The sequence below is a fragment of the Pantoea agglomerans genome, assembly GCF_020149765.1.
Classification (GTDB): Bacteria; Pseudomonadota; Gammaproteobacteria; order Enterobacterales; family Enterobacteriaceae; genus Pantoea; species Pantoea alvi.
Window position 1 is genome coordinate 456,701 of the sequence record NZ_CP083808.1, and the last position, 57,671, is coordinate 514,371.

Annotated in this window: 51 protein-coding genes and 2 pseudogenes (1 of these 53 cut by a window edge); 35 read left to right on the forward strand and 18 right to left on the reverse strand. The window is 51.9% G+C overall.

From position 1 onward, the window contains the following. Window positions 1-61: 61 nt before the first annotated feature. The gene (locus tag LB453_RS02100; protein WP_103796745.1) at window positions 62-637 is read right to left on the reverse strand and encodes a TetR/AcrR family transcriptional regulator; all 576 of its coding nucleotides are present in this window, start codon (window positions 635-637) and stop codon (window positions 62-64) included. A gap of 99 nt (window positions 638-736) precedes the next feature. Here LB453_RS02100 and LB453_RS02105 point away from each other — a divergent pair, with 99 nt between their 5' ends. The 3 genes from LB453_RS02105 (at window position 737) to LB453_RS02115 (ending at window position 5,387) form a co-directional block, all read left to right on the forward strand. After that, complete coding sequence (locus LB453_RS02105) at window positions 737-1,630, forward strand: ABC transporter six-transmembrane domain-containing protein (RefSeq protein ID WP_103796746.1); 894 nt, start codon at window positions 737-739, stop codon at window positions 1,628-1,630. 47 nt (window positions 1,631-1,677) lie between these two features. Beyond that, on the forward strand, window positions 1,678-4,785 hold the full coding sequence (locus tag LB453_RS02110) for a multidrug efflux RND transporter permease subunit (protein ID WP_103796747.1): 3,108 nt from the start codon (window positions 1,678-1,680) through the stop codon (window positions 4,783-4,785). A 389-nt stretch (window positions 4,786-5,174) separates the two neighbouring features. Beyond that, on the forward strand, window positions 5,175-5,387 hold the full coding sequence (locus tag LB453_RS02115; protein WP_103796748.1) for a hypothetical protein: 213 nt from the start codon (window positions 5,175-5,177) through the stop codon (window positions 5,385-5,387). A gap of 162 nt (window positions 5,388-5,549) precedes the next feature. Here LB453_RS02115 and LB453_RS02120 read toward each other — a convergent pair whose 3' ends face one another. After that, window positions 5,550-6,041: a GNAT family N-acetyltransferase gene (locus LB453_RS02120; RefSeq protein WP_103796749.1), complete on the reverse strand. Its 492-nt coding sequence runs from the start codon at window positions 6,039-6,041 to the stop codon at window positions 5,550-5,552. Window positions 6,042-6,912: 871 nt separating this feature from the next. Between LB453_RS02120 and LB453_RS02125 the strand changes: the two genes are divergently transcribed. The 9 genes and pseudogenes from LB453_RS02125 to LB453_RS02165 all read left to right on the forward strand — a co-directional run bounded on the left by LB453_RS02125 (window position 6,913) and on the right by LB453_RS02165 (window position 15,895). Continuing rightward, a complete protein-coding gene (locus LB453_RS02125) occupies window positions 6,913-7,341 on the forward strand; it encodes a DUF6130 family protein (RefSeq protein WP_224481421.1) in 429 nt (142 codons plus the stop codon). A 19-nt stretch (window positions 7,342-7,360) separates the two neighbouring features. After that, window positions 7,361-8,353, forward strand: coding sequence for an alpha/beta fold hydrolase (locus LB453_RS02130; protein ID WP_103796751.1), 993 nt, complete (start codon window positions 7,361-7,363; stop codon window positions 8,351-8,353). A gap of 72 nt (window positions 8,354-8,425) precedes the next feature. After that, window positions 8,426-9,166, forward strand: a complete 741-nt coding sequence (locus LB453_RS02135; RefSeq protein WP_103796752.1) for a response regulator — start codon at window positions 8,426-8,428, stop codon at window positions 9,164-9,166. Beyond that, window positions 9,163-10,470, forward strand: coding sequence for an ATP-binding protein (locus LB453_RS02140; RefSeq protein WP_224481394.1), 1,308 nt, complete (start codon window positions 9,163-9,165; stop codon window positions 10,468-10,470). The genes LB453_RS02135 and LB453_RS02140 overlap by 4 nt, the downstream gene beginning before the upstream one ends. A 136-nt stretch (window positions 10,471-10,606) precedes the next feature. After that, window positions 10,607-11,359 carry an alpha/beta fold hydrolase gene (locus tag LB453_RS02145; RefSeq protein WP_103796754.1) on the forward strand — a complete coding sequence of 251 codons (753 nt, stop codon included), beginning with the start codon at window positions 10,607-10,609 and terminating at the stop codon, window positions 11,357-11,359. Window positions 11,360-11,369: 10 nt separating this feature from the next. Further along, window positions 11,370-12,560 (forward strand): cytochrome c biogenesis protein/redoxin, encoded by a 1,191-nt coding sequence (locus LB453_RS02150; RefSeq protein WP_103796755.1) that lies wholly within the window; start codon window positions 11,370-11,372, stop codon window positions 12,558-12,560. A 205-nt stretch (window positions 12,561-12,765) separates the two neighbouring features. After that, window positions 12,766-12,921, forward strand: a pseudogene (locus tag LB453_RS02155) (MFS transporter); the annotation flags it as partial. A 363-nt stretch (window positions 12,922-13,284) separates the two neighbouring features. Then, complete coding sequence (locus tag LB453_RS02160; RefSeq protein ID WP_224481395.1) at window positions 13,285-14,490, forward strand: HD-GYP domain-containing protein; 1,206 nt, start codon at window positions 13,285-13,287, stop codon at window positions 14,488-14,490. A gap of 52 nt (window positions 14,491-14,542) precedes the next feature. Then, window positions 14,543-15,895, forward strand: coding sequence for a GGDEF domain-containing protein (locus tag LB453_RS02165; protein ID WP_224481396.1), 1,353 nt, complete (start codon window positions 14,543-14,545; stop codon window positions 15,893-15,895). Window positions 15,896-16,290: 395 nt separating this feature from the next. Here the strand turns inward: LB453_RS02165 and LB453_RS02170 are convergent, their stop codons facing one another. Further along, window positions 16,291-17,688, reverse strand: a complete 1,398-nt coding sequence (locus LB453_RS02170) for an amidohydrolase family protein (protein WP_103797711.1) — start codon at window positions 17,686-17,688, stop codon at window positions 16,291-16,293. 130 nt (window positions 17,689-17,818) lie between these two features. Here LB453_RS02170 and LB453_RS02175 point away from each other — a divergent pair, with 130 nt between their 5' ends. After that, window positions 17,819-18,709 (forward strand): LysR family transcriptional regulator, encoded by an 891-nt coding sequence (locus tag LB453_RS02175; RefSeq protein ID WP_103797710.1) that lies wholly within the window; start codon window positions 17,819-17,821, stop codon window positions 18,707-18,709. Window positions 18,710-18,984: 275 nt separating this feature from the next. Further along, window positions 18,985-20,148 carry a class C beta-lactamase gene (ampC, locus tag LB453_RS02180; protein WP_103797709.1) on the forward strand — a complete coding sequence of 388 codons (1,164 nt, stop codon included), beginning with the start codon at window positions 18,985-18,987 and terminating at the stop codon, window positions 20,146-20,148. 1,113 nt (window positions 20,149-21,261) lie between these two features. Here ampC and LB453_RS02185 read toward each other — a convergent pair. Beyond that, the gene (locus LB453_RS02185; protein ID WP_103797708.1) at window positions 21,262-21,558 is read right to left on the reverse strand and encodes a hypothetical protein; all 297 of its coding nucleotides are present in this window, start codon (window positions 21,556-21,558) and stop codon (window positions 21,262-21,264) included. A 600-nt stretch (window positions 21,559-22,158) separates the two neighbouring features. Here LB453_RS02185 and LB453_RS02190 point away from each other — a divergent pair. Next, window positions 22,159-22,626 (forward strand): DUF4174 domain-containing protein, encoded by a 468-nt coding sequence (locus LB453_RS02190; protein WP_103797707.1) that lies wholly within the window; start codon window positions 22,159-22,161, stop codon window positions 22,624-22,626. A 288-nt stretch (window positions 22,627-22,914) separates the two neighbouring features. Here LB453_RS02190 and mqo read toward each other — a convergent pair whose 3' ends face one another. From mqo to LB453_RS02205, 3 genes and pseudogenes are all read right to left on the reverse strand, one after another. Further along, a complete protein-coding gene (mqo, locus tag LB453_RS02195; RefSeq protein WP_103796926.1) occupies window positions 22,915-24,570 on the reverse strand; it encodes a malate dehydrogenase (quinone) in 1,656 nt (551 codons plus the stop codon). Window positions 24,571-25,206: 636 nt separating this feature from the next. Beyond that, window positions 25,207-25,536 (reverse strand): annotated as a pseudogene (locus LB453_RS02200) (DNA polymerase V subunit UmuC); the annotation flags it as partial. A gap of 49 nt (window positions 25,537-25,585) precedes the next feature. Next, window positions 25,586-27,052, reverse strand: coding sequence for a glycoside hydrolase family 1 protein (locus tag LB453_RS02205; protein WP_103796927.1), 1,467 nt, complete (start codon window positions 27,050-27,052; stop codon window positions 25,586-25,588). Window positions 27,053-27,262: 210 nt separating this feature from the next. Here LB453_RS02205 and LB453_RS02210 point away from each other — a divergent pair, with 210 nt between their 5' ends. Then, window positions 27,263-28,219, forward strand: a complete 957-nt coding sequence (locus LB453_RS02210) for a Kelch repeat-containing protein (protein ID WP_103796928.1) — start codon at window positions 27,263-27,265, stop codon at window positions 28,217-28,219. Next, window positions 28,216-28,635: a GlcG/HbpS family heme-binding protein gene (locus LB453_RS02215; RefSeq protein ID WP_103796929.1), complete on the forward strand. Its 420-nt coding sequence runs from the start codon at window positions 28,216-28,218 to the stop codon at window positions 28,633-28,635. Before LB453_RS02210 ends, LB453_RS02215 begins: the two co-directional genes overlap by 4 nt. 43 nt (window positions 28,636-28,678) lie before the next feature. Here the strand turns inward: LB453_RS02215 and LB453_RS02220 are convergent, their stop codons facing one another. From LB453_RS02220 to LB453_RS02230, 3 genes are all read right to left on the reverse strand, one after another. Then, complete coding sequence (locus tag LB453_RS02220) at window positions 28,679-30,001, reverse strand: metal-dependent hydrolase family protein (protein WP_103796930.1); 1,323 nt, start codon at window positions 29,999-30,001, stop codon at window positions 28,679-28,681. 70 nt (window positions 30,002-30,071) lie between these two features. Continuing rightward, on the reverse strand, window positions 30,072-30,863 hold the full coding sequence (locus LB453_RS02225; RefSeq protein ID WP_103796931.1) for an alpha/beta fold hydrolase: 792 nt from the start codon (window positions 30,861-30,863) through the stop codon (window positions 30,072-30,074). Then, window positions 30,860-31,741 (reverse strand): fumarylacetoacetate hydrolase family protein, encoded by an 882-nt coding sequence (locus tag LB453_RS02230; RefSeq protein ID WP_224481397.1) that lies wholly within the window; start codon window positions 31,739-31,741, stop codon window positions 30,860-30,862. The genes LB453_RS02225 and LB453_RS02230 overlap by 4 nt, the downstream gene beginning before the upstream one ends. Before the next feature lie 175 nt (window positions 31,742-31,916). Here LB453_RS02230 and LB453_RS02235 point away from each other — a divergent pair, with 175 nt between their 5' ends. Further along, window positions 31,917-32,630 carry a FadR/GntR family transcriptional regulator gene (locus LB453_RS02235; protein WP_103796933.1) on the forward strand — a complete coding sequence of 238 codons (714 nt, stop codon included), beginning with the start codon at window positions 31,917-31,919 and terminating at the stop codon, window positions 32,628-32,630. 105 nt (window positions 32,631-32,735) lie between these two features. On the opposite strand, the gene LB453_RS02240 is transcribed toward LB453_RS02235, so the two are convergent. From LB453_RS02240 to LB453_RS02250, 3 genes are all read right to left on the reverse strand, one after another. After that, complete coding sequence (locus LB453_RS02240) at window positions 32,736-33,977, reverse strand: MFS transporter (RefSeq protein WP_146053853.1); 1,242 nt, start codon at window positions 33,975-33,977, stop codon at window positions 32,736-32,738. Window positions 33,978-34,156: 179 nt separating this feature from the next. Beyond that, window positions 34,157-34,873, reverse strand: coding sequence for an SDR family oxidoreductase (locus tag LB453_RS02245; RefSeq protein WP_103796935.1), 717 nt, complete (start codon window positions 34,871-34,873; stop codon window positions 34,157-34,159). Between the two features lie 12 nt (window positions 34,874-34,885). Next, window positions 34,886-36,061, reverse strand: coding sequence for an MFS transporter (locus LB453_RS02250; RefSeq protein WP_103796936.1), 1,176 nt, complete (start codon window positions 36,059-36,061; stop codon window positions 34,886-34,888). Window positions 36,062-36,153: 92 nt separating this feature from the next. On the opposite strand from LB453_RS02250, the gene LB453_RS02255 reads away from it, so the two are divergent. Beyond that, on the forward strand, window positions 36,154-37,044 hold the full coding sequence (locus tag LB453_RS02255) for a LysR family transcriptional regulator (protein WP_103796937.1): 891 nt from the start codon (window positions 36,154-36,156) through the stop codon (window positions 37,042-37,044). Here LB453_RS02255 and LB453_RS02260 read toward each other — a convergent pair. Then, window positions 37,041-37,772: an SDR family NAD(P)-dependent oxidoreductase gene (locus LB453_RS02260; protein ID WP_103796938.1), complete on the reverse strand. Its 732-nt coding sequence runs from the start codon at window positions 37,770-37,772 to the stop codon at window positions 37,041-37,043. The two genes, LB453_RS02255 and LB453_RS02260, sit on opposite strands and share 4 nt — an antisense overlap. Window positions 37,773-37,778: 6 nt before the next feature. Continuing rightward, window positions 37,779-38,933: an MFS transporter gene (locus tag LB453_RS02265; protein ID WP_103796939.1), complete on the reverse strand. Its 1,155-nt coding sequence runs from the start codon at window positions 38,931-38,933 to the stop codon at window positions 37,779-37,781. Between the two features lie 274 nt (window positions 38,934-39,207). Between LB453_RS02265 and LB453_RS02270 the strand changes: the two genes are divergently transcribed. Together LB453_RS02270 and LB453_RS02275 are read left to right on the forward strand one after the other, a co-directional pair. Continuing rightward, on the forward strand, window positions 39,208-39,726 hold the full coding sequence (locus LB453_RS02270) for a TetR/AcrR family transcriptional regulator (protein ID WP_263489533.1): 519 nt from the start codon (window positions 39,208-39,210) through the stop codon (window positions 39,724-39,726). A gap of 104 nt (window positions 39,727-39,830) precedes the next feature. Further along, window positions 39,831-40,520 carry a FadR/GntR family transcriptional regulator gene (locus tag LB453_RS02275; protein ID WP_103796941.1) on the forward strand — a complete coding sequence of 230 codons (690 nt, stop codon included), beginning with the start codon at window positions 39,831-39,833 and terminating at the stop codon, window positions 40,518-40,520. Window positions 40,521-40,548: 28 nt separating this feature from the next. Here the strand turns inward: LB453_RS02275 and LB453_RS02280 are convergent, their stop codons facing one another. Next, window positions 40,549-41,574, reverse strand: a complete 1,026-nt coding sequence (locus tag LB453_RS02280; RefSeq protein ID WP_103796942.1) for an aldo/keto reductase — start codon at window positions 41,572-41,574, stop codon at window positions 40,549-40,551. A 27-nt stretch (window positions 41,575-41,601) separates the two neighbouring features. Next, window positions 41,602-42,372, reverse strand: coding sequence for an aldo/keto reductase (locus LB453_RS02285; RefSeq protein ID WP_103796943.1), 771 nt, complete (start codon window positions 42,370-42,372; stop codon window positions 41,602-41,604). 103 nt (window positions 42,373-42,475) lie between these two features. Here LB453_RS02285 and LB453_RS02290 point away from each other — a divergent pair, with 103 nt between their 5' ends. After that, entirely contained in the window at window positions 42,476-42,883 is a 408-nt protein-coding gene (locus LB453_RS02290; RefSeq protein ID WP_103796944.1) for a carboxymuconolactone decarboxylase family protein, read from the forward strand. Window positions 42,884-42,960: 77 nt separating this feature from the next. On the opposite strand, the gene LB453_RS02295 is transcribed toward LB453_RS02290, so the two are convergent. Continuing rightward, entirely contained in the window at window positions 42,961-43,398 is a 438-nt protein-coding gene (locus LB453_RS02295; RefSeq protein WP_103796945.1) for a Fur family transcriptional regulator, read from the reverse strand. A 422-nt stretch (window positions 43,399-43,820) separates the two neighbouring features. Here LB453_RS02295 and LB453_RS02300 point away from each other — a divergent pair, with 422 nt between their 5' ends. The 13 genes from LB453_RS02300 to urtB all read left to right on the forward strand — a co-directional run. Continuing rightward, a complete protein-coding gene (locus LB453_RS02300; RefSeq protein ID WP_103796946.1) occupies window positions 43,821-44,234 on the forward strand; it encodes a transcriptional repressor in 414 nt (137 codons plus the stop codon). 99 nt (window positions 44,235-44,333) lie between these two features. Next, window positions 44,334-45,008 (forward strand): FadR/GntR family transcriptional regulator, encoded by a 675-nt coding sequence (locus tag LB453_RS02305; protein WP_103796947.1) that lies wholly within the window; start codon window positions 44,334-44,336, stop codon window positions 45,006-45,008. A 107-nt stretch (window positions 45,009-45,115) separates the two neighbouring features. Then, window positions 45,116-45,280 (forward strand): hypothetical protein, encoded by a 165-nt coding sequence (locus LB453_RS02310; protein ID WP_224481398.1) that lies wholly within the window; start codon window positions 45,116-45,118, stop codon window positions 45,278-45,280. Between the two features lie 54 nt (window positions 45,281-45,334). Continuing rightward, window positions 45,335-45,898 carry a hypothetical protein gene (locus tag LB453_RS02315; RefSeq protein ID WP_103796948.1) on the forward strand — a complete coding sequence of 188 codons (564 nt, stop codon included), beginning with the start codon at window positions 45,335-45,337 and terminating at the stop codon, window positions 45,896-45,898. Beyond that, entirely contained in the window at window positions 45,888-46,319 is a 432-nt protein-coding gene (locus LB453_RS02320; RefSeq protein ID WP_103796949.1) for a hypothetical protein, read from the forward strand. The genes LB453_RS02315 and LB453_RS02320 overlap by 11 nt, the downstream gene beginning before the upstream one ends. Window positions 46,320-46,962: 643 nt before the next feature. Beyond that, window positions 46,963-47,310, forward strand: coding sequence for a hypothetical protein (locus LB453_RS02325; RefSeq protein WP_103796950.1), 348 nt, complete (start codon window positions 46,963-46,965; stop codon window positions 47,308-47,310). A 197-nt stretch (window positions 47,311-47,507) separates the two neighbouring features. Further along, window positions 47,508-47,753, forward strand: coding sequence for a ParD-like family protein (locus LB453_RS02330; RefSeq protein WP_103796951.1), 246 nt, complete (start codon window positions 47,508-47,510; stop codon window positions 47,751-47,753). After that, window positions 47,750-48,538, forward strand: a complete 789-nt coding sequence (map, locus tag LB453_RS02335; RefSeq protein ID WP_103796952.1) for a type I methionyl aminopeptidase — start codon at window positions 47,750-47,752, stop codon at window positions 48,536-48,538. Before LB453_RS02330 ends, map begins: the two co-directional genes overlap by 4 nt. Before the next feature lie 170 nt (window positions 48,539-48,708). Further along, window positions 48,709-50,505 (forward strand): allophanate hydrolase, encoded by a 1,797-nt coding sequence (atzF, locus tag LB453_RS02340; protein WP_103796953.1) that lies wholly within the window; start codon window positions 48,709-48,711, stop codon window positions 50,503-50,505. Window positions 50,506-50,507: 2 nt separating this feature from the next. Further along, the gene (gene uca, locus LB453_RS02345) at window positions 50,508-54,125 is read left to right on the forward strand and encodes an urea carboxylase (RefSeq protein ID WP_103796954.1); all 3,618 of its coding nucleotides are present in this window, start codon (window positions 50,508-50,510) and stop codon (window positions 54,123-54,125) included. Window positions 54,126-54,134: 9 nt separating this feature from the next. After that, window positions 54,135-54,833 (forward strand): GntR family transcriptional regulator, encoded by a 699-nt coding sequence (locus LB453_RS02350; RefSeq protein WP_103796955.1) that lies wholly within the window; start codon window positions 54,135-54,137, stop codon window positions 54,831-54,833. 29 nt (window positions 54,834-54,862) lie between these two features. Then, entirely contained in the window at window positions 54,863-56,131 is a 1,269-nt protein-coding gene (gene urtA / locus LB453_RS02355; RefSeq protein ID WP_103796956.1) for an urea ABC transporter substrate-binding protein, read from the forward strand. 56 nt (window positions 56,132-56,187) lie between these two features. Then, a protein-coding gene (urtB, locus tag LB453_RS02360) for an urea ABC transporter permease subunit UrtB (protein ID WP_103796957.1) crosses the window boundary here: on the forward strand, window positions 56,188-57,671 show its 5' portion. 85 nt of this gene lie beyond the right edge of the window; the window shows 1,484 of its 1,569 coding nt (coding positions 1-1,484); its start codon is at window positions 56,188-56,190; the stop codon falls past the right edge of the window.

The following is a 57,671-nucleotide window of genomic DNA, read 5'->3' on the forward strand; positions in this document are numbered from 1 at the left end:
ATGCCGGTACATACGGCCTGCGGCCGGAAATGCCAGTTACGGATTAAGCAGGTCAGAAGATTCACGCAGCAACATCTAAAAGCTGCTTAACCAACTCACGTAAGTCCTCTTTCGCTTGCTGAAAGCCCGCTGCTGTGGGGCTTACGCTCAGAATATCGGCATAGCCATTCACCGCGCCGCCTATTATGCGGGCGGTGCGCGCCACATCGACCTGCCGGTAAAGGCCCTGACCAATGCCCGTTTCAATGAGCCTTTCTAAAAGGCTAAACCACCTGTTCATGTTGTTCATGGCCAAATCGGCATAGGCCGGATCGTGCTGGGCCTGCGTCCAGACCGAATTGTACAGCAGCCAGTCCGCATCCTGGGTTGCAGGCAAGCTGGTGATAAAAGCATCAAGCGCGACATCAGGCGCGAAACCTGCAATAGCCTCTTTAAAAGCCTCAAGATCGGTCTGCATGAAACGCTCAACCGCCTCCAGCCTGAGCGAACGCCAGTCGCGGAAATAGTGATAGATATGGCTACGTGAGATACCGACATGCTCGGTAAGCTCCCGGGTCGTCACTTTATCAATACCTTTATCAATAAAAAGCGCTATCGCTCCGTCGAGGATTTTAGCGCGAAGATTTTCAGCTGGCATAGGTTCATTATTTCCCTGCATTGACTTTGAGCAAGTGCTCAAATAGACTCACCCCAGTCTTGAGCAACCGCTCAAGAACATCATAATCAGAAGTTAAACATGCAAACATTCAAAACGCCAGCGCCGCCTGCGCCTGCTCGCAGCGCTCTGCAGACCCTGAAAATGTTGGGACGTCGGCATAGGAAAAAGCTATTGCTTACTTTTTTGCTGGTCGTTGCCGAGAACGTCATGTATCTGCTCTACCCGCTACTGGCGGGATTTGCCATCAACGCCATTCTTTCGGGACGGGCGCTGCACGCTATGCTATACGCGGGCATGGTATTCATTATGTGGGCGATTGGCGCCGCGCGCCGCAGCGTAGATACCCGCACTTTTGCCCGTATTTACGCCGAGCTCGCGGTCCCGGTGATCCTGACGCAGCGCAGCGAAAATCAGGGCGCATCGACCATTGTGGCGCGCGTGACGCTGTCGCGCGAATTCGTCGATTTTTTCGAGAAGCATCTGCCGGTGCTTATCACGTCCGTTGCGTCGATTACGGGAGCTGCCGTGATGCTGCTGGCTATTGAGTTCTGGACCGGCATCGCCTGTATCGCCATCCTGGTCTTCTTTGGCGGCTTTCTGCCCGGCTTCACGCGTAAAAACGAAGCGCTGTTTGTGCGCCTGAATAACCGGCTGGAAAAAGAGGTGGGTTTTGTCAGCACGGCCAGAGCGCCTTCACTGGCGAAGCATTACGGCGTGTTGGCAGGTTTGCGTATCCGCCTTTCCGATCGTGAAGCCATGGGATATCTGGCTATTGGGTGCGTGACTGCGCTGCTGTTCGCCATGACCATTCTCCACATGACGCTAAACGGCGTTCGCGATGCTGGTCATATCTATTCGGTGATGACCTATATGTGGATGTTCGCCATGAGTCTGGATGACGGCCCGCAGCTGCTGGAAAAGTACTCCCAGCTCAAGGATATCGGCCGCCGCGTCAACACCGGGCAAATCTGAGCCTGAACCAAAAATGACCATCTCCCGCTTAACCCCCGGATATACCAATGCCGCAATTCTTTATTGAAAGGCCTGTTTTTGCCTGGGTTGTCGCCCTGTTTATCGTACTGGCAGGCTTCATTGCCATTCCGCAGCTGCCTGTGGCGCAGTATCCCTCGGTGGCGCCGCCGGGCGTCAGCATTACGGTAACCTATCCGGGCGCCACGCCAGAAACCATGAATGAGTCGGTTATCTCGCTGATCGAAAGAGAGATCTCCAGCGTCGACGACATACTCTACTTCGAGTCTTCAAGCGATACCTCAGGCACCGCTACCATCACTGTGACCTTTAAACCCGGCACGGACATCAAGCTCGCTCAGGTTGATGTGCAGAACAAGATTAAGGTGGTTGAACCCCGTTTGCCGCAAACCGTCCGCCAGAATGGGCTAAACGTGGAGGCGGCCAATTCTGGCTTTTTGATGATTGTCGGGTTGCGCTCGCCCACGGGGCAGTACAGCGAACAGGACCTGAGCGACTATTTTGCGCGTAACGTTTCTGAGGAGCTGCGGCGCGTGCCGGGCGTTGGCAAAGTTCAGCTGTTTGGCGCGGAGAAAGCGATGCGCATATGGCTGGATCCGATCAAACTGTTCAACTATAAGCTGTCGGTCAGCGACGTCACTACCGCCCTGAGCCAGCAAAACGCACAGGTCTCGCCCGGCAGAATCGGCGATGAACCCGCGCAGCCCGGCCAGTCCGTCACTTACCCGCTCACGGTGCGCGGACAGCTCAGTTCGGTGGAGGATTTCCGCAACATTACGCTTAAGGCGCTGAATAACGGCTCGCGCGTCCGGCTGGCTGACGTGGCGCGCGTGGAGCAGGGGCTGCAAAGCTACGCGTTCGCTATTCGCGAAAATGGACACGCCGCCACGGCAGCAGCGATTCAGCTGATGCCCGGTGCCAATGCTGTGAGCACCGCAGAAGGCGTCCGTTCACGACTGAATGAACTCTCAACGGTGCTGCCGAAGGGCATGGCGTTCTCGGTGCCGTTTGATACCGCGCCCTTTGTGAAGCTGTCGATTGAGAAAGTCATACACACCTTTATTGAAGCCATGGTGCTGGTTTTCCTCGTGATGTTGCTGTTTCTGCAAAATCTGCGCTGCACCTTTATTCCGGCAATTGTCGCGCCGGTGGCGCTGCTCGGCACCTTTACCGTGATGCTGGTAAGCGGTTTTTCCATTAATGTGCTGACTATGTTCGGCATGGTGCTGGCTATCGGCATCATCGTGGACGATGCGATTGTGGTGGTAGAGAGCGTTGAGCGCCTGATGGCGGAAAAAGGCCTGTCGCCGAAAGAGGCGACGCGTGAGGCGATGCGCGAGATCACGCCAGCGATTATCGGCATTACGCTGGTGCTGACCGCCGTGTTTATCCCGATGGGATTCGCTACCGGCTCGGTCGGGGTCATCTACCGCCAGTTCACGCTCTCGATGGCCGTTTCCATTCTGTTCTCGGCTTTCCTTGCGCTGACCATGACTCCCGCGCTGTGCGCGTCGCTGCTGAAGCCGGTTGCGCAGCGCGGCGAGGAGAAGAAAGGCTTTGCAGGCTGGTTTAACCGCCGCTTCAATGCCCTGACGGCCCGCTATGAGCGAGGATTGCACGCCACGCTGCGCCGCAGCGGCCGCGTTATGCTGATTTACGCGGTGCTGTGCGCGGCGGTTTTTGCCGCCTGGTCGTCGCTGCCCTCATCGTTTATCCCCGATGAGGATCAGGGCTACTTCATGACGTCGATCCAGCTGCCGTCAGACGCCACGCTGGAAAGAACCCGCTATGTGGTCGATCGGCTTGAAAAAGCGATTATGGAAAGGCCCGGCATTGCCAGCAATATCTCTATTTTCGGCTTTGGTTTTTCCGGCTCCGGCCCGAACACCGCACTGGCCTTTACCACGCTGAAGGACTGGGGCGAGCGCCAGGGCGCAACCGCGAATGGCGAAGCGGAATTTGTTCAGGCCACAATGAGCAACGACGCTGCCGCCACGGTAATGAGTCTGATGCCGCCCGCCATCTCCGATATGGGGACGTCATCAGGTTTTAATCTTTACCTCGAGGATCGCGCCGGTCGCGGTTACGCCGCCTTGTTGCAGGCGGCCACAGCGCTGACGGAAAAGGCCAATCAGGGCGGCGTGGTGAGGGATGTCTACATTGAGGGGTTGCCAGAGGGCGTCAGCGCAGCGCTTGAGGTGGACCGGGAAAAAGCGCAGGCGATGGGCGTCAGCTTTGACGACATTAACCAGATGCTGTCATCCGCCATCGGCTCAAATTACGTGAATGACTACGTGGATAACGGACGCGTGCAGCAGGTTATCGTGCAGGCGGATTCCGTCTACCGCATGCAGCTGGCGGATTTACTCAGGCTCTACGTCAGGAATGCTTCGGGCGAGATGGTGCCGCTGTCGGCCTTTGTCACGGCAACCTGGTTGCAGTCGCCGCAGCAGCTCAATCGTTATCAGGGCTATCCCGCCATTAAAATCGCCGGCAGCCCCGGCGAGGGTTACTCCAGCGGCGCGGCGATGGCTGAGATGAACAGGCTCGCGGCATCACTGCCGACAGGCTATTTCGCCGAGTGGACCGGCGCCTCGCTGCAGGAGCGCAGCACGGCGGCGCAGATGCCCTTGCTGATAGCCTTATCCCTGCTTGTTGTCTTCCTGGTGCTTGCCGCGCTGTATGAGAGCTGGTCCGTGCCGCTTTCAGTCATACTTGTCGTGCCGCTGGGTATGGCGGGCGCGCTGCTGGCGGTGTTTATCGCGGGGATGACGAACGATGTTTTTTTCAAGGTCGGCATGATTACGCTCATCGGCCTTTCAACCAAAAACGCCATCCTGATCGTGGAGTTTGCGCGGCAGCTTTATGCGCAGGGTAAACCGTTAGCTGAGGCAGCCAGAGAGGCCGCCCGATTACGTCTGCGACCCATTATCATGACGTCGCTGGCTTTTACTCTTGGCGTGGTGCCGCTGATGGTGGCAAACGGGGCAAGTAAAAGTACCCAGAACGCGATTGGCACAGGCGTATTCGGCGGGATGATCAGCGGCACGCTGCTGGCGATTTTCTTCGTGCCAGTATTCTTTGTGATTATCACGTCGGCTGTGCAAAAGCTTAGCGGCACGTTAAAGGGTAGATAAAGTCTGATAGCTCAGCCTCGGGGCAATCCTGAGGCTGATTGCAGGGCCGTTCATCGCAAATATTGCATATACCCTTTTAGGCGCAAAGGACCGCTTGTCGCTCATAGCGATCCTTACTTCAGTATCAGTCCACTCTGTGCCACAAGCAGAAATCCCCTGCATCCTGATAAAGCGAAGCTCGACCTGCAGTTGTAAAGAGTGTCGATGATTATGTTAATACTGGCGCCATATGGGCAGGGTTAAAAGTTTACCGCCTTCAGACATGACTGATTATCGCCTCACGCTTTTCCTGGTATTATTCGAGCTTTCCAGCGGTATCGATTGGTACTGAGCATTGACCAAATGCCGACCGCCCTGCACTGACAGGATTTGAACTTTGAGGAACCAGAATGGATATCGTGACTTCACAGGCAATGGATGAAATCAATTTAGCGATCGGTCGTGCGGTATCTTCTTTGATTTCATCAGGAAAAAACGTTGAAAAACACAGCATCCTGGAGCAACTGAGGGAGTCTGAAAAAGAGGCAGTTGATGGTATGAAAAAAGTTTATGCGGACGCTATTGGCATGGTAGCTGGAAGTGTAACTGTTCGCATCGATTAGCCCGATCTCCCCCTCACGGCTCCCTGTAAATCTGTGCGGTAAATGAGTTTATGTCGCTTTGAGCAGAAGACCCGCCCCGTCGGGTTGTTCCGCTATGAGCCAGCAGCGGACATAACATAATCTGTTCAGATAGCAGGCTGGTCAGCCTGCCTGAATATCGGGTTACAGCGTCATGATCATTTCATGCCAGGCCATGCCGCCATGCTCTGATTCAGAAGGCTTAATATAGGTGTAACCAAATTTTCTGTAGAGCTCAACGTGATGGGTTTTGCACATGAGATGGATTGTTTTCTTACCTTTTTTTCTCATCTTGCTAATAAATTCGCGCATCATCTGACCGGCGTAACCCTTGCCCTGATAAGCAGGATCAAGCACAACTGACATAATCACAACGTTTGGAGCGGCTGCATCATGGCCTTTCAACTCTTTGAACTCTTCGTCAGACATGACGACATTCCAGGCGCACCCTGAGTTGATAAATCCGATAAGCTTTCTGTCCAGTTCAGCACAAAGAAACCCTTCGGGATACTGTTGAATACGGGTGGCAATTTTTTCCAGCGTCGCTGCCTCATCTCCTTCATATGCCTCGCTTTCTATGTAATAGCATCTGTCGAGGTCTGATATATTAACTTCGCGGAAAATTATACTGCTCATTTTTCACCTTCAGTTGCTGGTTCTGGACCCCCTATTTTACCCGAATATTACAATGAAAATAGTGCATTATATTCAGGGTTGAGATGAAAAACAGGCATCAGGAATTACGCTCACTGAATATGAATCTGCTGCTTATTTTTAAAGCGACTCACCGGAACCGCAAGATAAATACAGCTGCCGAGGCAATGGTAACCAGCCCGTTAACGCACCAGGGGTTTCGATTAAACCGGTGTATTCGACAGTCCATAATTCCCCGGAAGGCCTTATCTCGGGCAAAGTGGATTTTACAACAGGATCCCTGGCATCTGGGATGAACCATCACGGTCAGCTTGAGGTTATATCAAGCTTCACGGGGCATTAAGTGGCGGCCGTGAGATGTCGTCATCCGCGTATAAAAGATGAGTTGAAGCCGTTTTTAAAAGAGGGGCATGTCGTTTTCAATCCGTGGGACGAAGCGCTCGCGATTACCACACTATTCCGTCAGAAAGATCTTACCTGTTTTCCTGTGCCATTTTCTGTCTCTCTCTCTATACCCTGCATATCTTTTTCTTAGAGGGTCAACTGTTACTCCCGGCCATCACCGGATAAAAGAAATTCGCCGTGAAGCGATGAATGATTTAGCCCAAACGTAACGGAAGAAACCAGCAGCGCAACAGCCGCAGGCTCATAGCGGCACTTTTTCTTCTGCTGGCGTTGTGGATTTTTATTATTTTTGTATCGCAGTGTATCTCCCCGCTGGACACATACACCCCGTTGCACAACCCGCCGTTTTGCACATATTGCCTGTACATTGCCGTGTTCTTCTTAACGCATCAAATAACTGCGTGGAGATACCCCAATGTTAACCCGACTGCTGATTTCATCTTTTCTGATGGGCGCTTCAGCGACCTGTGCCTGGGCAGACAGGCTCGGCGACCTTAGCGCCCGCGATGTACTGGGCCCGGCTGCCGTCGCGCCGCTGGAAAATCCTCAGCCTCCGGCAAAATTGATTGTTGATGCCCCCCTGGCTGGCCCGCTGCGCAAAGGCGCGGTTTTTATTCAGTACCGGGCCGAAAATTTGCGTATCGAGCCGGTCTTTGGCCCAGAGGCGCTGAAAATCACCCCGCGCATTGGGCATATTCACGTGATCGTTGATGACAATCCGTGGCACTGGGCAGACACGAGCGGTGAACCCGTCATTCTGGTCGGGCTGCCCGCGGGCAAGCATAAGGTGACCATTATTCTTGCCGACCCCACCCATAAGCCGCTCGACAGCAAAACCGTCACCTTCACCCTGCCCGAGCATGCTCCACACCACTGACAGATTAAGGAACACCGCTATGAACGCTTTCTTCCGTAAATCACTGCTGGCCGCGCTGGCGCTGAGCGCCGGGACATCAGCCTTCGCGGCCTCGACCGAGGCAGACTATGCCGCCGCATTTAGCCGCATTCATCAGGTCAACGCCGGCGTGCTTAACGTGGGTTATGTGGATATTGGTCCTCGCAGCGGGCAGCCCATTATTCTGCTGCACGGCTGGCCTTATGACATCCAGAGCTATGCCACGGTGGCGCCTGAGCTGGCGGCCAGGGGCTACCGCGTTATCGTGCCCTGGCTTCGCGGCTACGGCAGCACGCGCTTTTTGTCAGACAGCACGCCGCGCAACGGCCAGCCGTCTGCCATGGCAGCTGATGTCGTGGCGCTGATGGATGCGCTCAATATCAAACAGGCTGTCTTAGGCGGATTTGACTGGGGCGCACGTACGGCTGATATCGTCGCCGCGCTCTGGCCAGAACGTGTGAAATCTCTGGTGTCCGTCAGCGGCTACCTGATAAGCAGCCAGGCGCTGGGCAAAAAACCTCTGCCGCCGAAGGCAGAGCTGCAGTGGTGGTATCAGTTCTATTTTGCCACCGAGCGTGGCCGACAGGGCTATGCGCAAAACACGCGGGATTTTGCCCGCCTGATCTGGCAGCAGGCTTCACCGGGGTGGAAGTTCAGCGAGGCGACCTTTAATCAGTCCGCGAAGGCGCTGGATAACCCGGATCAGGTGGCCATCACAATCAGCAACTATCGCTGGCGTATGGGTCTGGAAAAAGGCGAGCAAAAGTATGATGCTTATGAGAAAAAGTTAGCGGCTCTGCCGGTTATTACCGTGCCCACAATCACTATTGAGGGCGATAACAACGGTGCGCCTCATCCGGCACCGGAAGCATATCGGGCAAAATTCAGCGGAAAATATGAACACCGGACCTTCACCGGGAATATCGGACACAATCCGCCTGCCGAAGATCCAGACGACTTTGTCAACGCCATCACGGATGCCGCTGCCATGTAACGGCACCTTTATTCACGAGACCGGCTCTCACGAGCCGGTCTGTTTGCGTATATCGCAGAGAAGGAGGATGTTTTGGAGCACATCGATCACATTCTGGTTGTTGACGATGACCGTGATATACGCGATCTGATCACCACTTACCTGGAAAAGTCCGGCTATCGCGCGACCGGCGCCGCTAACGGGCGTGAGATGCGCGCGGTGCTGACGTCGCAACATATCGATTTAGTCGTGCTGGATATCATGATGCCCGGGGATGATGGCCTGACGCTGTGCCGCCAGTTGCGCAGCGACACGCAGCGTAATCTGCCGGTGCTGATGCTGACCGCGCGCAGCGAGGAGACCGATCGTATTCTCGGTCTGGAGATGGGCGCGGATGATTATCTGATTAAGCCTTTTGTTGCGCGCGAGCTGCTGGCGCGCATTAAAGCCATTCTGCGGCGCACCCGGGCGCTGCCGCCGAACCTACAGATTACGGAAGCCGGACGTCTGATTGCTTTTGGCGAGTGGCAGCTTGATACCTCTGCGCGTCATCTGATTGACAGCAGCGGCGTAATCGTGGCGCTGAGCGGCGCCGAGTATCGTCTGCTGCGTGTATTTCTCGACCATCCTCAGCGCGTGCTCAACCGCGATCAGCTGCTGAACCTGACTCAGGGGCGCGATGCCGAGCTGTTCGAACGCTCTGTCGATCTGCTTGTCAGTCGGCTGCGTCAGCGGCTGCGTGAAGATGCACGCGAGCCGGCTTACATTAAAACGGTGCGCAGTGAAGGTTATGTGCTGGCCGCGCCGGTGGTGATTAAAGAGGCGCATGAATGACACTCTGGCCACGCTCGCTGCTGTCGCGCCTGCTGATTATTGTTCTAGGCGGGCTGCTGCTGGCAAATGCCTCCACGCTGGTCAGCCTGATGATAGAACGAATGAGTAGCGCCAAAACCGTCATGCTGGGAAACCTGGAATATGATGTGGCAACCAGCGTGGCTATTCTGGATCGCTTGCCTGCGGCGGAGCGTCCTCAGTGGCTGGCGAAGCTCGCGCGCGGTAACTACCGATATCAGCTGTCGCCAGGCGAGCCTGGACCTTATCCCAGCAGCTGGCGGGCACGCGACGCGGTGCGTTCCTTACAGGAGACGCTTGGCGGTCGTTACCAGATGAGCATCCACGCCATTCCAGGACCACGCGAGCATATCCAGGTGCATCTGACGCTTCATGATGGCGCCCCGCTGACGCTCGATCTCTGGCCGCGCATGCCGGCCATTGCACGCTGGCTGCCGCTGGTGCTGACAGGTCAGCTGCTATTGCTGCTTTTCTGCGCCTGGCTGGCCGTACGCCAGGTTGTGCGCCCTTTTATGCGCTTTACGCAGGCGGTGAATGCGCTGAAGCCAGCAGCCAGCACGCAGATGATGGCAGAGAAGGGGCCGGCGGAAGTGCAGCAGGCGGCGCGCGCATTTAACGCCATGCAGACGCGCATTCAGGATCACCTGAAAGAACGCGCGCAGATTCTGGCAGCCATTTCTCACGATCTGCAAACCCCGATCACCCGCATGAAGCTGCGCGTGGAGATGGCAGAACAGCCGGAGCTGCGCGACAAGCTGCTGAGCGATCTCGACACGATGAGCCAGCTTGTGCTGGAAGGGATCGCTTATGCGCGCTCTTCTGACGTACGAGAGGAGAAACGCCAGAAGGTCAGCCTGAATGCGTTTCTCGACAGCGTTGCCTGCGACTATCAGGATGTGGGTAAAGCGGTGACCTTTGTGCCCTGCGACGGAGAGGATACTTTTGCCGTCCGGCCGCAGGCGCTGCACCGTATCATGACCAATCTTATCGATAATGCCCTGAAATTCGGCAGCGAAGCGGAAATCAAGCTCTGCGCCCCCGAGGAGGGCAGCGTCACGATTCACGTTGTGGATAACGGGCCAGGCATACCCGAAGAGGAGCTAAAGGCGGTGCTGGAGCCTTTTTACCGCGTGGAAAGCTCGCGCAATCGCCACACCGGCGGAACGGGTCTGGGGCTGGCGATTGCCACCCAGCTGGTCGGCCAGATGTCCGGCACGCTGCGCCTGAGCAACCGTCCAGAGGGCGGGCTCGATGCGTGCGTCACGCTGCGACAAACCGATTTGTAGCCTTTTGTACCCCCCGGCTGGTTACACATACAACCCGACAAAACCGGCAATAGCGGAAACAGGCTGAACACATGCGGTGGGTTTAATGAAGGCTCTGCCAGCAGGCAGAGAATCATCCACCGTTATGAGGTTTACTATGAAAGCCATTGCCAGTTTTTTCTCTGTGGGCCTGCTGGCCCTCTCTGCCGCGCAGTTTGCCTGCGCCGGCGAAACCCATTCTGTCGTACTTGTACACGGTGCCTTTGCCGACGGCAGCAGCTGGGATCGGGTCATTTCACAGCTTCAGGCCAGAAACTATGAGGTGATTGCCGTACAGCTGCCGCTAACGTCTCTGCAGGATGACGTCGCCGCCACGCAGCGCGCGATAGCGCGAGCAGAGGGCGATGTTGTGCTGGCTGGACATTCATGGGGCGGGACCGTCATTACCGAAGCCGGCAACGATAAAAAGGTCAAAGCGCTGGTCTATGTCGCCGCTTTCGCGCCGGACAAAGGTCAGACTACCGCCGACCTGATCGACAGTTATCCGGCGCCTGCGGGCAGCGCGAGCCTGGCCAAAACCGCTGACGGCTTTCTTTATCTGCCATCAGAGGCGCTGGCCCATGACTTTGCGCCGGATGTGCCTGCCGCACAGCAAAAGCGTATGTCAGTTACCCAGGGGCCGATTCGCGCCGCCGCTTTTGGTGACACAGTGACGCAGGCGGCCTGGGCGCAGAAGCCGAGCTGGTATCTGGTCAGCACCCAGGACCGCATGATTAATCCCGAGCTGGAGCGCGCCATGGCGTACAACATCCACGCCCAGACGCGTGAGGTGGCATCCAGCCACGTCTCGATGGTAAGCCATCCGGATGAGGTGGCGCGCATTATCACTGCAGCCGTACAGGCCAGGTAAGGAGCTGACGATGTCACTGTTTATTGCTTTTCTGGCCGGTATGCTGACGCTGCTCAGCCCCTGCACCCTGCCGGTCATTCCGTTTGTATTTGCCAGCGTGCGCGGCCGTAAAGGGCAAATGCTGACGCTGCTGAGCGGTATGGTCATTATGTTCACCACGGTGGCATTGCTGGCGGCGGTGGCGAGCCAGTGGGTGATTCGCATTACCGCCGCAGGACGCTGGATTGCTCTGCTGTTTCTGACCCTGACGGCGCTGACGCTGCTCTCTTCGCGCATCGCGCAGTTTTTTACCCGGCCATTTGTCGCAATGGGTAATCAGCTGAACAGCGCCAGCCACCGTCACAGCGGCCTGCTTGCTGCTCTTCTGGCAGGACTGGCAACCGGTTTGCTCTGGTCGCCGTGCGCAGGTCCGGTACTGGGCGCCATTCTCAGTCTGGCCGTCGTGGCAAAAAATCCGGTATCGATCAGCCTGCTGCTTACCGCCTACGGCAGCGGCGCGGCCGTTATGCTGGGGCTGATCTGGTTGGCCGGACGGAGTCTGGTGACGCGGCTTCGCCCCGGGCTGGCCTTCACGACGCGTCTGCGCCAGGGAGCCGGCGCGCTGATGCTGGCCTCGGTCGCGCTGATCGGCAGCGGTTCTGTGAGTCTGCTGCAAAGCGCGCCAGCCTTTGCGCAGACTCTTGAGCAGCATATGAGTCAGTGGATAGCCAAACCGGAACCGGCTGTTCGCCTTGAACCCGTGGCGATGCCGCAGACCAGCAGCACTTTGCCTTCTCTCGACGGTGGGACAGCGTGGCTGAACGGATCGCCACTCACGCCTGAGAAGCTGAGAGGTAAAGTGGTCCTGGTGGATTTCTGGACCTATGACTGTATTAACTGTCAGCATACGTTGCCTCACGTCCGCGACTGGGCGAATAAATATCAGGCCCAGGGGCTGGTGGTGGTTGGCGTACACACGCCAGAATATCCCTGGGAGCGCGATAAGAAAGCCGTGAGTCGTGCCATCAGACAGTGGCAGCTGCCTTATCCCGTCGTGGCAGATAATGATTATGCTATCTGGAACCGCTTTGGTAACCAGTACTGGCCTGCGCACTATCTTTTCGATGCGCACGGTCAGTTGCGCTATACCGCCTTTGGCGAAGGCAACTACGCAGAGCAGGAGAAGGTTATTGAGCAACTGCTGAAGGAGGCCAGGGCATAGCGGGGAGCTTTTCGATCAGGCTGGCCCGGTGTATCACTCTCTGTGTTTAAGGTCGCCATAAACGGCGACCTTTTTTATTCAGTAAAGATGAAAATATGTTGTCAGCAGAAAGGCGTTTTTCAGCTCGTCAGGCCAGCGTCACCGCCCGGGGTTCGAGAAAGGCGGTAATCCCCCAGTGCCCTATTTCGCGTCCAGTGCCGGAGCAGGGCGTCTGGGCGGCTTTATCGCTCCGCTACTTATTGGCTATGTGGCCAGCATCGGCGGATTTACCGCAGGGCTGGCGACGACTGTTCTCGCCTTTGTTGCCGCGATGATTGTGGTCTGGATGGCACCAGAAACTAAAGGCGTTAAACTGCAATAATCCTCAAACTCGGACAGGATAATAGATTCCTTACAGGGCACGGCTATTCTGGTCGTGCCTTTCTTTCAGTGGCATAACGTCAAAACTCTCCTCGCCTGCTCTGCTGCAAACTTTTTTGAAACAGGCGGCTATAACAGGGCGCTGGAAATCGCCACGGATAATTCAGATGCCCCGCGACAGATAACACCTCTGCCATCATTGAGCAACATCATTTTAACCCACCAGCAAAGCGATAATAAATTTTAGCCTCCCCTAAGAACACTTAGCGATGTAATCATTAGATGAATACTCTTTTGATTTACATCTATTCCAGAAAAGTCCGAAAGCCGTATTATCCTCATTTTTTTAGAACGGTAGAGATATATGATTTTCAATATCGGTAACACCTTGATTTTACTCCACAGAGCCCACCGAATAGTCAGGGAGAATACGCTCCTTAACGGTGAGTATTCGGCTTATATCGCGTATCGCCTGTCGCTGATAATGGGGCTGGATGAAGATTTTTGCGCTAAATCATTAGTTTGCAGCCTGCTGCAGAATTACTCCTCCAGCGCTAAAAAACATATCTGCAGTGAAACAAAACACGATCGCTCCCCTGAACGAATCAAGTTAAGTGATTGTTCTGTGTTTCAGGAAATCTCTATACCCGCACGTTACCGGGAATATAGCTTTCAGGAGCTGACAAAACTTAACATAACCAGACAGGAATTATTAATGAGTTCGATTTTAAAAATAAGCGATCTTTTTAATAACATCCTGCAGGAAACTGGTTTTTTAGCAGATTTAGCAAAAGACAGGATGCTGGCCATACAACACTTTGATTTTAAATATTTCAAAGAGAGGCTTGATGACGAGGATTTTTATCCTGGGCTGGTTACTGAGCTTGAGAGACTGACCCAGATGGACGATTTCTGGTTTTACCTCAGAGACGATTATATTGAGGGAATGATCAGAACCATGAATTTTAACAATGTCCTCCCCGCCATGAATGATGAACATGCTCTGAGTCTGGCGCGCCTTCTCTCAACGATTGTTGATATGAAAAGCCCTTTGACCTATCAGCATTCTATTAAGGTGGGTGAGCTAGCCCGCTTCATCGGCAAAAAATTGCATCTCGATAAAAAAACCTGTAATCGGCTGCATCTTGCCGGTCTGTTGCATGACATCGGAAAAATAAATACAGAGGATGCCATACTAAATAAGTGTGGGAAGCTCACTCCCAGTGAGTACAGAAAAATACAGGCTCACGCAACGGATACCCGAGGTATTCTTCGTAGCATAATAATCGACGCAAACGTCGTTGCCTGGGCAGCAGAGCATCATGAGCGGCTTGATGGCTCAGGATACCCCATGAAGAAAACAGGCGAACAGCTTACGCTACAAAGTAGAATACTGGCTATTGCTGACGTGTTTCAGGCTCTTTGTCAAAAAAGAAGCTACCGTGACAAGCTTAACCTTGATGAAGTTTTAAAAATTATACGCTCGGAATGCGCCCAGAATAAATTGTGCGCTAAAACGTTTGCCGCGTTTGAAGAAAATGCCGAGAAATGCTACAACATCGCTAAGTGAGTTATTATCTATGATTACATCCACACTTAAAAATAAATATGATAAAAAACTCATGGCCATTGTTATTTTTGTGGTGCTTTTCTCCTTAACGTCATACGTCCTGGGGGTATTTAGCCATTTAAATAAGATATCGCACAACGCCATGGATACAATAACCGCCGTTTTACTGCACGATCAGGCGGTAAACGACGGAATTGCATCAATGACTTCTATCTCAACCATGCCGGAGGTCAATTTACAAAAAAAGCCATTAGAATTATCAGGCGTTTTGTACAAGAACAGCAACTTTACCGAAGAGTCATACAATAAGATAAGGCCAGTAAGCCTTATTGAGAACTATGTGTCGGAGGAGATATTAAAGAACCGATATTACTCATCGCCAGAGTATGGTTTCGTTTACTTTTTTAACGGCAAGCAATATCAAAACCTGAAGCCAGAAATGTACTACGATGTCGTTAGCCTGACAGGCAATTTTGCAAGATTTCTGTCGAAAACACAACGCAGTGGCGACTTCTGGGATAATCACCTGTCACTTAGCGAGATTTACCAGGACACGGTGACCAAAAAAATGGCCATAACCATTGCCTCACCTGTCCTTAACATTTCCACAAAAGAGACTATTGGCTTCTTTTATTCAGACATGAGTGAGGAGGAGTTATGGAACCGTGTATCAGCCAAGACTAAACTTCCTGCCTGGCTTAGCATTACCGTTAATAATATTTCCCAAGATCGTGTGGGTAATTTATGCGTCACTAAAAATTGTGATGTTAACAGCATTATGTTTAAGCTGTCATCTCAACCGCTTGCTGACCTCTTTATGATTGAGTCTAGCGTTGATGTTAATGCTCTCATCATGAACAATTTAAAGTTCCTTTTTTTCAGTTTGCTGAGCTTTACGCTGTTACTGCTGACCTTTACAAAACTGGCCCAGGTAATTATAAAAGTTCAACGCAAAATGGTAATAGATCCGCTCACTAAGGTCTATAATCGGCAGATTATAGGGTGCTTGCCCTCTGCAAAATTTAATAGCCTGATTATCTTCGACTGTGATGATTTCAAGCTAATCAATGACCACTATGGGCATATAGCTGGAGATGCCGCTTTAAAGCATATAGCGAGCATAATTTCTAAAAACATCAGAAATGAGGATGTGGTTGTTCGTTACGGAGGCGATGAATTCATCGTTCTCTGCACCAAAGATAAAGCAGGTGCCGCTAAGATGGCAGAAAGAATATCGTCTAAAATCTGTGAGTCCACTTTCGAAACGGATGGGCACAGGTTGCAGCTGTCGCTCTCTTTTGGGGTTGCACACTTCTGCGATAATTTACAGTCTGCCTTATGCTCGGCTGACGAAGTTATGTATGCACAGAAAGCAGAAAAGAAAGAAGAGAAAGCCGAGAGGTAATGGAACACATCAGCATCTGTTAAATAAAAAGCAATTGCGCAGCGAGTTAGCTGCGCAATTGCAACTTGAGGCTATTAATAGATTTTCTTCCTTAACCTGCAGCAAACCAGCCTGTTTCTCTCGCAACCACGCTATATAAAAATCATGTTTTAATTCGGCTCTAATAGTGGCTTCTCCAGAAAAAGCTCCACCGCGGCTGAGAGGATATCCCAGCCGAGGCAACGAGCTTTCACTCATAAGTAAATACGCCAGCCGGAAAGGAAAAAAGACGGCAGTAGCCCCTTCTCTTCCTGGTATTTTGCCTGCTCGCTGTTAGTGAGTGGACGGTGAGGTAAAATCCAGAGCTGCGGTAAAAGCTGTTGCGCTACACATTCCGCACCTGTTGCTAACCTCTGTCAGTTTGCCTGCCCCAGCGGCAGAAAGTTTTCGGCAAAGAGGTCAGGCTTATAGCCGGCGGCGGCAAACAGATACTCGCGAGATTCATCAACGGCTGCCCGCAGACGCTTGCTGTTTACGCCTACGACCTTGCCGTCCTGCTTGACGATGCGTCCGCCGATCATAACGGTATGGATGTTGCTGCGCTCTGCCGCATGAACCACCGTGCCAAAGGCATTGCCGGATGGATAGAGGTTAAGATCTGCGGCGTTGATCAGAATCAGGTCCGCCTGTTTGCCCGGCGTCAGGCTGCCCACTTTGTGTTGCAGTCCAGCACAGGCAGCACCATCCACGGTCGCTGCTTTAAGGAGCTGCGCCGCCGGTAGCGTTTTCAGCGCTTGTGCGGAGCCGCAGCAGTGCTGGTGATGCATCCCCATCGCCCGCTGCAAATAAAATGCCACGCGCATTTCCATGAACATGTCAGTGCTGTAGGACGTTTCATTATCTACGCTCAGGCCAGGGTTAATACCGTGACGCTGCGCAGCCTCGATGGCAAACATCCCGTTTTCAATGCCATAGTGGGCATCTGAACGCGGGCAGACGTTGACGCGAACACCCGCTTCCCGCAGGATTTTCCATCCCTCGTCAGGCAGTGCCGTGCAGTGGTTAAAAATATTGTCCGGCCCCAGCAGACCTTGCTGGTGCAGCGCCTCAAGCTCAGACGCCATTCCATCACCAAAGAATTCAGTGACAATCGGCAGTCCCAGCCGACGTGCCTCAGCCCATAGCGCCGGTTCAAGCTGGGCCATCACCGCCAGAGAAACAAGCCCCTCCGCGTTGTTGCTGAAATACTTCTCCTGCAGACGCTGCCAGTTGCCCGGCCAGTGGCCCCGGTCCCAGTCGCCCGATACCGGTGGCCCCGAGGCGTGGAGAGCGCGAATGCCTGCATCAAGCAGAGCCTCGACGGCAGCATCAGAATGCGCCGCAGTGCGACTGTTATGGGAATTATCAATGATTGTTGTGATACCCGCATCGATAGCGCCGAGTGCTGTCAGCAGGTTACCGATATAGATATCGCCAGGACGGTAGTATCTGGCAAAAGAGAAGTGGGTGGCGTTGCTGTAGTCGTCCAGACAGGTCGCATTAGGGTTGATGCGGCGCAGTTGACCCTCCCAGGAATGGCGGTGAGAATCCACCATCCCTGGCATCGCTATCATATTGCTGGCATCAATAACACGGGCACCGCGATCGTCCAGATTCTCTCCCACGGCGCTAAGGGTGGATCCGCTGATAAGAATATCTCCGCGTTCAATATTGCCGATATTTTCATCCATGCTGAGTATCGTTGCATTGCGGATCAGCGTCAGAGGCGGGCTGACAGAGGGGTGATTAACAATATTTCTCTGATAGTGGGTCATGAAAACGGTCTCTTTTCGGTTTAAAAGCAGGACGATATGACATTCAATTAGCCGTAAAAAGTGGCCTAATACGTTTTCATAATTCAAAATATACGAACAATTGGCGCTGACTTCAGGCAGGAAGAAAAAGGTGGATCGTATTCAGGCAATGCAGGTCTTTGTTCGGGTGGCTGAAGCCGGAAGCTTTGTGCGCGCGGCAGAAACACTGTCGTTACCCTCTTCAACGGTAACCAGCACGGTTAAAAATCTGGAAAAATACCTGCAGGTGCGCCTGCTTAACCGGACGACAAGGCGGGTGAGCCTTACGCCCGAAGGCGCACACTATCTTTCACAGTGCCGTGAAATTCTGGCATTAATTGAACAGAGTGAATTCAGCCTGACGGATTCAGTTAAACGACCTCAGGGACGTCTGCGCATTGATATGCCCGCCGGGATTGCTCACTTCATCGTTATGCCCCACCTGAAAGATTTTTACCGCCTTTATCCCGATATTTATCTGGCAATCGGAGTAAGCGATCGTCAGGTCGATCTCATTCAGGAGGGCGTGGACTGTGTCATCAGAACCGGGGCATTAACAGACTCAACGCTGGTTGCCCGTCCTCTGGGTGCCTTTCGCTGGGTGACCTGCGCCTCCCCTGCCTATCTCAGAGACTATGGCGTGCCCAAAACGCCTGCTGAGTTATCAGAGCATCGGGCAATCCACTATTTTTCCGGCGCGACCCGACGTTCAAATGAACTGCGTTTTGCCCAGGGTGATGAGATGCTCTCCGTTGCGGTGGATGGTCATGCGGCCGTTAACGAAACCGGACTCTATATTAAAATGTGCCTTGAGGGTTTTGGGCTGGCACAGCTTGCTGAAAATGTGGTTTCTGAGCATCTTCAGGAGGGGCGGCTGGTCGAGGTGATGGCAGACTGGCAGCCCCCTTCGGTACCCGTCACATTACTCTATCCACATCAGCGTTTTCTTTCGCCCGCTGTGCGCGCGTTTGCTGACTGGATTGCCGGGGTTATCAAAGTTTGAGCATGCTGTTTTAGGTGTCTGCTGATCAAAGCAGCCCGCCATTTGTGGCTGCATAGTAAAACAGACTCAATATGAGACATTGCCCGTTTAGGGGGATGGGGGAGCGGTTTCATTTTTTTACTACAGATAATCCCGGACAGGTCTGGATCACGCCTGCCCTGTGAGTTTATAGGCCTGCTGCTGCAAATATAATTGATTGCGACATGTAATAAAAATGTGCAACAGTCATCCCGCCAACTCACAGACAGCCATTTATATACTGGGATGTAAGCAATATGAAAAAGACTATTTACGCCTGCTTGCTTTGGTTTTCTCTGCCAGTGGCGTTCACCTCTTATGCATCGCAACCTTCGCTGTCTGAAGTGCAGGTTAAAGAGATTGTCGACAAAAACATTCGCCCACTGATGGAAAAAGAGAGCATCCCAGGTATGGCAGTGGGAATTATTTACAATGGCCAGGCGCAGACCTATAGCTACGGTCTTGCAGACACAAAAGCGCAGGTTCCTGTTAGCGAAAGAACGCTATTCGAGTTGGGCTCTGTCAGTAAAACCTTCACCGGCCTGGCCGCCGGATATGCTCTGACGGAAGGCCTGATTGATCTGCGAGATTCGGTGCGCAAATACTGGCCTGAACTGCCGGCCGCTAGCTGGGATAACATCCAGATGCTTAACCTCGCCACCTATACCGCAGGCGGCTTGCCTCTTCAGCTACCCGGCTCGGTCAGCGACGAAAACGCGCTGAAAATTTATTATCAGACGTGGAAACCTCAGAGCCCGCCCGGAACAGTCAGGCAGTATTCCAATGCCAGTATCGGTTTATTCGGCCATCTTATGGTCAAAAAGAGCGGGCTGACGCTTGAACAGTTTTTGACCAGAAACATCCTTAAGCCCCTGCGTCTGCAGCACACCTGGATTAACGTTCCTGAGTCTGCGCAAAAAGATTATGCATGGGGATACAGGAACGGGGAGCCTGTAAGGGTTTCGCCAGCGATGCTGGATGCTGAGGCCTATGGCGTAAAGTCAACGGTAAAGGACATGGTAACTTACATGATGGCCAATATGCATCCGGAAAAGTTAGCCGGTATGCCTGTGCTGACCCAGGCCATAGCGAAGGCCCAGGCGCGTTATTTTCTGACCGACGGCATGTATCAGGGGCTTGGATTTGAAATGTACAACTGGCCAGCAGATCCTCAAAATATTATCGCCGGAAGTCATAATACGGTTGCCCTCAAGCCGCATGACACGCAGGAAATTAATCCTCCTCAACCAATGTTATCTTCTTCCTGGGTACATAAAACTGGCTCTACCAATGGCTTTGGCGCTTATATCGCCTTTATACCGAGCAAAGATGTTGGGATCGTCATGCTGGCTAATAAAAGCTATCCCAATCCAGCCCGCGTAGAGACCGCCTTTAAGATTATCAATAGCTTAATTAAATAAAACACATTATGGTTAGCCAAACCCTGTTTGTTAAAAAATTCTGCGTAGAGCTTTGCCTGCTCTCTGTTAAATAAAATTTTCTTTCAAAGGGAATTTTTTAAGTGCAGTAAAAAAACTAACGTCCGCTTTTCGCTCTAAGCGGACGTTGTCCTGCGTGACTGTCTGCTTTGTGCCCGTTGCGGAGATGCATGATTTCCTCTTCGGTCACCTGAAGTCAGGTCAGTTATCCTCTTTTAGAAACTATTTTTCTGGCTACCACGTTCGATATTATTACTGCTGCAGCAACTGTTAACGAAATGGACCAGGAAGGATGTAAAGCGTAGAAATGACTTTTCGAAATGAGTTTAACAACTGCAGCGGTAATCGCGACGCACAAAAACAAGGTCAGTATCTTCTCTTGAATTACTGATTTCATAATCAGGCCCTCATGCTTGCACAAATAGTAATAACAAAAAGTGTTTATAAAAAGAGCATCGAGTTGAAAAATGGCTTCTTTTCGCAAAAAACGCATTCAAAATGTAAATGAAAGATACTTAAGGACAATGTTTTGCAGGGTGCTTTTAACGGCGCCTTATTGCTCAATGACAGCGTCGCCTGCCACCCCGCCCCTGCATAGCAGGAGACTATCGGGGTATTTTTGTCGTGATAATGCCGACAGAGGTATCGGTGGCTACAGCTTCTCGCCGTTGAACGAAACGTACGGGTGCATGTATTGGCCTCTCTGGCTTTACAGGGAAAACCCATGCCATTCGCCATACTCAACAGAGCAGGTTTACGTTCTGCCGGGTAACGATTTGCTGACCCACTATTCGCTGTGAACCTGGCTGCAACGGCTGGATGAATGATTAGACGTTTTTAGCGCTTTCGCCGCCATAACAATATCAGGAGCTGTGATTGCATGGATGACGGACGTCACGCTTAACCTGAGGACGGGAAGGAGTGGCCAGTGTCTGAATGCCGTTCAGCTGCGGGCTGATCAGCTCGTTTCTCACGGCGATACTGGTTTACATTGAGGCATCGACATATTGCTCAGGCGACCTGTTACAGATTACCGCCTGATAAGGTCACTGCCTTGACATCAGTGAAAGAAAAAACCCGCTTTCGCGGGTTCAGTTATGTATCATTATTTTTGCGCCATTCATCAACCATCTCCTTCGAAACCTCTTTCTTATAGCAAATAGGGGCATAGCCACCCTGCTTACTCCACGCGCTTCTTCTGCCACAACTACTACCGTTGCGCGCTGAGTTAAAAGGACAGGCACACACACCCGGGTAGGATGCAATCGAATCTTCGATGATGAGCTGGCGAATGTGATCGTCGGACTGACGTGTGGATTTAGCGTCAGAAGCGTCAATCCAGAGTAAACTCACGGCCATAACCAGTGAAACAGCAATGGTACGAATATCCATAACACCCTCCTGATGATAAGAAGGTTAAATTAATTCATCGCAGCATTACTCAATCGCGCGAAAAAGAATCAATAAGTGTTCTTAATTCGAACAGCTGAAGGTGGGGATGAGGTATTTTCCTCTGGCGTGGAATAATCACGGCGGCCTCTGTCGGGTAATGCACATGACCTGAATTGCGCCCGGAACATTTGTCATGCCGACAACAGCCTTCAGAATTCTAAGATTTGGCGAAGCTCAAAGCGTTCATTGAGGTTCAGGTAGCCAGACCCGGCGTCCTCGCCACAATAAACGCCACCTTGATTTCCATGTCCGCTGTACGAATAAAAGAGTCCATGCGCTGCGTATTTTGATTACTTACTCTTACGCCCCCGGGTTGTGCAGCGCCTGACAGCAACCCCAGCAAAACACTCAACATCTCATGCAACTATGCGAATCACTTTTGTCACGGAAAAATATCTGGTTCGCCCTCGTTGTAAACATAAGTAAGAAGAGGTTCATACCAACCAGTTTCCACTAGTGTTGATATAGATAGCTCACTTATGTCTGGAAGATCGCTGTTCTTTATCTCTATGCCGCCTGTCTGACTGTGAGGAGTAAAGGATGCCTGTAAAAAATCTGCTGCCAAAACAACCATATCCGTCTCGTAACTCTGCCATTGCTTCAGGCATACTGGTGCTGTCGCTGCTATTCTGCAGTTCTGCCCTGACGGCAGGAACACCGATGTTCAATTCTCTGCCCCCTGAAACCGCCAGCCTTGAACAGTATCAGTGGCATAATCGCCCCGTTATTGTCTTTGCCCCATCTGAAAAAGATGCTGACTATATCAGGCAAATGGCCATACTGGAGAAAAGCAAAGCTGACTTAGCGGATCGCGATATCATCGTGTTGAGCGATACCACGCCTGCTGCCGGTGGCCAGCTCCGTTCGCAATTTAAACCCGACGGTTTTGAAGTGGTACTGGTGGGTAAAGATGGAGGGGTAAAAGTTCGTCAAACAACCCCGCTGTCTTCAGAAGAATTGCTCTCTACTATAGACAGGATGCCAATGCGTAAGGCTGATCTGCGTTAGTATTTTATATTACGCGGCAAGAGTATTGAACGCTGTTTATCAGACACAGGTTAATTATCATTTAATAAACCCATTAGCATCACGCCTTTTTATAGAAAGAGTAATGGCTAAATAACACACTAATCAGCTTGTATGGATTTTACTAAGTCACAAAATGGTAAGTATTGATGTCTGACTCTTAAAAATAAAACTCAGATTACGTCACAGAGTGGCAATCTGATCGTGCAGCAACATAATAATAAAAGCCCCTGAGGAGAACCTCAGGGGCTTTGTTATCATCCGGAAGGATTAAAGCGCCATATCGTGCTGACTTTCAGCGGCTGCTTTTGGCTTCTGCGGTTGAGCCTGAGGAGAAGCCTGAGCGTCCTTCATCTGGATCACTGGCGGTTTTACCAGCTGCAGCGTTGCCGCCGTTTCATCCCAAACCTGCTGGGTTAGCGCAACGTTGCCGTTCAGTTTCTGTCCATAGCTAGGCACGATACCACGGATCTTGCTCTGCCACTCCGCCGACTTGAATTGCTCAGGGAACAACTCTTTCATCACGTTGATAGAGATAGGCGCTGCAGTAGATGCGCCCGGAGAAGCACCCAGCAGCGCAGCCAGGGTTTTCTGTTTATCGGTAACGATTTCAGTTCCCAGCTTAAGTACGCCGCCTTTTTCAGCATCCTTTTTGATGATCTGTACGCGCTGACCTGCCTGAATAAGTTTCCAGTCCTCTTTACGTGCGGACGGATAATACTCTTTCAGCGCCTCAAATCGATCTTCGTCACTTAACATCACCTGACCAATCAGGTATTTCACCAGGTCAAAGTTATCAAGGCCTACGTCAGTCATAGGACCCACGTTTTTGGTCGTAGTAGTACTTAAGAGATCGAGGAAAGATCCGTTTTTAAGGAACTTGGTCGAGAAGGTAGCAAAGGGTCCAAACAGTACGACACGTTTACCATCCAGGAAACGCGCATCCAGATGGGGAACCGACATCGGTGGCGCACCCACTGAAGCCTGCCCATAAACTTTCTCTGCGTGTTGACGGGCAATCTCCTGATTTTCAGTTACCAGGAACGAGCCGCCGACAGGGAAACCTGCATAATTCTCAGCTTCCGGGATCCCGGTTTCCTGCAACAGTTTCAGGGCCCCACCGCCTGCGCCGATAAAGACATATTTAGCATCTACAGCGTGTTCTTTACCGCTTTTCACGTCGGTGATCGTAACGTGCCAGGAGTTATCGCTGTTACGCTTAAAGCCCGTAACTTCAGATGAGGTTTCCAGCTTGAAGTTATCGTCTTTTTTCAGGCTGCCAATCAGCTGGCGTGTAATTTCGCCATAGTTCACATCGGTGCCGACCGGCGTCCAGGTTGCAGCAACTTTCTGCTGCGGATCGCGCCCGGCAATAATCAGAGGAGCCCATTGCTTGATCTGATTCTGATCGGTAGAGAACTTCATCCCCTGGAACAATGTGGTTTGCTGCAGAGCATTATAACGTTTGGTCAGGTATTCAACGTTCTTGTCACCCCATACAAAGCTCATATGTGGCGTAGAGTTGATAAAAGAGTGTGGGTCGTTTAATACGCCACGCTTCACCTGTGATGACCAAAACTGGCGCGAAATCATAAAGGCTTCATTGATTTCAAGCGCTTTAGAAACATCAATCGAACCGTCTGGACGTTCCGGCGTGTAGTTCAGCTCCATATTGGCTGAGTGACCCGTACCGGCGTTGTTCCAGCCATTGGATGATTCGAGCGCAACACCATCCAGCTTTTCGACCATGAGTTGTTTCCAGTCAGGCTGGAGCTCTTGCAGTAACGTGCCCATTGAGGCACTCATGATACCGCCGCCAATCAGAAGTACGTCTGTTTTTTCGTTAGTCTCTTCAGCGTGTGCGACTGAACCCACTAACAGTGCGATAAGAGATAACGCAGGGAAAATCTTGTTTTGTTGCAGCATTATAATTAGTACTATTGAGGATTAATGAGTGAACCAAGATTTTAACTTACTCACATTAACTTTTAAACACTCTTATAAACTACAGGAACAAAAATTTGACAATCTTTAATTTTAAAACTAAATAAATCAGTTTTTAATTAAAAAAACCGACTTTATATTACCCAATATTGCTATCTGCTGCTGCAGCAAAAAAACCAGCCTGTCCGGAATCCAGAAAAAACAACAAGCTGGGTTAGCACTACGATTTCCTTAGCAAAGAAAAGATAATTTAAATTAACACCCATACTAAAAATTATTATTTCATTGCAACTGACACTTTACGTCTGCATTATGTTGGGAACGGGCTTCTTTTATTAAGTCAGTAATAATATAGCTAAAATATAGCGCCCTGAATAAAGTTTTATTTAAAATAAATGACTATGTGCAATCAACTGCCTGCTACCATATTAAATTCAGACTTATAACGAGCTAGTCAATAAACTAACCAAAGCTGCTTAAGCAATAAACTAAATGGCCAGGCATAACGATCTGTTTCCTGCGCTAACCTTGCCTGGCCTCGCCAGTCGCCCGCTGCCCTCCCTGAACCTTTCAGATATCGCATAATGCATATCAGCAACCAGAGTGAAGTTCCGCCGCCTGCAGACCGGTGGGTGCAAATTCCTCGAGCGCCGGACATGACTCGCCGTGCCGCTCCCTGACGGTACGCTCAAGCACGACACTGGAATGTTTGCGGATAACCCATGTGCTCTGTTGTGAGAGGTCTCTGGCCGTTGTGATGCGCATGGCATTCAGCTTTTTACTGATACGCCGTCCGACGCCTCATCCATCCTCAACAGGCACGAGCGCCATCAGTTTTTACTGCCGGTCGGTATTCGACATTTCGATAACGCCACCGGTCTGCTTCCACTTCCTGGTGGCGTAATTTGTCAGCCTGGCAAGGATCTTGTTCTGAGCGATGCCCACGCCGGCCAGGTTTAGCAAAGCTTTATCAAGTTTCGACCTTAGGAGAGTCATTTCAACTTCTGTAGCAGTCGCCGTCTTTAATGATTTCGCCCTTAATCAGTCTCGAATAAATCTCTGCGCTCAGCTTGGGAGTCCTTTCTTGATTAGCATAGTCAACATAAATCAGCCCAAACCTTGTTCTGTAGCCACTCATCCACTCCAGGTTATCGTGACTGGACCATACGTAATAACCTTTGACTTTAGAACCCTGCTCCAGAGCCTTTGCTACTGCACCAATATGGTCGCGAATATAAAGGCATCGGTTAGAGTCATTAACCTGCCCGTTTACTTTGATGTCTTCATCCTTGAAAGCGGCACCATTTTCAGTGATAAGCACGTCCGGATTGCCATAGTTTAGCCGTAATTCGGCTAACAAACGCTCAAGCTGATCGGGCCTGACCGGGCCGGTGAAGGCAATTTTCTGGTCGTCAGGATTGTAGAATTCTGGCGCATAATCTGAATCGCCGTTGAGGTCATGTCGGATATACAAAGGTGCATAGTAGTTAACCCCAATAAATCCAAAGTTCGCCTGGTGTATTGTCTTTGCATCCTCCGGAAGAATATCTGCATCGATTTTATTCAAGGCAAGAAACGACAGCACCTGCTCAGGATATTTTCCTTTGTAGATTGAGTCCAGAAACCAGCGGTTCATAATGCCATCGGTCATTTCTGCATCGTTGATATCTGCGGCGATGGCATTCTTTTCAGTGAGAATCGGGAAAAGCGGAACTGCAATGCCAAGCGCCCCCTCATACCCCGATTTTCTAAAAATATTCTGGGCCGCAGCGCTGGCCAGCAAGATATGATTTAGCGATTTCAGCGCATTGCCTAAATTTTCTTTTTTCGGAATGAGCGGAGGATAGGTGCCCACATCTTTTCCGGCTAGCTTTTCCGCCGCAAGCGTGTTCTGTGCAACTTCCACTGTAGGTTCATTAACCAGGACAAACTGATCGGCCAGGTCATGAAAATTGTCAAAAATGACTTTTGCATAATCTGCGTACCATCCGATCGCGTCTCTGTTCAGCCAGCCGCCTCTGGCCGCCAGCGTTAACGGCATATCCCAGTGGTAAAGCGTGATCAGCGGTTTAATGCCCGCCGCTTTCAGGTCGCAGATGAACTGTCGGTAATGCTGGATGCCTTTCTCATTTATCTTGCCTGTGCCGTCAGGCAGGATACGGGTCCAGGATATTGAAAATCGGTAACTCGTCAGCCCCAGCTTTTTGAATAAAGCGATGTCTTTGAGGTACTGGTTTCTGTCATAAAAGTTGATAGCCGTGTTTCCATTGACGTCTGGTCCAGCAATTTTTTTATCGCTCAGGTAGTAATCCCACACCGATTTCCCTTTTCCATCCGCCTCCACGGCACCTTCAATCTGATAAGCTGCTGATGAAGCTCCCCACTGAAAATCCGGAGGAAATGGCGTTGCGCTTATCGCTGAAGAAGAGGCAACCAAACTACAAAGCGCAGCAAATATTTTCATTTTTATGTCTTCTCCGGTTGAATTTTACTCCAATGTTTTTTAGCCACTGATACAGTCCGCCTGTGACAGAAATGAACGGTCATGCCTGCCTGATTAAAGCAAAATTCTCAAAGCGGATCGCCAGAATCATGCCAGCAACTATACTGAACAGTACAGTTCAAAATAGTGTCTTTGGCAATCTTTCTTTTGAACATTCTCTGGAGAAATGGCATGAAAACCACCCCCATGATTTTGCTTATGTACACACTGCTAACCGGAGCTTCATGCAGTCATGCAACAGAAGTGACAAATTCGGGTCACTGGTCCAGGGGCGCCGATGCCCCTTCTCCACGTTCTGAAGTTGCAGTCGCTTCGGTGGGATCGAAAGCTTATGTAATTGGCGACTACAATGGTGCAACCCAACTTCTGATTTATGAAATGGCTTCTGATAAGTGGTCGACCGGTGCTGATTTCCCTCACGCTGTCCACCATGCTGCTGCCATTGCCTGGGAAGGAAAAGTGTATGTTTTTGGAGGATATATAAATGGATGGACGGCTACGCGTGAGGTCTGGATTTACGATCCGGCTTCAGACAAATGGCGTCGGGGACCTGATATGCCGCATGAACGCGCCGCCGGAGGTGCTGTAGTTGTTAATGGCACGGTCCATCTTATCGGAGGAAGTGTTTCAGGCAGGAAAAATACCGCACTGCACGACGTCTGGAACATGGCGGAGCACACATGGTCTGTCGCCGCCCCCCTGCCCGTCAGGCGGGATCATCTTGCAGTAGACTCGATAAACGGAAAAATTATTGTCGCAGGCGGTCGTAAAGACGGTAGCCCATCTGACAATATCGGTCCTGTTGAAATATACGATCCGGCTTTGGATAAATGGTCTGGCGCACAGGAAATGCCTGTTGAGCGTAGCGGCATGGCACATGCTGTTATCGAAAATCATCTCTTTCTGTTTGGTGGTGAAGGGTCGTCTCAGGCATATAGTGACAGTGAAAAATATAATTTTTTCCGTAATAGCTGGAAAAAATTATCCCCCCTCCCTACGCCACGGCACGGTTTTGGCGCAACTGTTTACCAGAACAAAATTTACACCCTGACTGGCAGCCCTGAGCCCGGTGGGGATCGCTCCGTTGTTGTTGAAATTTATACGCCCGCTTTTGAGGAGATCAAATGAAAACACAGCAGATATTGCAGCTGACTGATGCATCCGCTATCAGTCAGGCCTGTAAAACCCGTGCGACAGAGCTGAATGTTGCTGTCAGCATCGTTGTCCTGGATGGGCATGGTCATCTGATACTGAGTGAACGCCTGGACGGAGCACAGTTTCAGACACCTGACGTAGCAAAGGGAAAAGCGCTTACTGCAGTTATGATGAGGCAACCCAGCCGAACTATTGAGGATGCTGCGCTTGCCAGATTAACCCTGTGCAGTTTTCGGGATGGCCGGTTGCCGATTCAGGGAGGGCTACCACTTTTTATTCATGAGGAGTGTGTGGGAAGCGTGGGTGTCTCCGGTGGAAGTCCGGACCAGGATGAGATGATTGCCCAGGCTGGCATTGAATACTTTATGCGTAAAATCCAGCAATCCTGATAAGCAGGACCATGAGACAATTTTCTCATGGTCCTGTCTGTCATCAGTGGTGCAGTTCTTTTACAATTTTCTTCCGACTTAAGCCTGGCTGGAATGTTTTACTCTCTGAGATCGCAGAAAGCGTATTTTTATAAATAACGCCATCCTTCATAACCAATGTAATCTTTTCAGGATCCTGCAATACCCGAATATCGGATAAGGGATTTCCCTCAATCAAAAGGATATCTGCAAGATATCCTTCTTTAATTCTGCCCAGCTCATGCTCCTGCATCATTAACTCACCCCCCATCCGTGTTGCTGAAACTAGTGCTTCCATATTTGTCATGCCCAGATAAGTCGTGAAATATTCCAGGTCGTGTGCATTGGTACCATGTGGCATCCAGGCAAAACCATAGTCGCCTCCAGGGAGTATACGAATACCCCGCTTATGCATTTTACTCAGTGTTTCAACCGCGACCTCCAGCTCTCGCTTATATCCCATCAGCTCTGCTTTTTCAGGAGTAATACCATATTCGGATGCGTTAAAGTTGGTGCGAATCAGCCAGGCCAGACCAGGCGCTACAAAATGCTTATCTTTATTTGCCTCCAGCATATCGAGTGCTTCATCATCCGCAAAACTTGCGTGATAGACCATTTCTATACCATAGCGGACACACTGCTTAACTGACTCACTCGAGCGGGCATGAGCAGCAACTCGTTTGCCGAACCGCTTAGCCTCACTGACCAGCATCGCGACTTCTTCTTCTGCAAACGGAGAAGTTTCAGCAGGAATGCCCGCAATATATTCACCTGAAAGATTAATTTTCAGATGATCCACCCCATATTTTATAAAGGTCCTGACAGAGCGGCGAATTTCTTCAGGCCCGCAGCAGATACTGCCAAAATTAAGTTCAGCAAAAGGCAGATGAGGGAGCGTATTATCGCCCAGTGTCCCTATCGTCGTGACTTCCTGACTGCCTGCCAGGTAGCGTGGCCCGGGAAATTGCCCTGAATTAATCGCATTCCTCAAAACCACATCGAGCCTGGGTTTTGCTGCAGCAGCACCAATGCAGGACGTCCAGCCCATGTCGAGGTAGCGTTTCGCAACGCTGACACACCAGAGAATATGTTCTTCAGGCGGCATCATCTGAATAGCGGACAGTGTAGGCTGGTCATTCCAGGAAAAATGCGTGTGCGCTTCCGTCATGCCGGGCATCAGAAAAGCTCCTTCACCATCAATAATTTCTGTATCTTTCAGATTTCTGTCAAACTCATGATGGAAGACTTTTTTTATCCTTTTTCCTTCGATCAGTACATGACCATGAAAAGGGGTTTCTCCACTTCCATCGAATACAATGACATTGGTAAAAAGCGTGTTAGGTTGCATTTTTATCTCCTGTCGTCGAGCTTGTAGGGTAGAGTTTTGTTTTACTTTTTTGTTTTCTAAGGCTGCAACGCTACGGGCTGATTTTTAAATCCTGATAAAAGTGCATCAGTCTGTCTGCGCACTCTTCTGGTTTTTCAAATGTGGTCCAGTGCCCACAGTCTGTGAGAACGGTTTCGCGGCAATTGCTCAGGTCTTTGGCAAACTCGTGCATTTTTTCAGGCGAACCTACGGCATCCTCATTACCCGTAATGAGCATTACTGGCGCTGTGATCTTTCTGATGTCTGCCGGCTGCGCTTCTGCCAGAGCACCACAACTCGCACCATATCCTTCAGGGGTCTGCCGCATGACACATTCTCTGACCAGTGCAACCACTGCCGGATTTGAGGCATGCGTTTCGGCACTGAGAGCACCGGTAACGATGGTATCGGCGATTTTCTGCATGGCACTCAGGCCGCCTGATATCGCTGCCCGGCTTCGTTCTTGAATTGCGGCTCTGCCTGTATCCGGCGGTGAGAGCAACGGACCAAACAACGCAAGGCTTTTAACCAACCCCGGATACTGCGCTGTGAGATGCATAGCGATAATGGTACCCATGGAATGGGCGACCAGATGAACCTGGCTGACAGAAAGATCATCCAGAAGCTGCTTCATCTTCTCCACATAGAAGGCGATGCTGAGAACTCCATCCGGTAAGGGAGAACGACCACTACCGGGTAAGTCGGGACGAATGACCCTGAAGCCGGATAGTGCCCCCATTACCGGAGTCCAGATATTGGATGTCCCGCCCAGGCCATGAATGCAAAGCAGCGCCTCTCCTTCCCCTGAAATCTCCACCGCCATCTCTTTGTGCAATTCGGTCATTGGTCCACCTCATTCTCCAGAGTTCCGACTCCGCTGATCTCAATACAGACACTGTCGCCTGCCTGAAGGAATTTTGGCGGTGTAAATCCAATTCCTACACCTGCAGGCGTGCCGGTTGCAATGACATCGCCCGGTTTAAGTTCAATACCGGCTGAAAGTGTTTCTACAAGCGTGGGAATGTCGAAAATCAGTTGTGAAACAGAGGCATGCTGTCTTAATTCACCATTTACCCAGCAGCGGAGAGTTGTCCGGGAAAGATCCATCTCGTCTGCAGTCGTTATCCACGGTCCCATCGGGCAGAATCCATCCAGAGATTTACCAATAAACCACTGGCGATGATTTTTTTGAAGGTCTCTGGCGGTCATATCATTAATTACCGTGTAGCCCCACACGTGCTCAGAGGCATTCTGTCGGGTGATATTTTTGCCACCTTTTCCGATGATTACACCCAGCTCAGCTTCATAGTCCAGTTGACTGGTTACGTTCTTATGCCGGGGGATTTTTTGTTTATGACCGATGACTGTTTCTGGCGTTTTAGTAAAAACAACCGGAAATTCTGGGGCGATTTCACCTTCTTTTGCACTGTGATCAAAACCGGATTTGCTGAACTCTGCGGCATGATCGTGATAGTTCTTTCCGACACAGAAAATGTTTCTCTCAGGAGTGATCGGCGGCAGAATATTCACTGCACTTAATGGGAATCCTTCACCTGATATATCAAACGATTGCACTTTCTCTTCCCAGTTCCTGATAAGGTGCTGCATGTTGCATGGCTGAGTCTGAAGAGGATCTGTTACAGGCCAGTATGTTTCTGTTTCAGCATTAATAATGGCGATAAAAGGTTTACCGCCTGGTTTAGCGAGAGTTGCGACTTTCATCTATTGGTCCTCTTTTGGTTCTTTATTGGTATTTAATAAAAGTACAATGTATTCCATGCTGAACAGGAATGAACTCTTTTTTTGCCGATAATTGATACAGTTCAAACTTTTATTCATTGGATCCAATTGGTATAAGATTAAAATGTATTGATTGGATTCTACTAAGGGGGCTGCTTTGAGAGAGATTATTGCAAAGAAATCAGTGCGTTCTCCCGGTGGGCTGAAGCTAGCCAGCTATCTCATTGAGGAGATCGAAAGTGGGCGAATGCTGCCGGGTCAGAAATTACCTGCCGAAAGAGAACTGTGTGAACAATTTGATGTGTCCAGAGGATCGGTCCGGCGTGTCCTGACCAATCTTAAAGAGCTGAATCTCATCACACAGACTGTCGGGAGTGGCACCTTTGTCACTGCTAATGCCGGGGACATTGCTGAAAGCCGCAACCGCGCACTCAACAGAATAGAGATAAGCCCTGCAGAACTGATGGCAGCCAGATTACTGATCGAGCCGCAAATGCCTGCCCTCATAGTTCTTCATGCGACGAACAACGATTTTGACAAAATGGACCATTGTATTATCCGGTCTGAAGCGGCAACCACGATTGATGAATTTGAATACTGGGATGGCGAGTTGCACAAGGAATTCGCATTTTCCACACATAATGCATTTTTTCTGCAGATACTTACGCTGACGAATGAGGTCAGAGATCGCGGTGAATGGGGAATGTTAAAAAGAAAATCGCTGACCGCAGCAAGGCGCGACCTCTATCAGCAACAGCATCGCGATATTGTTAAATCACTTCGCGATCGCGATGAGAAAACAGCACGTGAGCTGCTTTATGAACATCTGTTTACTGTTCAAAAAAACCTTTTTGACCCGGGCAGTCGCTGAACTGACTATCAGAGGGTGCAAGACTTAAAACAAGTAATGCACGCAGGATAGTTCTCCCTGCTATCCTGCGCTTTCGCAGGGTAAGGGTAAGATCATCCACACCGGTCATTCCTCTACAGACATCTTTTGCACCTGCCTGCGCATGGAAAAACATATTCCTGCGAGCAGAACAACACTGACACCATAGAATACCCCCCAGCTGATGTAAGGCAGCACAGTGGGAACACCCATTAAGAATAAGGTTGCTAAAAGCCTGCTTGCTCCGCAAAGAACGGCATAGTCTGTTGCTGACTGGTCAGTAGCGGCCCATTTCAATATAAGGGCATAAATAATTACACTAAGTGCAGTACATACAGCAGCCTGCAGAAGAGACCAGATTATTACGCCGTTAATATCTGCAAGGCCATGACTGATTACCGTGCCTGCCGCTGCCAGTGCGGTAATGATCAAAAGCAGCGCCATTGTCCGTAATGAGCCAAACCGGGACATAAGAGGGATGATTATCATTGCGGCTAAAGCATTCAGCATGGGCGACAACGTACCCAGCGTCCAGCCGATACGCTCCAGGGATGCGCCCATACTGACCAGGATAGGCCGCTGAAAATAAAACAGACCAATCAGGAATGTCGTGGCCACAGACAGCTGTAGAAGTTGTTTTCCGACACCTTTTCTCCTGAATGTCACCAGCAGGCTGGCACGATGAGGCAGACGGCAGATTTTATTCTCCGCTTTAGTCAGCATAAGAACCGGAAGGATGGTCAGCATCGGTAACAGAGCAGTGATGAAGAAAGTCCCTTTCCAGCCCAGTTGGGGAAATAACCCTACCAGTATGCCACCCCCCAGCATCCCCCCCAGCGCCAGCGCAGAAACCTTAAGCGCCGCAGCCACTGAGCGATATTTTGGTCCAATCATATCCACAGCAAGAGCATCCAGCGCCAGATCCATGGTCGCGACGGCAAAACAAACGGCCAGCCCGAGAAAAAACATACCTGCCGCGGGCAGACTGCTGCCAAATGCAATGGCAATAAGCAGACCAGAACTGACAATCTGACAAAGCGCAATCCAGCCGATACGGTGACTGAGCCAGGGCAATGAAATCCTGTCTACAACGGGTGCCCAGAGAAACGTCAATCCAAAGGGAATATAGAGTGCAATGACCCATCCCATGGCCTGCAGATCGACACCCTGTGAAAGCAGAATGGGTGGAATACCGTATTCAAGGAGGCCAAAACAGACACCAAAGGATATATAGAGCAGCCCAAGCGAAAGCAATACCAGCGCCGGGCTAGCCTGACGTGCCTGGCCTGAAAGGGAACGGTCATGTAACGATGTTGTGCAGGTTTTCATAACAGACTCTGAATCCAGTCGCCCCACATGGAATTGTGAAGACAAAAATATAGACGGCTTAAATCCTATCATCCTATGAATTTTCTGACAATGAGAATGGTTATCATAAACAAAAAAAGGCAGACCTATTTAGTCTGCCTCGCATGATTGTTCCGTAAAGCTTTGCAAGCGTATGTCTGTCAGCTCAGACTGCCGCCGCCGTTGACATGAAGAATTTCGCCGGTCAGATATGTGTTGGTCAGGGCGAATAAAACTGCATTGGCAAGTTCATCAGGGGTACCCGTATGTCTTACCGGCAGAGACTTGTCCAGCGAATCGAAGAAACCTTCACGATCGGATTCGGCCATGAAGTCCCAGCCTTCAGTTCTTACTACGCCAGGAGAGACAGCGTTAACGCGTACTGGCGCCAGCTCTACTGCCAGTGCACGCGTAAGCCCTTCTACCCCCGCATTCAACGCAGATACCATTGACGTACCCGGTGCAGGACGGTCCGCCGCCAGACCTGAGAAAAGCACAATGGCACCATCGCTGGACAGATTCTTCAGACCAAACTGAGCCAGGTGAACCGGTCCCCAGAATTTAGTGGCAAGCATGCGCTCAATCGCAGCACGATCCATCTCTGCCAGAGGCCCGTAAGTGAGATCTGCAGCGCTCAGAACGAAATAATCATACTTGCCGATTTTTTCGAAGCCGGTCTCTGCAGCTTTCGCATCGCCCAGATCCATCACAACCCATGAAGCTTTACCTTCGAGACGCTTAACAGCTTTTGTTAGTTTTGCTTCTGATCGCCCGATCAGTGTAACCGCTGCGCCCTGCGCCAGAGCCTGTTGTGCTACGGCAAACCCGATGCCTGAGTTACCACCTGCGATCACAATGTGTTTGTTTTGAATATTCATATTTTACTCCGGTTAGTTTGATGCGGTTTCTTTGTACACACTCTTTCTGCTAACGGGCTTCAGCAGAAAGGCCAGCATGACCGCCGCGGCCAGCGGGATGAAGCCATACAGCATGGGCGATGACGCTGATGTATGGCTTGCCGCCCCACCCAGCGCAGAGCCCACGGCGATGCCGATATTGAATCCGGCGATGTTCATTCCTGACGCCAGATCAGGGCTGCCGTCGACCTCAGCAGCAGCCAGTACTGTGCGCTGGAAAACAGGCACAGCACTAAAGCTCGCAAGGCCCCAGATACTCATTACACAGGCCATAACAATGACAGAGTCGGCACTCAACCAGGCACCACACAGTGCAATGCCAATGCCTGCCAGAACCAGCAGTGATGCTCGCTGGCTTCCCGCCTTATCAACCAGCTGTCCGCCGAAGTAGTTACCAATCATGGCAAACACTCCAAACAGGAAGAACATTCCTGAAATCCCTTTGCCGGTCAGCTGCGTTTCTTGTTCCAGCAGTACAGAAATGTAGGTAAACCCGGTAAACGAGCCGGCATAGCCCATCGCAGTGATGAGCACACGATGCAGTATGCTGCGATTCAGCAGTGTGCCGGAAAGCGTGCCTGGTGCCTGCTCCTGTTCATCTTTACTGACTGAAGGGGTATAGAGTTCAGTTAACAGGGCACCGACCAGACCGATCACGGCGATGGCTACGAAGACGTACTCCCAGTTAAAAGCGCTACCAGCGAAAGTGCCGAGTGGCACGCCAAGCATCAGAGCCAGTGTCAGGCCAGCAAAGACGGTTGAAATTGCCCGGCCGCGGAAAGCGGGCTCTACGGCGGCGGAAGCACTGGAAGCTGCCAGCGCCAGTAAGACCCCATGCATCAAACCCGCGGTCAGGCGGCTGATAAGCAATGCAGTCAGAGACGGGATCCATGCAGTTACCAGATTTGAAACAGCAAAAATAAGCATGCTTCCGGCAAGAACATGCCTGCGTGTGGCACCTGCCAGTGCAGCACTCAATACCGGTGCACCAATGCTGACACCAATAGCATATATGCCGATCATCAGCCCGGCTGACGAGACGCTGATATCCAGTGAGCCTGCAATAGCCGGAACCAGGCTGACTGCGACAAACTCAGCCAGCCCGAGTGCAAAGGTGCAAAGACTGAGTGCAAATAAAATGACTGACATAAAACCTCCTGATTAGGTTTCATGATGGTAATTTATTGCACATCTGTTGATAATAACCATTTCCCGATAAACACTATTGCAGGTTTGCAAAAATGAATGCATTAAAAGGTTTGCCGGAATTTATTGCTGTTGTTGAAAGAGGGACTTTCACTGCAGCGGCAAAGCAACTAAACGTGTCTGTTTCTCACATAAGCCGTCATATTGCAGAGCTCGAGTCGCGCCTTGCCACTCAGCTCTTTGTACGGACGACCAGGCAGATGCAACTGACCGAATCAGGAAGCCGCCTGTTTTCGGCGACAGAGCCGTTAATGGAGGAACTGACAAGTATTCAGGACAGACTTACACGAGGGAGCGAAACGCTGGAAGGTTCGATACGAATTACGCTGGCAGGAAAACTGGCAGAGGAACAAATCGTTCCTTTACTGACCGATTTCAGCGTAATGCATGACGGGATCAGTCTGGAGATAGATGTGTCAGCGCGGAACGTCGATCTGATCGCAGAGGGCTATCACCTGGCAATAAGAATGGGACCGCTGGTCAGCAGCAGCTCTCTGATAGCAGTAAGGCTGGTTTCTGTCCCTATGATTACTCTGGCCTGTCAGGCGCTGACGGAAAAGCTCGGATATATCGGTCGTCCGGAAGATCTTCCCCCTGAATACTGTCTGCCACTGGTAGGACGTAACTGGCATTTTACCAACGGTAAGCGTCAGGTATCCATTAGACCGCTGGGTCGCGTGTCCACAAACAGTGGAAATGCGGCAGTAAGCGCTGCGCTGAAGGGCATCGGCATTATTCATGTCCCAGCCTACTACGCTGATGAAAAAGTCAGTACAGGAGAGCTCATCACTCTCCTGCCCGACTGGCGCTCGGTTGAAAGCACAACCTTTTATCTTGTCTATCCTGCCGGTAAACATATGCCGCAACGCGTGCGTAGTCTCATTGATTATCTGCAGAGCAAGATGAACATGAGCATATCCTTTTAGCTCATGTACCAGCCACCGTTAACGTTTATAGTCTGCCCGTTAATGTAGCCATTACGTACCAGCATCATGATGGCATCGACGACCTCATCCGGCTGGCCAAAACGCCCTACCGGGATAAGATCGGGCTTGATGCTGTCATTATTCTTTATCATGTCAGTTTCAATCAGCGCAGGCGCAACCGCGTTTACTGTGATTCCGCATCCCGCAAGCAGGTTAGCATAGCTATGCATCAGGCCGATCTGCCCGGCCTTGCTGGCTGCATAATGCGGTCCAATAACGCCACCTGTCTGGGCAGCGACTGAGGACATCATGATAACCCTGCCCCACCCATTGCGCTGCATAGCAGGAAGTACCGCCTGACTCATGAAAAAAGAGGAGGACAGATTGGTCAGCAGTACGCTGTTCCAGTCATCTGCGCTAATTTCTTTCCAGTTCTGTACGGGGTTAATACCTGCATTGTTAACGAGAATATCAACATCCCCGAAGCGTTCACCAATCTCCGAGATTAACTGGCTGACCTCATCATGTCGGCTGACATCAGCAGCCAGCGCTATCGCCGTATTGCCTTCCTGGGCGATCTGCTCTGCAAGGGCCTCTGCTGAAGCTGATGAGTGCCGGTAATTAATTACTACACGGCATCCGGCTCGGGACAATGCCAGTGCCGCTTCACGACCAATCCCACGACTTGCTCCGGTGACAAGCGCAACTTTATTTCGGATCTCATCCATAGCTTATTACCTCGTTGATGTTCTGATAAGGAAAAGCAGAGCCAGCGCGGCAAGCAACAGCACCAGAGCAAACTGGCATACTGCCATCCACCCGCTTATGCTCCAGAAATATGAACCTGCGGCTGCGCCTGCGGCACCGCCAAAAAAGGTAAAAACCATATATAACGTATTCAGCCGGGCCCGGTATTCGCCCGGCAATGCAAAAATACGGGCCTGATTCGCTATCTGACCACTCTGGAGGCCAAAATCGAGAAGGTTAACGCCGAGGACCAGTGCAGGAATGGCATAGCTCCTCGTGTACATAAACAAGATGAAAGCACAGGCAACTGAGAGTAGTGAGAGCAGATTGACAGGTTTAACGCCAAAGCGATCGCATAACCGTCCGGCTCGCGGAGCCAGCATCGCACCTGCTGCCCCCCACAAGCCAAATAGCCCGATATCGGCCGGGTTCATGTTGAAAGCAGGCGATGCAAGATAGTAGGCGAGTGTCGCCCAGAAGGCAGAAAACGCTGCGAAGACCAGACAACCCATCAGGCAGGATAAAATCAGTGCCGGATAGGCAAGTAACAGACGCGGCATAGAGGCCAGCAAAGAAACATATTTTTTCAGGCTCAGGGGTGACCGTTCTGTTAATGGCAGCCATTTTATGAGAACAATCAGCAGCCATGCATCAAGAACAGCAAAAACGATGAAGGACGCCCGCCATGTGGCACTGACATCAGCCAGAAAGCCAGAGGCAGTTCGTGATAACAGAATGCCCAGTATCAGACCGGTCTGCACTGTGCCGATGACTCTGCCTGTTTCCCCTTTTTCCGCCATAGACACCGCAAGCGGGATAAGTATCTGCGGGATAACAGTAAACAGCGTCAGAAAAAAGCTGGCTACGATTAACACAGTAAGGGACGGCGCAAGGCCACACCCGAGTAACATCACGGTCGTCAGCAGAAGCAGCATTCCGCTCAGTTTACGCGGCGAGAGGCTGTCAGCACTGGGCACGATAAATAAAATGCCAATTGCATAGCCTGTCTGTGCCAGTGTCGTCACCAGGCCTGCCCGATCAGGGCTGACGTTAAAACTCATCGCTATTTCGTTCAGGATTGGCTGACTGAGATACACATTCGATACGGTTATTCCGCAGGCCAGAGCCAGCAGAAGCAACATTCCACTACTCAAAACGGTTTTTTCCCTAAGGGGTACAGTACTCACAAAGTTGACCTCTGTTTCGGTTTGGAGATGTATGTAATACTGACAACGATCAATTCAGAACTGTACTGTACAGTACAATTCAGAACAGTAAAGCCTCCATCATCGAGGCGTGTATTAACCTATTGATTTGTAATGGGAATAATTTATGCCAGTTCAGCAGTCAACTCGCACAGCTATTCTTGAAGCTGCGAGGGATGCGTTTCTTGAGTTTGGTTATCAGGGAACCAGTATGGAAAAGGTTGCAAAGCTTGCTAATACCGCAAGAACAACTGTTTACAACCAGTTCAGCAGTAAAGAAACGCTGTTTCAGGAGACTGTTAAATTTGTCTGGACAGATTTTCCCGCCATTACCATCACGCAGGATAAGGAAGCACTTGATGATGTTGAGTTTGGCCTGACACAGCTTGGCCGCTCTGTTGCTGAGTTCTGGGTGCCAGATACGGCCGTCGCCTTTATGCGAATGGTGATCAGCGAGGGTCCCCGCTTCCCCGGCCTTGCCGAGCGTTTTTTTGAAGCCGGAAAGGCCCCCGCCCTTAATGCAGTGGCAGAATATCTGTCCAGAATGCAAGGTAGAGGACTGAAAAAAGTCAGCGATTCACATCGCGCCGCCAGACAGTTTCTGGGACTGATAAATGAACCACTTTTATGGGCCCGTGTTATTGGCGTTGAAAGCGTTCCTTCTGAAAAAATTCGTCAGGATGCTGTTGCAGAAGCCGTAAAGATTTTCCTCGCCTACTACCAGGCATAACCGGAAAGCATAGAGAAACAGCCTGACCCTTCTGGTTGATTCTGTGAGCATTTTTAAAAATTGAGGTAGGATGGCAGGATGAATATCTTGTTAAGGATAAGGGGATGACTCAGAGAAGTTCATTTGCCGTAGCGCGCCAGCCACTGGTCGATACCGTTATTGACGTATTACGCAAACAGATAACGGAGCAGAAATGGACAGTGGGTGAACGTATACCCACGGAAACAGAGCTGACAGATATGCTTCAGGTTGGCCGCAATACTATTCGAGAAGCCATCAGGGTTCTCTCTCATTCAGGCATGCTGGAGGTTCGTCAGGGCGATGGAACCTATGTTCGCAGCCGGATTGATCCTTCCGAAACGATGCGTCAGATGGATAAGGGAAGCCTGCAGGAGCATTTTGAGCTTCAGTGTATGCTGGAGTCGGAAGCCGCGCGCTACGCGGCTGTGCGCAGAACCCAAAGCGATTTAAAAAAAATTCGCATGGCCCTGGAGGCGCGGGGAGAAAAAAGCGAAGAACACGATCTTGAATCTTTTCTCAAACAGGACGCTCTTTTCCATAAAGCTATTGTTAATGCTTCTCATAATCTCCCCATGATAGCGCTGTATGAATATTTTCAGGTTTCAGTGCGTTCTAATACCAGAAAAATCGTGTTGCTTAACGAATTACCGGAACCGGATTATGCTGCTCATCAAAATCTCGTCGAAGCTATTGAGCAACAGGATGAGTTTCGCGCGCAGGATGCGGTGAGAAACATGATCCAGCCAATGATTACCCATCTGAGAAACAGCTAAAAAAGGGCCCGAAAGGCCCTGTTTTTGTTCAGATGCGAGGGTTTCGCTCTGCGAATGTCTGCTGCTGATGCCAGTAAGGATAAACACGCGGCTTATCGCTGACGCTGTTAAGTCGCTCAATCTGCGTGGTGGTCAGTTCGAAGCCAGTGGTATCCAGATTTTGTTCTAACTGTTCACGGTTACGTGCACCTACAATCACAGTAGATACTGTAGGACGCTGCAGAACCCAGCGCAATGCTACCTGAGACACACTTTTTCCTGTTTCAGCTGAAATCTGTTCCAGCGTATCGATCACATCATAGAACTGCTCTTCTGGAAGACTGTGACCGTATGCGCCCAGACTGGCTGTACGGCTCCCTTCAGGTGCAGGCTTATTGCGGCTGATTTTACCGCTCAGACGGCCACCCGAGAGAGGGCTCCAGACTACCGTTCCCACGCCCTCTTCAAGAGCCAAAGGCATTAGTTCCCACTCAAATTCTCTACCCAGCAGAGAGTAATAAGCCTGATGAGCAATGTAGCGAGACCAGCCGCGACGCTCTGAAACAGATAAAGATTTCATCAGTTGCCAGCCAGAAAAATTTGAGCAGCCGATATAACGCACTTTACCCGAGGTAACCAGATCGTCGAGTGCACGCAGAGTTTCTTCAACAGGAGTCCGGGCATCGAAGGCATGCATCTGCCAGAGATCAATGTGGTCTGTTTTAAGACGGCGCAATGACTCTTCACAGGCCTGCACAAGATGATGACGCGAGCTGCCTATCGCATTCACATCCTCTCCGATCCGGAACGTCGCTTTCGTTGAGATAAGAATTTTGTGACGGTTTCCAACAATAGCCTTTCCCAGGATCTCTTCAGCTTTTCCGCCAGAATAAGCGTCAGAGGAGTCTATCAGATTGACGCCACGATCAAGGCACAGGTCGAGCAATGATTTAGCTTCTTCCACATCCGTGGCACCCCAGGCTTTGAAGAATTCGTTACCGCCGCCAAAGGTTGCCGTACCAAAGCTCAGCTCTGAAACGAGAAGCCCACTGTCTCCGAGAAAATTATATTTCATTCTAAATCTCCACTTTTAAGGATAGTTTCAAATGATGCCTAACGCGCTGATAGCCTCATCAGACAGAGTGAAATCCAGACTGCTCAGATTTTCGTTCATTCTGTGGAAAGAAGAGGACTTAGGTATCGCGATGATATTTTGCTGCGTGAGCCAGCGCAGCGTGATTTGAGCCGGCGTTTTTGCATATTCAACCGCAAGTCGTTGTACAAGCGGGTCCGAACTCATGCTGCCGGCATTGAGGGGTGAATAAGCGGTGATGGCAACAGCATTGTCATGTGCCACTCTGATGACATCATCCGGGATGGAGGGATAAGCCATTTTTATCTGGTTAAGACTAATTACTTCCGGCGCGTAAGAGAGAGCTGCCTGTAAAGCGTATAGATCAAAATTACTGACGCCTCCCGTAAGAACCTTCCCTTCTGCTATCAGATTGCCCAGAGCATCCAGGGGCTCATGAAATGAGATGTCAGAACTGGGCCAGTGAAGCAGGATAAGGTCGATATAGTCTGTTTTAAGTGCTTTCAGCGAATTTTCAACTGAGTGAATAAAGTCTTTCCGATGAAAAGAATCAGGCCAGACTTTACTGGTGATGAAGAGTTCATCGCGATCGACAAGCGCTTTGCCAATTGCCTTACCGACCTCATGCTCATTCCCATACATCGCAGCCGTATCAATGTGGCGGTAACCGAGGTCCAGGGCTGTATGCACTGCACTCACTGCTTGTTGTCCATTCAGCTTCCAGGTTCCAAAGCCGATTAGAGGGACTTTTCTGCCGTTTTTCAGAACGATGTTATTCATAGCATTTCCACATCAACGTTTTGCTTGATTTGAATGTTTAGCTGAGAGTACTTTATTGTACTGGACAGTACAGTTCAAGTTTTAACAAAAGTGGAGATACAACATGACAGAGACCAATGCGACAGCACCAGACTCACAGAGTCGCCTGAAAGCAGGGAAGGAAAAGTTTGAAGAGGTCATGGGTTCTGACCCTCAGACTTTTATCGATCATTTTAAAGATATCGCACCAGACTATGGAAATTACGTCCTTGAATGGGAGTTTGGCGGCCTCTATACACGCCCTGGTCTGGAGCTGAAAATCCGCGAGCTGGTGATTATCGCATCCTGCGCAACGCTGGGGCCAGCAGGAATACCTGCTGTTAAGATGCATATCGATGCGGCTCTCCGAGCAGGTGCGACGAAAACAGAAATCATTGAAGTTATCATGCAGGTTTCGTTCAGTGCCGGCCTTCCAACAGCGATGGCTGCGCTGGAAGCAGCAAAAGAAGTGTTTAACAGCAAACAAGACTGATAAAAAAATGCCAGGATTTATTTCCTGGCTAAATGGAACAAAATCCTGCTTAGACTCAGACAACGAAGAATAAAACACTAATTTCTCGGGCATGAATCACCCATGCACGAAACATAAATAATGACTTCCCGATCCTCTATTGTGGTATTGTGCTCACCGGCCAGTTTTGTAAACAAACATTCAATCCTTTTTTCGTACAAAGGAAAAATTGAATTACATTTTGTACAAATGATGTGATCATGTCTTTTCCCTTCGGTTTTCTCAAAGACAGACAGACCACTTGGCATACGCTTACGCTGCAGATGATTTTCGTCACATAAAATATTAATAAGACGATAAATGGTTGACTCGCTCATTCTGTCGCTGGTTTCATAGAACGCCTGAAAAATCTGACGAACTGACAATAACTCACCGGTTTTCTGGTTGAAGTAGGAAAGTATTTTATCAACGCGATCGGATTTTCTTTTAGCGCTTGTAAGTATTTTTTCTTTATTACGTTTAATGTACACAGCCATGCTCTCAGTTACGATATCTGATATTGTCAGCCGTTGTTAAAGATGAAGAAACCAGACATAAAAAGCATAAAAATATACACGCCTAGAAAGCAGATTTTTTGTAGCACCTTACAGCCTGGTTTTCTGCTGAAATCCTTCATAGCCTTGCTCCTGACGTTTATGCTTTTGTGCTAATGAAGCCTGTTTTCCCCTGTCAGGGGCAACCTAATGATTTAGATCCTATCATCCCACCTTTCGGCAGATCAAGCTATTAATTAATTTACAACTTCCCAAAGAATCAAAAGTTAAGCCACCAATAAAAACTATTAATATCAATAAATTATATTAATTACCCTTGGTTTTTAACCTTACACTCTGGAGGGTTGAACCCTCTAAAGGTAGGATGATAGGATAACTGCATCTATTCATTACGGGCATAAGCAATGTATCCTGCAATCATTCTTAAAAGACGTGCATCAATGAATGAGCAGAAAATTCTGCAATTTCTCGATGAACATACTAATGATTTTTATACAGTAGATTCACTGCATAAAAACATGAATAAACGTTATAGTATTTCAAGAGGAACAGTGGCAAGAATACTAAGAACGCTTGCAGCCAAAAATGAGGTCAGCAGAAAACCTGCTTTTGGCGGTAAAATTGTCTATCAGCGGACTGGTAAAAATATAAATTGTCGAATCGTCTGGGCTCATGAAAACCGTTCGCTATCGCTAAATGACAGTAGACTTGATAATATTATAAAAACTATCGCCCAGGAAAAAGGAGGCATTGCTATAGAGCATGAAATCACCATATATATGATGCCAGCACCTTCATCTTGCTCCTTAGAAAGATAATGTATATGTCAGATACCATGCGAAAAATGGGACTTACATTAATGAAATTTTGTCTAAAAAGACAGAAGAGACGCTAAAAATATTGATGAGGAATTTTTTGTGAAAAAAGCTCGCACAGCTTTTCTTATTGAAAAGCTCAGGCATGAAATAATCGTCGGAAAGTGGCACATCGGGCAAAAAATTCCGGCCGAACATGAAATATCTCATCTTTATGATGTGGGTAGAAATACCGTTCGTGAAGCTATCAAAGCGCTTTCTTACTCTGGTTTGCTGGAGGTTCGTCAGGGCAGTGGGACGTTTGTAACTGGAAACGTTGATTTAAGCGCACTTGCTCATAAGATGACGGCAGGTGGACTGACCGAGCATTTTGAAATGCGGTGTCTCATCGAGTCTGAGGCAGCTAAACTCGCGGCCGAAAGAAGAACAGAAACAGATATAGCAAGGATCCGACAAAGCCTGATACGACGAAAGAAATTTAATAGTACGGATTTCATTGAAAAAATAATTGAAAGCGACATGGAGTTTCATCAGGCAATTGCCATTGCATCACGTAATAACTCTCTTTTGATCCTTTATAAATTTTTCAGTTCGTCAGTCAGAAGTTATACTCTCGATGCTTTAGCTGTAGTTGATAAATTCGAACCAGATTCAGAATCTCATGACAGGGTTTTTGATGCAATTATCAGGCAGGATCCTGCTGATGCTGAAAAAGCAGTTCAGGAAATTATAAACCCTTTAATCATGAAGCTATCGTCATCAGCCAGGCTTAATTGAATGAGGTTGCTTACCTGAATCATATAAGGTTTGCTGACACATGATCTAGTAATGAATTAAAAGCGAAACAATAACTAAAAATCATAAAACTCTGCTTATGGTGCAACATGTCAACGCTGCTTGAACAATACTGTCATCTGACTATTAATTTTTATCTTATTCCTGAAAGCGAAATGCCTGCAGTATCAAAGCTATTATCTGTAATTCGGCAGGAATATCAGCAGCAATTAACGACTTATTCAATCGTATCATTACCAGAGCCCCCCTTCTGAATAGAGACGACTCTTTCAAAAAATTCACAAGCTAAAATCAAGGATACTACTATTATGTTTCCATTTGTTCCCGTTATTATCCAGCATCAGTCATCTGGTGAGATTCTGCTGTTGGCCTATCTAAGCAAAGGCGAGTGGCAGTCTTTACAGAAAGGTAAGATGCTGCGTTTTTACTTTAACGATGCCGAATGTAAATGGATGGCCGAAGATAACGGTACCCGGCCGCTGACGTTTACAATGTCTGGTTATACGCAGGATATTTCTTCAGGCACCCTTCTGATTATGGCTGAGCCTGTTATCGGAAAAAATGCATCCTATCTTAGTGCTTTCAGTGGCCTTTCTACAGAAACATCAGAATTGTATCGCCTTAACAGACTGGTACGCTATCATGTTAATGCCAGAAACGATGATGTGGAAGAGATTAAAAAGAGGTTTTCAAGCGGAAGCCTGAGCGCTTTTGAAAAAAAGCACGAGCACATTTTTTCTGAGATATCCGTTAATCTTACACCAGCCGAAATCAGCGATACGTTTATCAGACATCTTATATTTCTTGCCAAAAGTGGCAATGACTTACTTAGCATGTTAAGTCATCTCAAAAAGGATCTGTATGAAATCTGATTCCGGCTGGACTCTTGATAACTTCATCAGGTGCATGGGGGATGCCGAGCTGCGCATCATGCCTTATTCACTCATGGGAAATTTTGTTTACATTCCGAAGATTACCGGAAACCTGAAGAGTATTGGCTTTGTTTTACGCCCGGAAGCGCAGTTTTATGTCTGCCTCGAACATCTGAAATTTACGCTCAGGAAGATTGGTTGCACTATGTCAGACTTAAGGATAATGAAATGCTATTATACCAGCAGTCGTCTGCTCCCTGGCTTTAAAAAAATATTTGCCCGGCTTTATCCTGATATCAATGTCTACTGGGAGAATACCGGCGTGTCTGCCCTGCACCATAAGGAACAGGTAGTTGAACTGGCCTGTATCGTGTTTAAAGTAAACTCATGTCAGAACAGGTATGTCCATGCTGACAGATAGCGGCATATGCCCTGTCTTGCTGTTCCAGCAAAGGGTTTCCGGTAGAGTTTCTTCTGACCCTCCTTGCTTGTAAACAATAACAATGCCCGCGTTCAGTTTCCGCTATAAATTACTGGTGCAGCAGAGAAAGTCAGCAATCTTTGAAATTTCTTCAGTCCGGTTCATAGCGGCTCATATAAGCTTAAACAGGCTACGGGGGTGCGCGACAACAAAAAATGCGGCCGACGGTGCGTTATGCAATCCGATATGTGCTCCTGTCAGTGGGCCATATTTGATATGAGGTCCAGAGGACAATAGCCGACCTGACTCAAGACGAAATGGCTCATATACGCTTCTCATGAAACCTTTTCAAATGATACTGAGGTGTCTGCTGGCTCCGCGGTGATTAAGAATCAACATGACTGGAAAACATCAGAGCACTGGAATTTTGTTAAACTCAATGAAGTATGCCAGTTCCGTTAACATCCTTATGACTTGCAACAGATTCTGGCGCAATAAGCGGCCTTACAACATGCTTTCAATTTCTTTTCAGGAGCATTTATAACTGAATGCTTTGAACTCTGGCTCTCTCAGGACTCGCCGGGGCATAAATTTTATCCAGTAGCACACTTGGAGCGGGGATTGACTTACCTGAAATGATAGATTGGAACATTTATCAAGCTCTGAACGGCAGGCCTTGCGTAAACCGCAAGGCAGCCTGTTTATTCTGTTAGCTGAGCTTCTGGCTGGCCGCGATAAACCTTTAGCGAATATCACTACCCGCGATGTTGCGCTTTTTCCGGAGAATTACATCACTGAGGGCAAACAGACCATGGCCGTTATCCTCAGGAGCGTGCTGAATGATATTTTTCTGGAAGCCATTGAGGCCAGAATTATCGAAAGAAACCCTTTCGAACCTACACGCACATCAGCGCCCAAAATACAGAAAAGCCGGCTCTCAATCGATGAATTTTGCAGACTGCTGTATGTCATGCGTGAGGCAAAGCCGTAATTTTATAAAGCGATAGCCTGGACATAAGAACCTGTCGATGACCAAAAAGTACCTCGATTCCAGCGGAATAAACACGTGCTGGTATAAGCCATATGCATGTTTTCGGAAAATTTCGAGCAGGCGAAAATTTAACCTTGCAAATCATGCCGTTATAGATATGCTATATACAAACCATATACGTTTCATATAGGCCAGCCATGGGCATTGTTAAAATATCCGATCTGATGCATGAAAATCTCCGCGTCGCCAGCCAGGCGATGAGCCGCTCCATTAACGCGCAAGCCGAACACTGGCTAAAGCTGGGCATGCTGGCGGAGCTTTATCCGCACTTTACCCAGCAGGAGCTGGCGCAGCTGCTGATCAGGGTAGAACTGGAGCACGGCAGCGACCTGCGTCAGCTTATCTCCCCTGCCACACGCATTCCACAAGGAGAGGCACAGTGAAGAGAAGCGTAAAGATCCACACCCCGGAACAGATTGAGCTGGCGCGCGCGGCGGGTCACGCGGCGGCGCAGGTGCTTGCGATGATTGCGCCACACGTACAGCCAGGCGTCACAACGGAAGAGCTGGATGATATCTGCCACGACTTCATCATTAACGAGCTGAAGGTGATCCCCGCCAACATCGGCTATCAGGGCTATACGCGCACCACCTGCACCTCGGTGAACCATGTGGTGTGTCACGGCATTCCCTCGGCGAAAAAGCTAAAAAAAGGGGACATCATCAATATTGATATCGGCATTATCAAAGATGGCTGGTACGGCGATACCAGCCGCATGTACTTTGTTGGCGAACCTTCGGTGCGTGCGCGGCGGCTGGTGGACATCACTTATCAGTCACTGGTCGCCGGGCTTCACGCCGTGAAGCCCGGCGCAACGCTAGGCGATATCGGCGCGGCAATTCAGCGCGTCGCGGAGGGCGCCGGCTTTTCCGTCGTGCGCGACTATTGTGGTCACGGCGTCGGGCAGATCTACCATGACGAGCCGCAGGTCCTGCATTACGGCACGCCAGGGGAAGGACTGGCGCTTCAGCCAGGCATGATCTTCACTATTGAGCCGATGATCAACGCCGGTAAAGCTGGCACCAGCGTGCTTTCGGACGGCTGGACGGTGGTCACCAAAGATCGCTCGCTCTCGGCACAGTGGGAGCATACCCTGGCCGTGACGGACAGCGGATTCGATCTGCTGACGCCCTGGCCAGACGGCCTTGGTGGCTATCCGGCGATTTAATGCATCGACGACATTCTGCTTTAAGCCAGTGCTGCGCTGCACCATGAGATATCAGGCAAAGCCCTTTCTCGCGCAGCGCTGGAAAAAATATTCAGTTTTTTCATCGCATTAGAAAATGGCACACATCTTGCTCAACGAATTCCATCTTGTATACCAGTTGGAATTCAATCATGGCCTCTACCTTCGGATTTACGCTTCAGGACTGGCAACACCGCTACCAGCAGGACCCGCACTGCATCGGTGCGCTGCTGACGGCGCACCTCGACGCTCTCGATCGGCAGGATAACGCCTGGATCTGTCTCGCCTCCCCTGCGCAGTTACAGGCACAAATCGAACCGCTGTTGGCAGATTACCTGCGCAACCCGGCTGCGCTGCCGCTGTTTGGCGTGCCCTTTGCGGTAAAAGACAATATCGATGTGGCAGGCTGGCCGACCAGCGCCGCTTGCCCGGCCTTTACCTACACCGCCGCTGAGGACGCCTTTGTGGTGGCGCAGTTAAAAGCAGCGGGCGCGGTGGTCATCGGCAAAACCAACCTCGACCAGTTTGCGACCGGTTTAGTCGGCACGCGTTCCCCGTTTGGCGCGGTAAGTAATACCTTTAATCCTGACTATGTCAGCGGCGGCTCCAGCTCCGGTTCCGCCTCAGTACTGGCGCGCGGCCTGGTGGCCTTCTCGCTCGGCACCGACACCGCCGGTTCCGGCCGTGTGCCGGCGGGCTTTAACAATATCGTTGGGCTAAAGCCGACCAAAGGCTGGCTCTCCGCCCGCGGCGTGGTGCCCGCCTGCCGCCTTAACGACACCGTTTCCGTGTTTGCCTTAACGGTGGAAGATGCCTTCGCGGTCGCGACCGCCGCAGGGGGCTATGACGCCGGGGATGCCTATTCGCGCCGCAACCCCCATACCGCCCCTGCCAGCTTCAACGCGCAGCCCGCCTTTGCCATTCCCGCCGCGCCGGAATTCTTCGGCGACACCCAGGCGGAAGCGGCCTGGCAGCGCGCGCTGGAGCAGCTACAGGCGGGCGGCGCCACGCTGCACCCCATCGATTTCACCCCATTCCACCAGCTTGCTGAACAGCTCTACTACGGCCCGTGGGTGGCGGAACGCACCGCCGCGGTGGGCGAGATAATCAACCGTCCGGAAGAGATGGACCCGGTGGTGTACGGCATCGTCAGCAGCGGCCTGAAATATAGCGCCGTCGAGGCTTACCGGGCAGAGTATCTGCGCGCTGAACTGACGCGTCAGATCCAGCAAACAATGGCGCAGTTCGATGCCGTGGTCGTGCCGACCTCACCCACTATCCACACCCTGGAAGAGATGAAGCAGGAGCCGGTGCGCTACAACTCGCACTTCGGCACTTACACCAATTTCACTAACCTCGCTGACCTCAGCGCCTTAGCGCTGCCCGGCCCGTTCCGGGAGGATGGTCTGCCTGCAGGCATCACGCTTATCGCGCCGGCCTGGCAGGATCGCGCCCTCGCCGACTTCGGCCTGCGCTGGCAGCAGCAGATGGCGCTCTCCCCTGGCGCCACCGGCCAACCGCCGCGCGCCCGGCACGCGCCGCTGCCCCTCTCTGCCGATCACGTTCGCGTTGCGGTGGTTGGCGCACATCTCACCGGCATGCCTCTCAATTTCCAGCTCACCACGCGCAACGCGGTCTGGGTGGAAGAAACGCAAACCGCCAGCAACTACCGCCTGTTCGCCCTGCTCGACGGCCCAATTAAAAAGCCGGGCCTGCTGCGCAGCGACAGCGGTGCGCCGATCGCCGTTGAGCTGTGGGATATCCCGCTGGCGCGCTTTGGCGAATTCGTGGCCGAAATTCCGGTGCCGCTCGGCATCGGTTCGCTGACGCTGGCGGACGGCCGCGTTGTGAAAGGCTTTATCTGTGAACCGGCGGTGCTGGCGCAGGCGCTGGAGATCACCGAATTTGGCGGCTGGCGCAACTGGCTCGCCTCTCAGGGGAGTAAATAACCATGTTCAGCACCGTTCTGATCGCCAACCGTGGCGAGATTGCCTGCCGCGCGATTCGCACCCTGAAACGCCTCGGTGTGAAAAGCGTTGCCGTCTACTCCGATGCCGATCGCAACGCACGCCACGTCAAAGAGGCGGATGTGGCGATCGCGCTCGGCGGCGATAAAGCTGCCGACAGCTATCTGCGTATCGATAAAATTCTGGCCGCGGCGAAACAGAGCGGCGCGGAAGCGATCTGGCCCGGCTACGGCTTCCTCTCTGAAAGCCTGCCGTTTGCCGCCGCCTGCGAAGCGGCGGGTATCGCCTTTGTCGGCCCGACGGCGCAGCAGATTGGCGAGTTCGGCCTGAAACATCGCGCACGGGAACTGGCCGCTCAGGCGGGCGTACCGATGACGCCCGGCACGCCGCTGCTCAATTCGTTAGAGGAGGCGATCGGCGCGGCGGCACGCATCGGCTATCCGGTGATGCTGAAAAGCACGGCGGGCGGTGGCGGTATTGGTTTGACGCGCTGTGCGGATGAGCAGGCGCTGCGCAGCGCCTGGGAAAGCGTGCGCCGCCTCGGCGAACAGTTCTTCAGCGATGCAGGGGTATTTCTTGAGCGCTGCATCGATCGCGCCCGTCACGTTGAAGTGCAGATTTTTGGCGACGGCAGCGGCAAGGTGGTTGCGCTTGGCGAGCGCGACTGTTCGCTTCAGCGCCGTAATCAGAAAGTCGTGGAAGAAACTCCGGCGCCCCATCTTCCCCAGGCCACGCGCGAGGCCCTGCTGGCCTCCGCGGTGCGGCTGGGCGAACAGGTCAGCTACCGCAGCGCAGGCACCGTGGAGTATATCTATGACGCCGAACAGGATGCGTTTTACTTTCTTGAAGTCAACACCCGCCTGCAGGTCGAACATCCCGTAACCGAATGCGTCACCGGCCTCGACCTGGTGGAGTGCATGCTGCAGGTCGCGGCGGGCGACGCCATTGACTGGGCGCGCCTGCAGCAGCCGCCTGTCGGCGCGTCAATTGAAGTGCGCATCTATGCCGAAGATCCGCTGAAAAACTTCCAGCCCGCGCCGGGCACGCTCACCGGCGTCCTTTTCCCGGATGATGTGCGCGTGGATAGCGGGATCGACGTCGGCGCAAAGGTCTCCGCATTTTACGATCCGATGATCGCCAAACTGATTGTCCATGCAGAGACGCGCGACGCGGCGCTGGCGAAAATGCAGCAGGCGCTCGACGCCACCCAGCTGCACGGCATCGCCACCAACCTCGACTATCTGCGGCAAATCGTCGCCACCGACGCCTTCCGCAGCGGCAGCGTCTGGACCCGCTTTCTTGACGGCTTTACCCCGTCCGCCAGCGTAATAGAGGTGCTGCAGCCGGGCACCTTCAGCACTATTCAGGACTATCCGGGCCGCCTCGGCTACTGGGATATCGGCGTACCGCCCTCCGGCCCGATGGATGATTTTGCCTTCCGCCTCGCCAACCGGATTGTGGGCAACCACGACAGCGCCGCCGGACTTGAGTTTACCCTGCAAGGGCCGACGCTGCATTTTCACAGCGATGCGGTGATTGCCCTGACCGGCGCCGACTGTCCGGCAACCCTGGATGATGTAAGCCTGGACTACTGGCAGCCCGTAGCGGTGAGCGCCGGGCAAACCCTGACGTTAGGTCGCGCACAAAGCGGCTGCCGCACTTATCTGGCGGTCCGCAATGGGTTCGACGTACCGGAATATCTGGGCAGCCGCTCCACCTTTTCGCTCGGCCAGTTCGGCGGCCACACCGGACGCACGCTGCGCGTGGCCGATATGCTGCCCATCTCTCAGCCCCGGCTGGCGGCCTGCACCACGCCCGCGCCGGTCAGCGCACCGCAGGCGCTCGATCCCGCGCTGGTGCCGCACTACGGCAGCGAATGGCGTATCGGCGTGCTCTACGGTCCGCACGGCGCGCCAGACTTCTTTACCCAGGCCGCTATCGATACGTTCTTTGCCAGCGACTGGCAGGTGCACTACAACTCCAACCGTCTTGGCGTGCGTCTGGTGGGGCCTAAACCGACCTGGACCCGCGCCAACGGCGGCGAGGCCGGGCTGCACCCCTCGAACGTCCACGACTGTGAATACGCCATTGGCGCGGTGAACTTCACCGGCGACTTTCCGGTGATCCTGACCCACGACGGCCCCAGCCTCGGCGGCTTTGTCTGCCCGGTCACCATCGCCAAAGCTGAATTGTGGAAAGTGGGTCAGGTTAAGCCTGGCGATCGCATTCGCTTCCATCCTGTCGGCGTGGACGAAGCGGTGGCGCTGGAAAAAGCGCAGGCTGCGTGCATCGCCACCCTTCGCAGCCATCACGCCGCCTCGTTTGCGGTGCCGTCGCTGGCGGCAACGGCGTCTGGCTCCGCCACGCTGCTGGCGGCGCTGCCCGCTACCGACACCACGCCGGCCGTCGTCTGGCGCCAGGCCGGCGACAAATATGTGCTGATCGAATATGGCGACAACGTGCTGGACCTGGCGCTGCGCCTGCGCGTGCATCTGCTGATGAATGCGCTGCGCGCGCGCGCCGTGCCCGGTATAGAGGAGTTATCGCCTGGGGTGCGCTCGCTGCAGGTGCGCTACGACAGCCTGATCCTCAGCCAGAAACAGCTGATGACTCTGCTGCTGGAGCTGGAGGCGGAGCTTGGCGACGTCAGCGAGCTGAAAGTGCCGTCGCGCATCGTCTGGATGCCAATGGCGTTTGAAGACAGCGCCACGCTCGGTGCGGTAGAGCGCTATAAAGAGACGGTGCGCGCCAGCGCGCCCTGGCTGCCCAACAACGTCGACTTTATCCAGCGCATCAACGGTCTGGAAAGCCGCGACGCGGTGCGCGATACCCTTTTTGACGCCAGCTATCTTATCCTGGGCCTGGGCGACGTCTATCTGGGCGCGCCTTGCGCGGTGCCCGTCGATCCGCGCCATCGCCTGCTCAGCTCCAAATACAGCCCGGCACGTACCTTTACGGCGGAAGGCACCGTGGGTATCGGCGGCATGTACATGTGCATCTACGGTATGGACTCCCCCGGCGGTTATCAGCTGGTGGGCCGCACGCTGCCAATCTGGAACAAATTCCTCAGAAACGATCAGTTCGCGGCGGAGGAGCCCTGGCTGCTGCGCTTTTTCGATCAGGTGCGCTTCTATCCGGTCACGGAAGAAGAGCTTGTCCGGCTGCGCGATGACTTCCGCGAAGGGCGCGCCAGCGTGCGTATCGAAGAAACCCTGTTTGATTTCGCCGCCCATCGCCAGTTTCTGGCCGAAAACGCGGCGTCGATCAGCGCCTTTCGCCAGCGCCAGAGCGCCGCCTTTGAGCAGGAAGTGACGCGCTGGGCGCAGGAGGAGCAAGAGGCGCCGCTCACCAGCGAAGAGACGCTGACGATCGCCGAACCCGATGACCAGGCGCTGGCCGTGTGCGCCGACATGAACGGCAACATCTGGAAAGTGCTGGTGCAACCGGGCGAGGCGGTAGAGGCGGGCCAGACGCTGATTATCGTCGAGGCGATGAAAATGGAGCTTCAGATTGTCGCGCCGCAGGCGGGCACGGTGAAACGCATCGCCTGCCAGGCTGGACGTCCGGTAAGTCCGGGCGACGCCCTGCTCTGGCTGGAATAAGGAGCGCAGATGAATCAACGCCCGCGCAGCAAAGGCCGTCCCGAAGCCCTGGCGGAAAAAGTGTACCAGGCGCTAAAGCAGGACATCTTTGCCTTCCGCCTGATGCCCGGCGACCGCTTCAGCGAAAACGAGATCGCCGAGCGGCTGGAGGTGAGCCGCACGCCGGTGCGCCAGGCGCTGTTCTGGCTGGCGCGCGAAGGCTATGTCGACGTGTGGTTCCGCAGCGGCTGGCAGGTGAAGCCGTTTGACTTCGAATACTTCGAGGAGCTGTACGATTTTCGCACCGTTATTGAGTGCGAAGCGGTGCGCCGCCTGTGCGCCCTGCCGCCGCTCGCCTGCGCGGAGATGCTCGACGCCCTGAAGCGCTTCTGGATTGATGATCCACGCCCTGAAGAGGGCAACACGGTATCGGCCCAGGACGAGGCGTTTCATATGGCGCTGGTGGCGGCGGCGGGCAATCAGGAGATCGCCCGCGTCCACGCCGAGTTAACCGAAAAAATTCGCATCATTCGGCGTCTCGACTTTACGCGCGACGATCGGGTAGAGGCGACATACCGTGAACACGCTCAGATTTTACGGGCGATTTTTCAGCAAAAAACCGAGGAGGCGCAGCGCATTCTGACCGATCACATCGCCGTGAGTAAGGCAGAGGTAAGAAAGATCACTTTGCATATGTTACAGCAGGCCCGGCTTCAGGTTACTGAATAATAAAACCATTACACTTTAGAGGGTTACTGATGAAAAGACGTTCATTGCTTAAGGCTTTTGCGCTCTCCGCCACCGTAGCCAGTCTGGGCTTTGCCTTCGGGGCGCAGGCGGCAGAGACCATTAAAGTCGGCATATTATCTTCGCTTTCCGGCACCATGGCGATTTCAGAAACGCCGCTGAAAGATATGGCCTTGATGACCATTGACGAAATCAATGCCAGCGGCGGCGTGCTGGGCAAAAAGCTGGAGCCGGTGGTGGTCGATCCAGCCTCCAACTGGCCGCTGTTTGCGGAGAAAGCCCGCCAGCTGCTGACGCAGGACAAGGTCGCCGCGGTGTTCGGCTGCTGGACTTCGGTTTCGCGCAAATCGGTGCTGCCGGTGTTTGAAGAGCTGAACGGCCTGCTGTTCTATCCCGTGCAGTATGAAGGCGAAGAGATGTCGCCAAACGTGTTCTATACCGGTGCCGCCCCCAACCAGCAGGCGATCCCCGCCCTGCAGTACCTGATGAGCGAAGATGGCGGCAGCGCTAAACGCTTCTTCCTGCTGGGCACCGATTACGTCTATCCGCGCACCACCAACAAAATCCTGCGCGCCTTCCTGCACAGCAAGGGCGTTCAGGATAAAGATATCGAAGAGGTCTATACGCCGTTCGGATACAGCGATTATCAGACCATCGTATCCAATATCAAAAAGTTCTCTGCCGGGGGGAAAACCGCGGTGATCTCCACTATCAACGGCGACTCCAACGTGCCTTTCTACAAAGAGCTGGCGAATCAGGGCATTAAAGCCACCGATATTCCGGTGATCGCCTTCTCCGTGGGCGAAGAGGAGCTGCGCGGCATCGATACCAAACCGCTGGTCGGTCAGCTGGCAGCCTGGAACTACTTCGAGTCGGTGGATAACCCCACCAACGCGAAGTTTGTCGCCGATTACCGCGCCTATGCCAAAGCGCACAACCTGCCGAACGCAGGCACGGTAGTGACCAACGATCCCATGGAAGCGACCTACGTCGGTCTGCATATGTGGGCGCAGGCGGTAGAGAAAGCGGGCACCACCGATGTCGATAAAGTGCGCGCGGCGATGGCGGGCCAGACCTTTAAGGCGCCGGACGGCTTCACCCTGACCATGGATAAAACCAACCACCATCTGCATAAGCCGGTGATGATTGGCGAAGTCGAGGAAAACGGACAGTTCAACGTGGTGTGGCAGACCGAACAGCCGATCCGTGCGCAGCCGTGGAGTCCCTATATCGCCGGAAACGACAAGAAGCCCGATTATCCTGAGAAATCAACGAAATAATACTCTGCCCTTCAGCATGCTGAAGGGCGCTTAGCGATACTCTGAGGGCGGTATTGATGAACTTCAAATCCTTTATTTGTGGTCTGCTGCTGTTGCTGCTGCCCTGGCTGGCGCAGGCGGGGGATGGTGCTGACTTCGCTGCCGCCAGCCGCGCCGGGCAGGCCACGCTGCTGCAACAGTGGGCCGCCGCGCCGCAGGCCAGCCGCGTACCGCTGCTGCAGGCGCTGCGCAGTGAGAGCGTGGTGATTGACCAGAAAAAACAGCCGTTCAGCAAGCAGGATGACAAACTTATCCCGCTCGACAGCGCGACGCAGCCCAGCGGCGAAACCAAAAAACTGTTTATGAACAACCGGCTGCGCGTGCTGATCGCTGGCGCGCTCGCCGCCCACCAGCTGGTGAGCGACGATGCGGCTGTCCGCCTGCGCGCCGCGCAGCAGCTGCAAAACGATGCGGCGGCCGATCAGCTGCCGCTTATCCAACAGCGCCTCGCCGCGGAGAAAGATGCTCGGGTGCATGCAGCCTTAGCGATGGCGGTTGCCAGCCTGCAGCTCGCCAGCCCGGACGCCGCCGTACGCCTCAACGCCGTCACGCTGCTGGGAGAAGGAAGCGATCCCGGCGTGCAGGCGAGCCTTGCGCGCCTGACCCTTCCCGGCAACGAACCCGATGCGCAGGTCCGCGCCGCCGCGGCCGCCAGCCTGCAGCAAATCAAACACCGGCTGATGTGGGGCGACCTGTTCGGCCAGGCCTTTACCGGCCTGTCGCTGGGTTCGATCCTGCTGCTGGCTGCGCTGGGGCTGGCGATCACCTACGGCCTGCTCGGCGTAATCAATATGGCGCACGGGGAAATGCTGATGCTGGGGGCCTACGCCACCTGGTTTGTGCAGAACCTGTTCCAGCAGTTCGCGCCGCAGTGGCTGGCGTGGTATCCGCTGCTGGCGCTGCCGGCGGCGTTTCTGCTCACCGCAGCCATCGGTATGCTGCTGGAGCGCGCTATTATCCGCCACCTCTATGGCCGACCGCTGGAGACCCTGCTCGCCACCTGGGGCATAAGCCTGATGCTGATCCAGCTGGTGCGCATGCTGTTTGGCGCGCAGAACCTGGAAGTTGCCAACCCCGGCTGGCTCTCAGGCGGCCTGCAGGTGCTGCCTAATCTGGTGCTGCCCTACAACCGCCTTGCGGTGATCCTGTTTGTCTTTGCCGTGCTCGGCCTCACCTGGCTGCTGCTAAACAAAACGCGCCTCGGGCTGAGCGTGCGCGCCGTTACCCAAAACCGCGCGATGGCCGACTGCTGCGGCGTGCCCACCGGGCGCGTCGATATGCTGGCGTTTGGCCTGGGTTCCGGCATCGCCGGGCTTGGCGGCGTCGCGCTGTCGCAGCTCGGCAACGTCGGCCCGGAGCTTGGCCAGGGCTACATTATCGACTCCTTCCTGGTGGTGGTGCTGGGCGGTGTAGGCCAGCTGGCGGGAACCGTGGTCGCCGCCTTCGGGCTCGGCATTCTTAACAAAGTGCTGGAACCGCAAACGGGGGCGGTGCTGGGCAA

Excerpts from the sequence above, each read along its gene's own strand:
- LB453_RS02100 (WP_103796745.1), bottom strand. The coding sequence starts at position 637 with ATGCCAGCTGAAAATCTTCGCGCTAAAATCCTCGACGGAGCGATAGCG.
- LB453_RS02105 (WP_103796746.1), top strand. The coding sequence starts at position 737 with ATGCAAACATTCAAAACGCCAGCGCCGCCTGCGCCTGCTCGCAGCGCT.
- LB453_RS02110 (WP_103796747.1), top strand. The coding sequence starts at position 1,678 with ATGCCGCAATTCTTTATTGAAAGGCCTGTTTTTGCCTGGGTTGTCGCC.
- LB453_RS02115 (WP_103796748.1), top strand. The coding sequence starts at position 5,175 with ATGGATATCGTGACTTCACAGGCAATGGATGAAATCAATTTAGCGATC.
- LB453_RS02120 (WP_103796749.1), bottom strand. The coding sequence starts at position 6,041 with ATGAGCAGTATAATTTTCCGCGAAGTTAATATATCAGACCTCGACAGA.
- LB453_RS02125 (WP_224481421.1), top strand. The coding sequence starts at position 6,913 with ATGGGCGCTTCAGCGACCTGTGCCTGGGCAGACAGGCTCGGCGACCTT.
- LB453_RS02130 (WP_103796751.1), top strand. The coding sequence starts at position 7,361 with ATGAACGCTTTCTTCCGTAAATCACTGCTGGCCGCGCTGGCGCTGAGC.
- LB453_RS02140 (WP_224481394.1), top strand. The coding sequence starts at position 9,163 with ATGACACTCTGGCCACGCTCGCTGCTGTCGCGCCTGCTGATTATTGTT.
- LB453_RS02145 (WP_103796754.1), top strand. The coding sequence starts at position 10,607 with ATGAAAGCCATTGCCAGTTTTTTCTCTGTGGGCCTGCTGGCCCTCTCT.
- LB453_RS02150 (WP_103796755.1), top strand. The coding sequence starts at position 11,370 with ATGTCACTGTTTATTGCTTTTCTGGCCGGTATGCTGACGCTGCTCAGC.
- LB453_RS02160 (WP_224481395.1), top strand. The coding sequence starts at position 13,285 with ATGATTTTCAATATCGGTAACACCTTGATTTTACTCCACAGAGCCCAC.
- LB453_RS02165 (WP_224481396.1), top strand. The coding sequence starts at position 14,543 with ATGGCCATTGTTATTTTTGTGGTGCTTTTCTCCTTAACGTCATACGTC.
- LB453_RS02170 (WP_103797711.1), bottom strand. The coding sequence starts at position 17,688 with ATGACCCACTATCAGAGAAATATTGTTAATCACCCCTCTGTCAGCCCG.
- ampC (WP_103797709.1), top strand. The coding sequence starts at position 18,985 with ATGAAAAAGACTATTTACGCCTGCTTGCTTTGGTTTTCTCTGCCAGTG.
- LB453_RS02185 (WP_103797708.1), bottom strand. The coding sequence starts at position 21,558 with ATGGATATTCGTACCATTGCTGTTTCACTGGTTATGGCCGTGAGTTTA.
- LB453_RS02190 (WP_103797707.1), top strand. The coding sequence starts at position 22,159 with ATGCCTGTAAAAAATCTGCTGCCAAAACAACCATATCCGTCTCGTAAC.
- mqo (WP_103796926.1), bottom strand. The coding sequence starts at position 24,570 with ATGCTGCAACAAAACAAGATTTTCCCTGCGTTATCTCTTATCGCACTG.
- LB453_RS02205 (WP_103796927.1), bottom strand. The coding sequence starts at position 27,052 with ATGAAAATATTTGCTGCGCTTTGTAGTTTGGTTGCCTCTTCTTCAGCG.
- LB453_RS02210 (WP_103796928.1), top strand. The coding sequence starts at position 27,263 with ATGAAAACCACCCCCATGATTTTGCTTATGTACACACTGCTAACCGGA.
- LB453_RS02215 (WP_103796929.1), top strand. The coding sequence starts at position 28,216 with ATGAAAACACAGCAGATATTGCAGCTGACTGATGCATCCGCTATCAGT.
- LB453_RS02220 (WP_103796930.1), bottom strand. The coding sequence starts at position 30,001 with ATGCAACCTAACACGCTTTTTACCAATGTCATTGTATTCGATGGAAGT.
- LB453_RS02225 (WP_103796931.1), bottom strand. The coding sequence starts at position 30,863 with ATGACCGAATTGCACAAAGAGATGGCGGTGGAGATTTCAGGGGAAGGA.
- LB453_RS02230 (WP_224481397.1), bottom strand. The coding sequence starts at position 31,741 with ATGAAAGTCGCAACTCTCGCTAAACCAGGCGGTAAACCTTTTATCGCC.
- LB453_RS02240 (WP_146053853.1), bottom strand. The coding sequence starts at position 33,977 with ATGAAAACCTGCACAACATCGTTACATGACCGTTCCCTTTCAGGCCAG.
- LB453_RS02245 (WP_103796935.1), bottom strand. The coding sequence starts at position 34,873 with ATGAATATTCAAAACAAACACATTGTGATCGCAGGTGGTAACTCAGGC.
- LB453_RS02250 (WP_103796936.1), bottom strand. The coding sequence starts at position 36,061 with ATGTCAGTCATTTTATTTGCACTCAGTCTTTGCACCTTTGCACTCGGG.
- LB453_RS02255 (WP_103796937.1), top strand. The coding sequence starts at position 36,154 with ATGAATGCATTAAAAGGTTTGCCGGAATTTATTGCTGTTGTTGAAAGA.
- LB453_RS02260 (WP_103796938.1), bottom strand. The coding sequence starts at position 37,772 with ATGGATGAGATCCGAAATAAAGTTGCGCTTGTCACCGGAGCAAGTCGT.
- LB453_RS02265 (WP_103796939.1), bottom strand. The coding sequence starts at position 38,933 with ATGTTGCTTCTGCTGGCTCTGGCCTGCGGAATAACCGTATCGAATGTG.
- LB453_RS02270 (WP_263489533.1), top strand. The coding sequence starts at position 39,208 with ATGGAAAAGGTTGCAAAGCTTGCTAATACCGCAAGAACAACTGTTTAC.
- LB453_RS02275 (WP_103796941.1), top strand. The coding sequence starts at position 39,831 with ATGACTCAGAGAAGTTCATTTGCCGTAGCGCGCCAGCCACTGGTCGAT.
- LB453_RS02280 (WP_103796942.1), bottom strand. The coding sequence starts at position 41,574 with ATGAAATATAATTTTCTCGGAGACAGTGGGCTTCTCGTTTCAGAGCTG.
- LB453_RS02285 (WP_103796943.1), bottom strand. The coding sequence starts at position 42,372 with ATGAATAACATCGTTCTGAAAAACGGCAGAAAAGTCCCTCTAATCGGC.
- LB453_RS02290 (WP_103796944.1), top strand. The coding sequence starts at position 42,476 with ATGACAGAGACCAATGCGACAGCACCAGACTCACAGAGTCGCCTGAAA.
- LB453_RS02295 (WP_103796945.1), bottom strand. The coding sequence starts at position 43,398 with ATGGCTGTGTACATTAAACGTAATAAAGAAAAAATACTTACAAGCGCT.
- LB453_RS02300 (WP_103796946.1), top strand. The coding sequence starts at position 43,821 with ATGTATCCTGCAATCATTCTTAAAAGACGTGCATCAATGAATGAGCAG.
- LB453_RS02310 (WP_224481398.1), top strand. The coding sequence starts at position 45,116 with ATGTCAACGCTGCTTGAACAATACTGTCATCTGACTATTAATTTTTAT.
- LB453_RS02315 (WP_103796948.1), top strand. The coding sequence starts at position 45,335 with ATGTTTCCATTTGTTCCCGTTATTATCCAGCATCAGTCATCTGGTGAG.
- LB453_RS02320 (WP_103796949.1), top strand. The coding sequence starts at position 45,888 with ATGAAATCTGATTCCGGCTGGACTCTTGATAACTTCATCAGGTGCATG.
- LB453_RS02330 (WP_103796951.1), top strand. The coding sequence starts at position 47,508 with ATGGGCATTGTTAAAATATCCGATCTGATGCATGAAAATCTCCGCGTC.
- atzF (WP_103796953.1), top strand. The coding sequence starts at position 48,709 with ATGGCCTCTACCTTCGGATTTACGCTTCAGGACTGGCAACACCGCTAC.
- uca (WP_103796954.1), top strand. The coding sequence starts at position 50,508 with ATGTTCAGCACCGTTCTGATCGCCAACCGTGGCGAGATTGCCTGCCGC.
- LB453_RS02350 (WP_103796955.1), top strand. The coding sequence starts at position 54,135 with ATGAATCAACGCCCGCGCAGCAAAGGCCGTCCCGAAGCCCTGGCGGAA.
- urtA (WP_103796956.1), top strand. The coding sequence starts at position 54,863 with ATGAAAAGACGTTCATTGCTTAAGGCTTTTGCGCTCTCCGCCACCGTA.